This is a genomic window from Streptomyces sp. NPDC053493 (genome assembly GCF_044544825.1).
In the GTDB taxonomy this organism is placed as follows: domain Bacteria; phylum Actinomycetota; class Actinomycetes; order Streptomycetales; family Streptomycetaceae; genus Streptomyces.
Genome location: NZ_JBITXS010000019.1, coordinates 1 through 55,139 on the forward strand (window position 1 = coordinate 1; position 55,139 = coordinate 55,139).

General features: G+C 73.4%; 51 protein-coding genes and 1 pseudogene. 29 read left to right on the forward strand and 23 right to left on the reverse strand.

Annotated elements, in window-relative coordinates; genetic code table 11:
* Positions 1-112 precede the first annotated feature (112 nt).
* The gene (locus ACIGO8_RS32260) at positions 113-1,237 is read right to left on the reverse strand and encodes a YihY/virulence factor BrkB family protein (RefSeq protein WP_399738068.1); all 1,125 of its coding nucleotides are present in this window, start codon (positions 1,235-1,237) and stop codon (positions 113-115) included.
* A gap of 17 nt (positions 1,238-1,254) precedes the next feature.
* Here ACIGO8_RS32260 and ACIGO8_RS32265 point away from each other — a divergent pair, with 17 nt between their 5' ends.
* Both ACIGO8_RS32265 and ACIGO8_RS32270 read left to right on the forward strand, forming a co-directional pair.
* Positions 1,255-2,994, forward strand: coding sequence for an acyl-CoA dehydrogenase family protein (locus ACIGO8_RS32265; protein WP_399738070.1), 1,740 nt, complete (start codon positions 1,255-1,257; stop codon positions 2,992-2,994).
* Positions 2,995-3,342: 348 nt separating this feature from the next.
* A complete protein-coding gene (locus ACIGO8_RS32270; RefSeq protein WP_399738072.1) occupies positions 3,343-4,644 on the forward strand; it encodes a GAF domain-containing protein in 1,302 nt (433 codons plus the stop codon).
* A gap of 75 nt (positions 4,645-4,719) precedes the next feature.
* Here ACIGO8_RS32270 and ACIGO8_RS32275 read toward each other — a convergent pair whose 3' ends face one another.
* A complete protein-coding gene (locus ACIGO8_RS32275) occupies positions 4,720-5,772 on the reverse strand; it encodes a hypothetical protein (protein WP_399738074.1) in 1,053 nt (350 codons plus the stop codon).
* 227 nt (positions 5,773-5,999) lie between these two features.
* On the opposite strand from ACIGO8_RS32275, the gene ACIGO8_RS32280 reads away from it, so the two are divergent.
* From ACIGO8_RS32280 to ACIGO8_RS32335, 12 genes are all read left to right on the forward strand, one after another.
* Positions 6,000-6,569, forward strand: coding sequence for a GNAT family N-acetyltransferase (locus ACIGO8_RS32280; protein WP_399738076.1), 570 nt, complete (start codon positions 6,000-6,002; stop codon positions 6,567-6,569).
* Between the two features lie 224 nt (positions 6,570-6,793).
* Positions 6,794-6,877, forward strand: a complete 84-nt coding sequence (locus tag ACIGO8_RS32285) for a putative leader peptide (RefSeq protein ID WP_392090209.1) — start codon at positions 6,794-6,796, stop codon at positions 6,875-6,877.
* Positions 6,878-7,003: 126 nt separating this feature from the next.
* Positions 7,004-8,701: a nitrite/sulfite reductase gene (locus ACIGO8_RS32290; protein WP_399738078.1), complete on the forward strand. Its 1,698-nt coding sequence runs from the start codon at positions 7,004-7,006 to the stop codon at positions 8,699-8,701.
* Positions 8,698-8,877 carry a hypothetical protein gene (locus ACIGO8_RS32295; RefSeq protein WP_399738080.1) on the forward strand — a complete coding sequence of 60 codons (180 nt, stop codon included), beginning with the start codon at positions 8,698-8,700 and terminating at the stop codon, positions 8,875-8,877. Before ACIGO8_RS32290 ends, ACIGO8_RS32295 begins: the two co-directional genes overlap by 4 nt.
* A complete protein-coding gene (locus ACIGO8_RS32300) occupies positions 8,874-9,590 on the forward strand; it encodes a phosphoadenylyl-sulfate reductase (protein WP_399738082.1) in 717 nt (238 codons plus the stop codon). The genes ACIGO8_RS32295 and ACIGO8_RS32300 overlap by 4 nt, the downstream gene beginning before the upstream one ends.
* On the forward strand, positions 9,590-10,168 hold the full coding sequence (cysC, locus tag ACIGO8_RS32305; protein WP_399738084.1) for an adenylyl-sulfate kinase: 579 nt from the start codon (positions 9,590-9,592) through the stop codon (positions 10,166-10,168). Before ACIGO8_RS32300 ends, cysC begins: the two co-directional genes overlap by 1 nt.
* Entirely contained in the window at positions 10,165-11,100 is a 936-nt protein-coding gene (gene cysD, locus ACIGO8_RS32310; RefSeq protein ID WP_399738086.1) for a sulfate adenylyltransferase subunit CysD, read from the forward strand. The genes cysC and cysD overlap by 4 nt, the downstream gene beginning before the upstream one ends.
* On the forward strand, positions 11,100-12,446 hold the full coding sequence (locus tag ACIGO8_RS32315) for a sulfate adenylyltransferase subunit 1 (RefSeq protein WP_399738088.1): 1,347 nt from the start codon (positions 11,100-11,102) through the stop codon (positions 12,444-12,446). Before cysD ends, ACIGO8_RS32315 begins: the two co-directional genes overlap by 1 nt.
* A 207-nt stretch (positions 12,447-12,653) precedes the next feature.
* Positions 12,654-13,763, forward strand: coding sequence for an aliphatic sulfonate ABC transporter substrate-binding protein (locus tag ACIGO8_RS32320; protein ID WP_399738090.1), 1,110 nt, complete (start codon positions 12,654-12,656; stop codon positions 13,761-13,763).
* A 43-nt stretch (positions 13,764-13,806) separates the two neighbouring features.
* Positions 13,807-14,604 (forward strand): ABC transporter ATP-binding protein, encoded by a 798-nt coding sequence (locus ACIGO8_RS32325; protein WP_399738092.1) that lies wholly within the window; start codon positions 13,807-13,809, stop codon positions 14,602-14,604.
* Positions 14,591-15,487 carry an ABC transporter permease gene (locus ACIGO8_RS32330; protein ID WP_399738094.1) on the forward strand — a complete coding sequence of 299 codons (897 nt, stop codon included), beginning with the start codon at positions 14,591-14,593 and terminating at the stop codon, positions 15,485-15,487. The genes ACIGO8_RS32325 and ACIGO8_RS32330 overlap by 14 nt, the downstream gene beginning before the upstream one ends.
* 2 nt (positions 15,488-15,489) lie before the next feature.
* Positions 15,490-16,248, forward strand: coding sequence for a sirohydrochlorin chelatase (locus tag ACIGO8_RS32335; RefSeq protein ID WP_399738096.1), 759 nt, complete (start codon positions 15,490-15,492; stop codon positions 16,246-16,248).
* A 29-nt stretch (positions 16,249-16,277) separates the two neighbouring features.
* Here ACIGO8_RS32335 and ACIGO8_RS32340 read toward each other — a convergent pair whose 3' ends face one another.
* On the reverse strand, positions 16,278-16,844 hold the full coding sequence (locus tag ACIGO8_RS32340; protein ID WP_399738099.1) for a TIGR03086 family metal-binding protein: 567 nt from the start codon (positions 16,842-16,844) through the stop codon (positions 16,278-16,280).
* Positions 16,845-16,961: 117 nt separating this feature from the next.
* Between ACIGO8_RS32340 and ACIGO8_RS32345 the strand changes: the two genes are divergently transcribed.
* On the forward strand, positions 16,962-17,795 hold the full coding sequence (locus tag ACIGO8_RS32345; protein WP_399738101.1) for an arylamine N-acetyltransferase: 834 nt from the start codon (positions 16,962-16,964) through the stop codon (positions 17,793-17,795).
* Between the two features lie 52 nt (positions 17,796-17,847).
* Here ACIGO8_RS32345 and ACIGO8_RS32350 read toward each other — a convergent pair whose 3' ends face one another.
* From ACIGO8_RS32350 to ACIGO8_RS32380, 7 genes and pseudogenes are all read right to left on the reverse strand, one after another.
* Positions 17,848-18,453: a DsbA family protein gene (locus ACIGO8_RS32350; RefSeq protein WP_399738103.1), complete on the reverse strand. Its 606-nt coding sequence runs from the start codon at positions 18,451-18,453 to the stop codon at positions 17,848-17,850.
* A gap of 89 nt (positions 18,454-18,542) precedes the next feature.
* The gene (locus ACIGO8_RS32355) at positions 18,543-19,100 is read right to left on the reverse strand and encodes a DUF1697 domain-containing protein (RefSeq protein ID WP_399738105.1); all 558 of its coding nucleotides are present in this window, start codon (positions 19,098-19,100) and stop codon (positions 18,543-18,545) included.
* Positions 19,101-19,184: 84 nt separating this feature from the next.
* Entirely contained in the window at positions 19,185-20,399 is a 1,215-nt protein-coding gene (locus ACIGO8_RS32360; RefSeq protein WP_399738107.1) for a S8 family serine peptidase, read from the reverse strand.
* A 140-nt stretch (positions 20,400-20,539) separates the two neighbouring features.
* Positions 20,540-21,640, reverse strand: a pseudogene (locus ACIGO8_RS32365) (macrolide family glycosyltransferase); the annotation flags it as partial.
* Between the two features lie 34 nt (positions 21,641-21,674).
* Positions 21,675-22,991, reverse strand: coding sequence for an ABC transporter substrate-binding protein (locus tag ACIGO8_RS32370; protein ID WP_399738109.1), 1,317 nt, complete (start codon positions 22,989-22,991; stop codon positions 21,675-21,677).
* Complete coding sequence (locus ACIGO8_RS32375; protein ID WP_399738111.1) at positions 22,988-23,830, reverse strand: carbohydrate ABC transporter permease; 843 nt, start codon at positions 23,828-23,830, stop codon at positions 22,988-22,990. Before ACIGO8_RS32375 ends, ACIGO8_RS32370 begins: the two co-directional genes overlap by 4 nt.
* An 11-nt stretch (positions 23,831-23,841) precedes the next feature.
* On the reverse strand, positions 23,842-24,768 hold the full coding sequence (locus ACIGO8_RS32380; RefSeq protein ID WP_399738208.1) for a carbohydrate ABC transporter permease: 927 nt from the start codon (positions 24,766-24,768) through the stop codon (positions 23,842-23,844).
* Positions 24,769-24,921: 153 nt separating this feature from the next.
* Between ACIGO8_RS32380 and ACIGO8_RS32385 the strand changes: the two genes are divergently transcribed.
* The gene (locus tag ACIGO8_RS32385) at positions 24,922-25,779 is read left to right on the forward strand and encodes a phosphotransferase enzyme family protein (protein WP_399738113.1); all 858 of its coding nucleotides are present in this window, start codon (positions 24,922-24,924) and stop codon (positions 25,777-25,779) included.
* Positions 25,780-25,783: 4 nt separating this feature from the next.
* Entirely contained in the window at positions 25,784-26,653 is an 870-nt protein-coding gene (locus ACIGO8_RS32390) for an alpha/beta fold hydrolase (protein WP_399738115.1), read from the forward strand.
* 19 nt (positions 26,654-26,672) lie between these two features.
* On the opposite strand, the gene ACIGO8_RS32395 is transcribed toward ACIGO8_RS32390, so the two are convergent.
* From ACIGO8_RS32395 to ACIGO8_RS32410, 4 genes are all read right to left on the reverse strand, one after another.
* The gene (locus ACIGO8_RS32395) at positions 26,673-27,395 is read right to left on the reverse strand and encodes a 3'-5' exonuclease (protein ID WP_399738117.1); all 723 of its coding nucleotides are present in this window, start codon (positions 27,393-27,395) and stop codon (positions 26,673-26,675) included.
* 75 nt (positions 27,396-27,470) lie between these two features.
* Positions 27,471-28,727 carry an SAV2148 family HEPN domain-containing protein gene (locus tag ACIGO8_RS32400; RefSeq protein ID WP_399738119.1) on the reverse strand — a complete coding sequence of 419 codons (1,257 nt, stop codon included), beginning with the start codon at positions 28,725-28,727 and terminating at the stop codon, positions 27,471-27,473.
* A gap of 131 nt (positions 28,728-28,858) precedes the next feature.
* Entirely contained in the window at positions 28,859-30,172 is a 1,314-nt protein-coding gene (locus ACIGO8_RS32405) for a copper amine oxidase (RefSeq protein WP_399738121.1), read from the reverse strand.
* 54 nt (positions 30,173-30,226) lie between these two features.
* Positions 30,227-31,072: a Tat pathway signal sequence domain protein gene (locus ACIGO8_RS32410; RefSeq protein ID WP_399738123.1), complete on the reverse strand. Its 846-nt coding sequence runs from the start codon at positions 31,070-31,072 to the stop codon at positions 30,227-30,229.
* 145 nt (positions 31,073-31,217) lie between these two features.
* On the opposite strand from ACIGO8_RS32410, the gene glgX reads away from it, so the two are divergent.
* Positions 31,218-33,338: a glycogen debranching protein GlgX gene (gene glgX, locus ACIGO8_RS32415; protein WP_399738125.1), complete on the forward strand. Its 2,121-nt coding sequence runs from the start codon at positions 31,218-31,220 to the stop codon at positions 33,336-33,338.
* Here the strand turns inward: glgX and ACIGO8_RS32420 are convergent.
* The gene (locus ACIGO8_RS32420; RefSeq protein WP_399738210.1) at positions 33,307-34,686 is read right to left on the reverse strand and encodes an MFS transporter; all 1,380 of its coding nucleotides are present in this window, start codon (positions 34,684-34,686) and stop codon (positions 33,307-33,309) included. The two genes, glgX and ACIGO8_RS32420, sit on opposite strands and share 32 nt — an antisense overlap.
* Before the next feature lie 90 nt (positions 34,687-34,776).
* Here ACIGO8_RS32420 and treY point away from each other — a divergent pair, with 90 nt between their 5' ends.
* From treY to ACIGO8_RS32435, 3 genes are all read left to right on the forward strand, one after another.
* A complete protein-coding gene (gene treY / locus ACIGO8_RS32425) occupies positions 34,777-37,113 on the forward strand; it encodes a malto-oligosyltrehalose synthase (protein WP_399738128.1) in 2,337 nt (778 codons plus the stop codon).
* 39 nt (positions 37,114-37,152) lie between these two features.
* Complete coding sequence (locus ACIGO8_RS32430; protein ID WP_399738130.1) at positions 37,153-37,755, forward strand: hypothetical protein; 603 nt, start codon at positions 37,153-37,155, stop codon at positions 37,753-37,755.
* A gap of 106 nt (positions 37,756-37,861) precedes the next feature.
* Positions 37,862-38,326, forward strand: coding sequence for an SsgA family sporulation/cell division regulator (locus ACIGO8_RS32435; protein ID WP_399738132.1), 465 nt, complete (start codon positions 37,862-37,864; stop codon positions 38,324-38,326).
* 29 nt (positions 38,327-38,355) lie between these two features.
* Here the strand turns inward: ACIGO8_RS32435 and ACIGO8_RS32440 are convergent, their stop codons facing one another.
* Entirely contained in the window at positions 38,356-39,411 is a 1,056-nt protein-coding gene (locus ACIGO8_RS32440; RefSeq protein WP_399738134.1) for a cytochrome P450, read from the reverse strand.
* Between the two features lie 186 nt (positions 39,412-39,597).
* Positions 39,598-40,155 (reverse strand): FHA domain-containing protein, encoded by a 558-nt coding sequence (locus ACIGO8_RS32445; protein ID WP_399738136.1) that lies wholly within the window; start codon positions 40,153-40,155, stop codon positions 39,598-39,600.
* 155 nt (positions 40,156-40,310) lie between these two features.
* On the opposite strand from ACIGO8_RS32445, the gene ACIGO8_RS32450 reads away from it, so the two are divergent.
* From ACIGO8_RS32450 to ACIGO8_RS32465, 4 genes are all read left to right on the forward strand, one after another.
* A complete protein-coding gene (locus tag ACIGO8_RS32450) occupies positions 40,311-41,282 on the forward strand; it encodes a GNAT family N-acetyltransferase (RefSeq protein WP_399738138.1) in 972 nt (323 codons plus the stop codon).
* A 49-nt stretch (positions 41,283-41,331) separates the two neighbouring features.
* Positions 41,332-43,089, forward strand: coding sequence for a malto-oligosyltrehalose trehalohydrolase (gene treZ / locus ACIGO8_RS32455; RefSeq protein ID WP_399738140.1), 1,758 nt, complete (start codon positions 41,332-41,334; stop codon positions 43,087-43,089).
* 74 nt (positions 43,090-43,163) lie between these two features.
* A complete protein-coding gene (locus ACIGO8_RS32460; protein WP_399738142.1) occupies positions 43,164-44,204 on the forward strand; it encodes a vWA domain-containing protein in 1,041 nt (346 codons plus the stop codon).
* Between the two features lie 93 nt (positions 44,205-44,297).
* Entirely contained in the window at positions 44,298-45,380 is a 1,083-nt protein-coding gene (locus tag ACIGO8_RS32465; RefSeq protein ID WP_399738145.1) for an ABC transporter substrate-binding protein, read from the forward strand.
* A gap of 26 nt (positions 45,381-45,406) precedes the next feature.
* On the opposite strand, the gene ACIGO8_RS32470 is transcribed toward ACIGO8_RS32465, so the two are convergent.
* From ACIGO8_RS32470 to ACIGO8_RS32485, 4 genes are all read right to left on the reverse strand, one after another.
* Complete coding sequence (locus ACIGO8_RS32470; protein ID WP_399738212.1) at positions 45,407-46,486, reverse strand: M24 family metallopeptidase; 1,080 nt, start codon at positions 46,484-46,486, stop codon at positions 45,407-45,409.
* Positions 46,487-46,665: 179 nt separating this feature from the next.
* Positions 46,666-47,625 (reverse strand): hypothetical protein, encoded by a 960-nt coding sequence (locus ACIGO8_RS32475; RefSeq protein WP_399738147.1) that lies wholly within the window; start codon positions 47,623-47,625, stop codon positions 46,666-46,668.
* Positions 47,626-47,716: 91 nt separating this feature from the next.
* On the reverse strand, positions 47,717-48,610 hold the full coding sequence (locus ACIGO8_RS32480) for a LysR family transcriptional regulator (RefSeq protein WP_399738149.1): 894 nt from the start codon (positions 48,608-48,610) through the stop codon (positions 47,717-47,719).
* A gap of 4 nt (positions 48,611-48,614) precedes the next feature.
* A complete protein-coding gene (locus ACIGO8_RS32485; protein ID WP_399738151.1) occupies positions 48,615-49,178 on the reverse strand; it encodes a tetratricopeptide repeat protein in 564 nt (187 codons plus the stop codon).
* Positions 49,179-49,275: 97 nt separating this feature from the next.
* Here ACIGO8_RS32485 and ACIGO8_RS32490 point away from each other — a divergent pair, with 97 nt between their 5' ends.
* Both ACIGO8_RS32490 and ACIGO8_RS32495 read left to right on the forward strand, forming a co-directional pair.
* Positions 49,276-50,085 carry a hypothetical protein gene (locus ACIGO8_RS32490; RefSeq protein ID WP_399738153.1) on the forward strand — a complete coding sequence of 270 codons (810 nt, stop codon included), beginning with the start codon at positions 49,276-49,278 and terminating at the stop codon, positions 50,083-50,085.
* A gap of 315 nt (positions 50,086-50,400) precedes the next feature.
* Positions 50,401-52,050 carry a TROVE domain-containing protein gene (locus ACIGO8_RS32495; RefSeq protein WP_399738155.1) on the forward strand — a complete coding sequence of 550 codons (1,650 nt, stop codon included), beginning with the start codon at positions 50,401-50,403 and terminating at the stop codon, positions 52,048-52,050.
* Positions 52,051-52,136: 86 nt separating this feature from the next.
* Here the strand turns inward: ACIGO8_RS32495 and ACIGO8_RS32500 are convergent, their stop codons facing one another.
* Entirely contained in the window at positions 52,137-52,772 is a 636-nt protein-coding gene (locus ACIGO8_RS32500) for a nucleoside/nucleotide kinase family protein (RefSeq protein ID WP_399738157.1), read from the reverse strand.
* Between the two features lie 32 nt (positions 52,773-52,804).
* On the opposite strand from ACIGO8_RS32500, the gene ACIGO8_RS32505 reads away from it, so the two are divergent.
* The gene (locus ACIGO8_RS32505; RefSeq protein ID WP_399738159.1) at positions 52,805-53,377 is read left to right on the forward strand and encodes a GNAT family N-acetyltransferase; all 573 of its coding nucleotides are present in this window, start codon (positions 52,805-52,807) and stop codon (positions 53,375-53,377) included.
* Between the two features lie 91 nt (positions 53,378-53,468).
* The gene (locus tag ACIGO8_RS32510) at positions 53,469-53,879 is read left to right on the forward strand and encodes a VOC family protein (protein ID WP_399738161.1); all 411 of its coding nucleotides are present in this window, start codon (positions 53,469-53,471) and stop codon (positions 53,877-53,879) included.
* 224 nt (positions 53,880-54,103) lie between these two features.
* On the opposite strand, the gene sigJ is transcribed toward ACIGO8_RS32510, so the two are convergent.
* The gene (gene sigJ / locus ACIGO8_RS32515; protein WP_399738163.1) at positions 54,104-55,075 is read right to left on the reverse strand and encodes an RNA polymerase sigma factor SigJ; all 972 of its coding nucleotides are present in this window, start codon (positions 55,073-55,075) and stop codon (positions 54,104-54,106) included.
* Between the last annotated feature and the right edge of the window lie 64 nt (positions 55,076-55,139).

The following is a 55,139-nucleotide window of genomic DNA, read 5'->3' on the forward strand; positions in this document are numbered from 1 at the left end:
GTGCGGTGAAGCCTAGACACCTCCACCACACCGGAGGTCTTCGCCATGATCAAGACCCGCGACTGTCAACAACGCTCGTGATCAATACACCTAGGTCGTGTCCGCCGCTCCGCTACTCCTTCTCCCAGCCGCTGTGCAGCCGGGACTTCACGTCGTCCGGCGGCAGGAACTTCGACCACCGCTCCGGGAACTCCGACGGCATGTCGGGGTCGTCCTCGTCGACGTCGTCCTCCTCGGCGCGCAGCCGGGCGACCAGGTCGGCGGCCTGGGCGGCGCGGGCGCGTTCGTTGGCCTCGCGGGCGGCGGCGGTGGCGACGGACGGCCAGACGCGGTCGATGGCCGCGTTGACGGCGGCGCCGACGAGGACGGCGAAGGCGGAGATGCCGATCCACAGGAGGACGGCGATGGGTGCGGCGAGGGAGCCGTAGATGGTGGGGCCCTCGACCTGGCTGGTCAGGTAGATCCGCAGCAGGAAGCTGCCGAGGACCCACATCGCGAGGGCGACGAGGGCGCCGGGGATGTCCTCGATCCAGGGCGAGCGGACCGGCACGGACACGTGGTAGAGCGTCGTCAGGAAGGCGATGGACAGCAGGATGACCGTGGGCCAGTAGAGGACGGAGACGACCTCGGTGCCCCACGGCACGAGCTGGACGAGGCGGTCCGGGCCGACGACGGCGAGCGGCAGGACGACGGCGCCGATGAGCAGGGCGACGATGTAGAGCAGGAAGGCGAGGAGCCGGGTCTTGACGATGCCGCGGTGGCCGTCGAGGCCGTACATGACGGTGATGGTGTCGATGAAGACGTTCACGGCGCGGGAGCCGGACCACAGGGCGATGGCGAAGCCGAGGGAGATCAGGTCGGGCCGCCGGGCCTGGGTGACGTCCTCCAGGAGCGGGCGGGCGATCTCGTTGACGCCGCGGTCGGACAGGACGGTCCGGGCGGCGTGGAGGATGTTCTCCTCGATGCTGGCGACCGTGTTGGTGTTGGTCCACGCGTCGGCGTAGCCGAGGAGGGCGATCAGGCCGAGCAGCAGCGGTGGCAGCGACAGCAGGGTGAAGAACGCGGCTTCGGCGGCGAGGCCGAGGATGCGGTACTCGATGCACGAGTTGACCGTGTCCTTGAGCAGCAGCCAGACCATCTTCCGCTTGGAGACGTTGCGGTAGAGCACGCGGGCGCGGTGGAGCCGGCTCCAGGGCCGACGCTCGCGTCGTTCGGGTGTTTCGTTTGCTGCCTGCACCTCCTTACCGTATCGGCATGGCGACCGGCACCCACACCGTGACCAACCAGGCTCCGCCCCTGGTGGGATACGACATGTTCTCGTCCGACCGAGCCCTGGCGGAGGCCGTGGAACGGCACCTGCCACCGGAGGTGTACGAGGAGGCGGCCAAGGAGCTCGCGGGCTTCGGAGTGTCCACGGGCTCGTCCCAGGCGCAGGAGTGGGGGCGGCTCGCGAACGAGTTCCCGCCACGGCTGCGGACCCACGACCGGTACGGGAACCGGATCGACGAGGTGGAGTTCCATCCGTCCTGGCACCGGCTGCTCGGCCGCGCGGTCGGCGCAGGGCTGACGGACGCGTGGGGCCGTCCGGGTGGTCATGTGAAGCGGGCGGCGCTCTTCCTGCTGGCCTCGCAGGTTGAGGCGGGACACGGCTGTCCGCTGTCGATGACGCACGCGGCGGTACCGGCGCTGCGGGCGGATCCGGAGCTGGCGGCGGCCTGGGAGCCGTTGCTGGCCTCGCGGGTGTACGAGCAGGACCTGCGGCCGCCGCTGGAGAAGGCGGGCGTGCTGCTCGGGATGGGCATGACGGAGAAGCAGGGCGGCAGTGACGTACGGGCGAACGCGACCAGGGCCGAGCCGCTGGCCGAGGACGGCGCCTACGTGCTGACGGGGCACAAGTGGTTCTGTTCGGCGCCGATGTCGGACGGCTTCCTGGTCCTGGCCCGGACGGCCCGGTCCGCGTCGGCGTCGGCGGGCGGGTCCACGTCGGCAGCCGGGTCCGCATCCGGGTCCGCGTCCGGGTCCGGGTCCGGGTCCGCGGGAGAGGACGGCCTGACGTGCTTCCTGGTGCCGCGGGTGCTGCCGGACGGGTCGCGCAACGCGTTCGCCATCCAGCGGCTGAAGGACAAGCTGGGCAACCGCTCGAACGCCTCCGCGGAGGTGGAGTTCGACGGGTCGACGTGGGCGCGCCGGGTCGGCGAGGAGGGCCGCGGGGTGCGCACGATCATCGGGATGGTGGCGGCGACCCGGCTGGACTGCGTGCTCGGGTCGGCGGCGCTGATGCGGCAGGCGGTGGCGCAGGCCGTGCACCACGCCTCGTACCGCAGCGCGTTCGGCGGGCCGCTCGTCGACAAGCCGCTGATGCGCAACGTGCTGGCTGATCTGGCGCTGGAGTCGGAGGCGGCGACGGCCCTCGGGCTGCGGCTCGCGGCGGCGTACGACGCGGCCGAGGCCGGCTCGGAGGAGGAACGGGCGCTGCTGCGGATCGCGGTGCCGGTGGCGAAGTACTGGGTGACGAAGCGGTGCACGCCGGTGGTGGCGGAGGCGCTGGAGTGCCTGGGCGGCAACGGGTACGTGGAGGAGTCGGGGCTGCCGCGGCTGCTGCGTGAGTCGCCGCTGAACTCGGTGTGGGAGGGCGCCGGGAACGTGCAGGCCCTGGACGTGCTGCGGGCGTTGCGGCGGGAGCCGGAGGCGCTGAACGCGTTCCTGGTGGAGGTCGGGCGGGCGCGCGGCGCGGACCACCGGCTCGACCGGGCGATCCGGGAGATGCTGGCCGAGCTGGCGGACCTGGACGGCATCGAGGCGCGGGCGAGGCGGCTGGTGGAGCGGATGGCGCGGGTCCTCCAGGGCGCGCTGCTGGTGCGCTGGGCGCCGCCGGCGGTGGCGGACGCGTTCGCCGCCTCGCGGCTCGGCGGCGACTGGGGAGCGGCGTTCGGCACGCTGCCGCACACGCTGGACCTGGCGGCGGTCGTGGAGCGGGCCCGCCCGGAGGCGTGAACGGGAGCGTGGACGGGAGCGTGAACGGGAGTTCGGCAGGCCCGTCGGACGGGTGAGGTTGGAGCGTGGTGCCGCGCGTGCCAGGGGTGGACCCGGGGCCGTGCGGCGCCCTGGAGGGGGTCGGCACGCGCGGAAAAGCCGAGGGTGGTGCTGCGCCGACACGGCACCACCCTCCGCTTCGGTCCAAGCGTCGTGGACGGGGGCGGGGGTTGCCAGAGTTGCAAGGGGTTGCAGGATTACCCGAAGCGCCCCGCGCGTGGCGCCGGGGAGCGGCACGATGGGCGTCAGGACCACCGCGGCGCAGAACCGATACAGCGAATCCGCACCGCTGGTGGCCGGGAGGGACCGATGAACAACACGCAGCTCGACCTGATCCGGCTGGCCGCGATGGACGCGGGCAAGGCGACCCGGCTGCTGCACCGGGTGCGGGAGGAGACCCTGGCTGGCCGGACCCCGCCGGTGGCGCCCCGCCCGGTGATCGACGCCTCCTGGCAGCGGATGTTCCGGCTCGGCCTGAATCCGGACCAGAGCACCAGCAGCGTGCTGCTGCAGCGTGACGAGCTGGAGGAGCGGCGCCGGGCGACGGTGCTCGGCGAGGTCATGCGCACGCTCAGCGCCGGTCTGTCGGGGATCGCCGACGCGTCCATGCAGATCATGGTGGTGACGGACGAGCAGGGCCGGGTGCTGTGGCGGGAGGGCAATCTCTCGGTGCTGCGGCAGGCCAACGGGATCTGTCTGGAGGAGGGCGCGGCCTGGAGCGAGCAGACCACCGGCACGAACGCGGTGGGCACGGCGCTCGCCATGGGCAAGGCGGTGCAGGTCCACTCGGCGGAGCACTACGTCCACACGCTGCACAACTGGACCTGCGCCGCCGCTCCCGTCCACGACCCGCGCGACCAGCGGCTGCTCGGGATCGTGGACGTCAGCGGTCCGGCGTCCTCCTTCCATCCGGCGACGCTGGCGCTCGTCAGCTCGGTGGCGCAGCTCGCCGAGGCGGAGATGCGCCAGCGCCATCTGCGGTCGATCGAGCGGCTGCGGTCGGTGGCGGCGCCGATCCTGTGCCGGGTCGGCGGCCGGGCCGTCGCGGTGGACCCGCACGGCTGGACGGCGGCGGTGACGGGCATGGCGCCGGTGGACCGGATCACGCTGCCGAAGTCCTTCCGGACCGGCCGGGTGTGGCTGCCGTCGCTCGGGACGTGCGCGGTGGAGCCGCTGCCGGGCGGCTGGCTGCTGCGGGTCGAGGAGGACAGCGGGCCCGGCGGGCCGGGCGCGGCCGCGGCGAGCCGGGTGGTGCTCGATCTGAGCCGGCCGCGCCGCTGGACGGTCGCCGTGTCGGGCGCGGCGGGCAGCTGGTCGCAGGAGCTGAGCCCGCGCCATGCGGAGCTGCTCTATCTGCTGGCCCTGCACCGGGAGGGCCGGACGGCGGCCGAGCTGGCCGAGGACGTGTTCGGCGACCGGACCCGGACGGTGACCGTGCGGGCCGAGATGTCGCGGGTGCGGCGCAATCTGGCGAGCGTGCTGGCCCACCGTCCGTACCGCTTCAGCGAGGAGGTGGAGGTCGAGCTGCTCCGGCCGGCCCACCCGGCGGACCTGCTGCCGCAGTCGACGGCCCCGGCGATCCGCGCGGCCCGCACCGGCACGACGGCCTGACGGCACGACGAGCGCCCGGCCCCGCCCGCCCCGCCCGGGCGCCCAGGACGCCCGGGACGCCCAGGGCGCCGAGGACTAGGACGCCAGCTTCATGAAGAGGGACCGGATCCGCTTCTGGTCGGCGACGAGCGGGAGGGTGTCGAAGTACAGCTCCCACTCGCCGTCCGGGCCGAAGCGCTCCACGATCCCGAAGGGGATGTCGGTGCCCTGGTCGCCGGAGACGGTGCCGTGCCACTCGACGTACGTGGTCGTGGTGCCGACGGCGACCTGGCCCGCCTTGAGCTGGAGCCGGCCGGTGGCGAAGAGGCGGTCGAGGTAGGCGCGCTTGCCGGCGTCGGTGGTGAGCGGGGCGTCGAGGCCGGGGCCCATGAGCCGGGCGCCCGCGAACCGGTCCAGGAGGGCGTCGGTGTCTCCCGCGTTCCAGGCGGCGAGGCGGCCCGGGATCTCGCCCACGTGGAAGCGGACGGGCGCGCCGTGCTCGGCCGCGCCGCGCTCGGGCCTGCCGCTGTCGGCGACGCCGGCGAAGAGCGGCGCGGGCGCGTCGTCGGGCAGGGTGTCCTGGAAGAGGACGGCGCGGTCGTAGTAGCGGCGGGCCTGGAGGGTGCGGCCGTCGTCGCCGAGGACGTTGCGGGCGATCTGCGGGTAGGCGACGGTGCGACCGCGGAGCGTGACCTCGTTCCACTGGCCGAACATCACGGTGCTGCCGTCGGCGACGACGTTCGTGCCCCGGTAGGTGAGGCTGGGAGCGAGCCGCAGCGAGGTGGCGATGGAGCCGCCGATCACCGCGCGGCCGCGCTGGGGCTCGGAGCCGGCCTCCCAGAGGGTGGCGTCGGGGTCGAAGATGTCGAGGTAGGCGCTGACCCGCGGGTGGGTGAGGTCGCCGGGGACGGGCGGGGTCCCGGTCGGGATCGCGCCGAAGGCGATCTGCCGCTCCATGAAGGCGCAGGCGTTCGGCGTGATCCGGCCTTCGAGGCGGTCGACCTCGGCCCGTGCGGCCGGGCAGGCGCCCTGCGCGGCGGCCGCGTCGCCGCCGGGCCGCGCCTCGGCGGCCGGTCCCGCGATCGCCGCTCCCGCGACGACCGCCGCCGCCACCGCGATGCCCACCAGTCCGCGTCGACCCGTACCCATACCGTCCTCCTCATGTCCCGCACCGTCTGTCCGGCACCGGCGGCGGTGCTCGCCGTCCGGTGTGATCACTGTGGCGTCGGGCGGGACGACGGGTCGATTACGTGCGAGGTAATGCCCTGGGCGCCGTCACGCGGAGATCGTCCGCAATGCGGACAGCGGGTTCATCCATCGGATCACTCCGTGGACCCGGCCTGGGAATTCGACGCTCCGCATGATGCGATAAGCCCATGAGCATCACTCTCACCACCTGGTCCCTGGAACAGACCTCGCCGGACGACCTCCGCCCGGTCCCCGCACCCGAGGGCCGGGACCTGCGGATCGAGCGCGCCGGGGTGCCGTCGGCGGAGTTCAGCCGCTTCCTCTACACGGCGGTCGGCGGCGACATCCGCTGGACCGACCGGCTGTCGCTGACGTACGCGCAGTGGCAGGAGATCGTGGAGCGGCCCGGGGCCGAGATCTGGGTGGCGTACGAGAAGGGGACGCCGGCCGGGTACGTGGAGCTGGACGCGCAGCCGGACGGTGTGGTGGAGATCGTCTACTTCGGCCTGATCCCCGCCTTCCGGGGCCGGGGCATCGGCGGGCACCTGCTGTCGTACGGCGTGGAGCGCGCCTGGGACCTGGCGGAGCGCTGGCCGGACCGGGAGCCGACCAAGCGGGTGTGGCTGCACACCTGCTCGCTGGACGGCGAGCACGCGATGGCGAACTACGAGCGCCGTGGCTTCCGGCTGTTCGACACGAAGGTGGAGGAGGCCGAGGAGGCCGACAACCCGGGTCCGTGGCCGGGCGCGTACGCCTGACGCCCGCCCGGCGCCCACCCCTCGCCCGCCCGGCGCCCGCCCCTCGCCCGCCGGGCGCTCGCGGCCGGGCCCGCCCGGCGCGTACGGCACCACCTCGACGAAGGGGCCCTGAGCTGGGCCCCTTTCGCGTGACCCATGCCACACTGTCTCGTAAAGCGAGACAGCCATGTCCACATCCTGGACGAAGCTGGACTGGTTCCAAAGTCCCGTGACACGCTTCCGTCATGTCTGGAACTGGAATTGCCTTGGTGAGTCGGCGGCACGTCGACCTCGGCCGCATGTCCAGCGCCATGTGTTCGACGCGCTGATCGACTCAGCACCGCCGGACCCTCTTCGTAACACCCGTTCACTGCGCACTGCCGCGCCACTCTCCGATCCGAGCGCGAGTGTGCAGGTCAGAGCCGCCCTCTCGCCGTCCCGAAGGACACATCGCCATGGCCGCCACCCCGGAAAACCCCACTCCCGTCGCCGCCCGCCGCAAGGCCGGGCGTCACCGTGGCGAGGGTCAGTGGGCCGCGGGTCACTTCACCCCGCTGAACGGCAATGAGCAGTTCAAGAAGGACGACGACGGTCTCAATGTGCGGACACGTATTGAGACGATCTACTCCAAGCGCGGCTTCGACTCCATCGACCCCAACGACCTGCGCGGACGCATGCGCTGGTGGGGTCTCTACACCCAGCGCCGCGAGGGCCTGGACGGCACCAAGACCGGTGTCCTGGAGCCGGAGGAGCTGGACGCCGAGTACTTCATGCTCCGGGTCCGCATCGACGGCGGCCGGCTGACGACCGAACAGCTGCGGGTGATCGGCGAGATCTCCCAGGAGTTCGCGCGCGGCACCGCCGACATCACCGACCGTCAGAACGTCCAGTACCACTGGATCCGCATCGAGGACGTCCCGGAAATCTGGAACCGCCTGGAGGCGGTCGGCCTGTCGACCACCGAGGCCTGCGGTGACACCCCGCGTGTCATCCTCGGCTCGCCGGTCGCCGGCATCGCCGAGGACGAGATCATCGACGGCACGCCCGCCATCGAGGAGATCTACCGGCGGATCGTCGGCAACAAGGACTTCTCCAACCTGCCCCGCAAGTTCAAGTCCGCCATCTCCGGTTCGCCGCTGCTCGACGTGGCGCACGAGATCAACGACATCGCCTTCGTCGGCGTGGAGCACCCGGAGCACGGTCCCGGCTTCGACGTCTGGGTCGGCGGCGGTCTGTCCACCAACCCCAAGCTGGGCGTCCGCCTCGGCACCTGGGTGTCCCTGGACGAGGTGCCGGACGTCTACGAGGGCGTCATCTCGATCTTCCGCGACTACGGCTACCGCCGGCTGCGCAACCGCGCCCGCCTGAAGTTCCTCGTCGCCGACTGGGGCCCGGAGAAGTTCCGCCAGGTCCTGGAGGACGAGTACCTCAAGCGCAAGCTCACCGACGGCCCCGCCCCGGCGGAGCCCGCCGGCCGCTGGCGCGACCACGTGGGCGTCCACAAGCAGAAGGACGGCCGCTACTACGTCGGCTTCGCCCCGCGCGTCGGCCGCGTCGACGGCGCCACCCTGACGAAGATCGCCGAGATCGCCGAGGAGCACGGCTCGGGCCGGCTGCGCACCACCGCCGAGCAGAAGATGATCGTCCTGGACGTCGAGGAGGAGCGGGTCGAGTCGATCGTCTCCGCCCTGGAGTCCCTGGACCTGCGGGTCACGCCCTCGCCGTTCCGGCGCGGCACGATGGCCTGCACCGGCATCGAGTTCTGCAAGCTGGCCATCGTCGAGACCAAGGGCCGCGGCTCCTCGCTCATCGACGAACTGGAGCGCCGCATCCCGGAGTTCGACGAGCCGATCACCATCAACATCAACGGCTGCCCGAACGCCTGCGCCCGCATCCAGGTCGCGGACATCGGTCTCAAGGGCCAGCTGGTCCTGGACGACGACGGCAACCGGGTCGAGGGCTACCAGGTCCACCTCGGCGGCGCGCTCGGCCTCGAGGCCGGCTTCGGCCGCAAGGTCCGCGGCCTGAAGGTCACCTCGGCCGAGCTGCCCGACTACGTCGAGCGTCTCCTCAAGCGCTTCCAGGCGGAGCGCGAGGACGGCGAGCGCTTCGCCACCTGGGCGGCGCGCGCGTCGGAGGAGGCCCTGTCATGAGCGAGCGGGCCGCGCCGTTCCACTGCCCCTACTGCGGGGACGAGGACCTCCGCCCCGGCGAGCAGGGTCACGGCGCCTGGGAATGCAGGGCGTGCAGCCGAGCCTTCCAGCTGAAGTTCCTGGGGCTCCTGGCCCCTGGCACTTCGAGCGACTCCACTGGACGGGAAGAGATATGACGGTCACTCAGGACGCGAAGGACGCGACCGCGGCCGACCTGAAGGCACTCGCCGAACAGGCCGGCCGCGAGCTGGAGGACGCCTCCGCGCTGGAGATCCTCCAGTGGGCGGCGGCGACCTTCGGCAAGGAGTTCTGCGTCACCTCCTCCATGGAGGACGCGGTCGTCGCCCACCTCGCCGCGCGCGCCATGCCCGGCGTGGACGTCGTCTTCCTCGACACCGGCTACCACTTCCCCGAGACCATCGGCACCCGCGACGCCGTCGAGGCCGTCATGGACGTCAACGTCATCACCCTGACCCCGCGCCAGACGGTCGAGGAGCAGGACGCCGAGTACGGTCCGAGGCTGCACGAGCGCAACCCCGACCTGTGCTGCGCGCTGCGCAAGGTCAAGCCGCTGGACGAGGGCCTGACCCGCTACCGCGCCTGGGCCACCGGACTGCGCCGCGACGAGTCCCCGACCCGGGCGAACACCCCGGTGGTCGGCTGGGACGAGAAGCGCCAGAAGGTGAAGATCTCGCCCATCGCCCGCTGGACCCAGGACGACGTGGACGCCTACGTGCTGGAGCACGGCGTGCTCACCAACCCGCTGCTCATGGACGGTTACGCCTCCGTCGGCTGCGCTCCGTGCACCCTGCGCGTCGCGGACGGCGAGGACGCGCGGGCCGGCCGCTGGGCCGGCCGGGCCAAGACCGAATGCGGGCTGCACGGCTGATGACCACCACCCCTCAGACCTCTCAGACCTCCCAGGAGAACGACGTGACCGGAGCCACCGTCTGGCTCACCGGCCTGCCCAGCGCCGGCAAGACCACGATCGCGTACGAGCTCGCCGGCCGGCTGCGCGCGGAGGGCCGGCGCGTCGAGGTGCTCGACGGCGACGAGATCCGCGAGTTCCTCTCCGCGGGCCTCGGCTTCAGCCGCGAGGACCGGCACACCAACGTGCAGCGGATCGGCTTCGTCGCCGAGCTGCTCGCCTCCCACGGCGTGCAGGTCCTGGTCCCGGTCATCGCGCCGTACGAGGACAGCCGCGAGGCGGTCCGCAAGCGCCACGAGACGGAGGGCACGCCCTACGTCGAGGTGCACGTGGCCACGCCCGTCGAGGTGTGCTCGGTCCGCGACGTGAAGGGGCTGTACGCCAAGCAGGCGGCCGGCGAGATCAGCGGGCTGACCGGCGTCGACGACCCGTACGACGAGCCCCGGAACCCCGATCTGCGGATCGAGTCCCACACCCAGACCGTGCAGGAGTCCGCGGCGCAGCTGTACGCGCTGCTCACCGAGAGGGGTCTGCTGTGACCACTGTCGCCCACGTCCACGAGTCGACCGACAGCCCGTTCGCGCTGTCGCACCTCGACTCCCTGGAGTCCGAGGCCGTCCACATCTTCCGTGAGGTGGCGGGCGAGTTCGAGCGGCCGGTGATCCTCTTCTCCGGCGGCAAGGACTCGATCGTCATGCTGCACCTGGCGCTGAAGGCCTTCGCGCCCGCGCCGGTGCCCTTCACGCTGCTGCACGTCGACACCGGGCACAACTTCCCCGAGGTCATCGAGTACCGCGACCGCGTGGTCGCCGAGCACGGCCTGCGCCTGCACGTCGCCTCCGTCCAGGAGTACATCGACGCCGGCAAGCTGCGCGAGCGCCCGGACGGCACCCGCAACCCGCTGCAGACCGTCCCGCTGACCGAGGCGATCCAGCAGCACCGCTTCGACGCCGTCTTCGGCGGCGGCCGCCGCGACGAGGAGAAGGCCCGCGCCAAGGAGCGGGTGTTCAGCCTCCGCGACGAGTTCTCGCAGTGGGACCCGCGCCGGCAGCGCCCCGAGCTGTGGCAGCTGTACAACGGCCGGCACGCCCCCGGCGAGCACGTCCGGGTGTTCCCGCTGTCCAACTGGACCGAGCTGGACGTCTGGCAGTACATCCAGCGGGAGAAGATCGCGCTTCCGGAGATCTACTTCGCGCACGAGCGCGAGGTCTTCCAGCGCAACGGCATGTGGCTGACCGCCGGCGAGTGGGGCGGCCCGAAGGACACCGAGGACGTCGAGACGCGGCTCATCCGCTACCGCACCGTCGGTGACATGTCCTGCACCGGCGCGGTGGACTCCGACGCCACCACGCTGGATGCCGTGATCGCCGAGATCGCCGCGTCCCGGCTCACCGAGCGGGGCGCCACCCGGGCGGACGACAAGCTGTCCGAGGCCGCGATGGAAGACCGCAAGCGCGAGGGGTACTTCTAATGAGCACGTCCACCGAGCAGCAGCCGCCCGCCGAGCTGGCGGCGACCACCCTGCTGCGCTTCGCCACCGCCGGCTCCGTCGACGACGGCAAGTCCACCCTGGTGGGCCGGCTGCTGCACGACTCCAAGTCGGTGCTCGCCGACCAGCTGGAGGCCGTGGAGCACGCCTCGCGTTCGCGCGGCCAGGAGGCGCCCGACCTGGCGCTGCTGACCGACGGCCTGCGGGCCGAGCGGGAGCAGGGCATCACGATCGACGTGGCGTACCGCTACTTCGCGACCCCGCGCCGCCGGTTCATCCTCGCCGACACGCCCGGGCACGTGCAGTACACCCGGAACATGGTGACCGGCGCCTCGACGGCCGAGCTGGCCGTGGTCCTGGTCGACGCCCGCAACGGCGTCGTCGAGCAGACCCGCCGGCACGCCGCCGTCGCCGCGCTGCTGCGGGTGCCGCACGTGGTGCTCGCGGTGAACAAGATGGACCTGGTGGACTACCAGGAGTCCGTCTTCGCCGCGATCGCCGAGGAGTTCACGACGTACGCGAGCGAGCTGGGCGTCCCGGAGATCACCGCGATCCCGATCTCGGCGCTCGCCGGCGACAACGTCGTGGAGCCGTCCTCCCACATGGACTGGTACGGCGGCCCGACGGTCCTGGAGCACCTGGAGACCGTCCCGGTCAGCCACGACCTGACGGCCTGCCACGCGCGCTTCCCGGTGCAGTACGTGATCCGGCCGCAGACCGCCGAGCACCCGGACTACCGCGGCTACGCGGGCCAGATCGCGGCCGGCGCGTTCCGGGTCGGCGAGGAGGTCACCGTCCTGCCGTCCGGCAAGACGTCCACGATCACCGGGATCGACGCGCTCGGCGAGTCCGTGGACATCGCCTGGGCCCCGCAGTCGGTCACGCTCCGGCTCGCCGACGACATCGACATCTCGCGCGGCGACCTGCTCGCCCCGAGCTCCGACGCCCCGGCGACCACGCAGGACATCGAGGCGACCGTCTGCCACGTGGCGGACCAGCCGCTCGCGGTCGGCCAGCGGGTGCTGCTCAAGCACACCACCCGCACGGTCAAGGCGATCGTCAAGGAGATCCCGTCGCGGCTCACGCTCGACGACCTCTCCCAGCACCCGAACCCCGGGCAGCTCGTCGCCAACGACATCGGCCGGGTCAAGGTGCGCACCGCCGAGCCGCTCGCGCTCGACGCGTACGCCGACTCCCGCCGTACCGGTTCGTTCCTGCTGATCGACCCGGCGGACGGCACCACGCTGGCGGCCGGCATGGCGGGCGAGTCCTTCGCCTCGGCCAAGGCCGCGCCGGCCGTCGACGACGAGGAAGGGTGGGACTTCTAGATGGACCAGGACGTCTACGGCACCTTCGCCAAGGAAGGCGGCCGGGTGGGCTCCGGCGCCCTCGGTGCGGGCCGGGGAGGTGTCGCACGATGTGCGTGCTGACCTCCGCGCGCCGCTGCGGCGGCGCTGTGCCGCTCCACCCTGTCGCTCCCGGGCGACGACATCAACGAAGACTTCGAAGACGCTGAATCGAGGGGAACACTTCCCGTGTCTGCCACCACCCGTACCACCCTGCGCCGCGGCCTGGTCGCCGCCGCCGCCCTGCCCGTCCTCGTCGGGGTTCTGGCCTCCTGCGGCTACGGCTCCCAGGCCAAGAACGACGAGAAGAAGGTGGCCGCCGAGGGCGAGAAGCTCTCCGCCGACACCGTACGGCTCGGGTACTTCCCCAATCTGACGCACGCCACCGCCCTGGTCGGTGACCAGGAGGGCATCTTCCAGAAGGAGCTCGGCGGCACCCAGCTGAAGGTCTCGACCTTCAACGCCGGCCCGTCCGAGATCGAGGCCCTGAACGCCGGCTCGATCGACATCGGCTTCATCGGCCCCTCGCCGTCCATCAACGGCTACACCAAGTCCAAGGGCACCAACCTGCGCATCATCGGCGGTTCGGCCGCCGGCGGCGTGAAGCTGGTGGTCAACCCGGAGAAGATCAAGACCCTCGACGACGTCAAGGGCAAGAGGATCGCCACCCCGCAGCTCGGCAACACCCAGGACGTGGCCTTCCTCAACTGGGTCTCCGAGAAGGGCTGGAAGGTCGACGCCCAGAGCGGCAAGGGCGACGTCTCCGTGGTCCGCACGGACAACAAGATCACCCCGGACGCCTACAAGTCGGGCTCCATCGACGGCGCCTGGGTGCCGGAGCCGACCGCGTCCAAGCTCGTGAGCCAGGGCGCGAAGGTGCTGCTCGACGAGTCCGAGCTGTGGCCGGGCAAGCAGTTCGTCATCACCAACATCATCGTGTCGCAGAAGTTCCTCAGCGCCCACCCCGACGTGGTCGAGGCGGTCCTGCGCGGCTCGGTGAAGACCAACGAGTGGATCAAGACGAACTCGGACAAGGCGAAGGCCTCGGCCAACGCCAAGCTGAAGGAGCTGTCCGGCAAGGCGCTCGGTGACAAGGTGATCGACGGCGCCTGGCCGTCCATCCAGTTCACCGACGACCCGCTGGCCGCCACGCTGCAGGCGCAGGCCGACCACGCGGTCAAGGCCGGTCTCCTCAAGGAGCCCGACCTGGTCGGCATCTACGACCTGAAGCCGCTCAACAAGGTCCTGAAGGCCGCGGGCAAGCCCGAGGTCTCCGACGCCGGTCTCGGCGTGAAGTAATCGACCCCCAGCCCGAGTTCAGGTCTCCCAGGAGGTGACGACCATGGCCACGACCACGACGCTCGCCAAGGCCGAGGACCGCATCGGCGCGGTCGGTCACGCCGCGCGCATCGAGCACGTCTCGAAGTCCTTCGGCGGTCCGGCCGGCGGCCAGCTCGTCCTCGACGACATCTCGCTCGATGTCGCCCCGGGCGAGTTCGTCACCCTCCTGGGCGCCTCGGGCTGCGGCAAGTCCACCCTGCTCAACCTGGTCGCCGGGCTCGACCGGCCGTCCGCGGGGTCCATCGACACCCCGGGCGGCAGGCCGGCCCTGATGTTCCAGGAGCACGCCCTCTTCCCGTGGCTGACCGCGGGCAAGAACATCGAACTCGCCCTCAAGCTGCGCGGCGTGCCGAAGGCGGAGCGCCGCCCGGAGGCCGAGCGGCTGCTCGAACTCGTCCGGCTCGCCGGCTCGTACGGCAAGCGGGTGCACGAGCTGTCCGGCGGCATGCGCCAGCGGGTGGCGCTGGCCCGGGCGCTCGCCCAGGACAGCGATCTGCTGCTGATGGACGAGCCGTTCGCGGCGCTCGACGCCATCACCCGGGACGTGCTGCACGACGAGCTGACCCGGATCTGGCGCGAGACCCGGCTCTCGGTCCTGTTCGTCACCCACAACGTGCGCGAGGCCGTGCGGCTGGCCGAGCGTGTCGTGCTGCTCTCGTCCCGGCCCGGCCGGATCGCCCGGGAGTGGACCATCGACATCCCGCAGCCGCGCCGCATCGAGGACGCCGCCGTGGCGGAGCTGTCCGTCGAGATCACCGAAGAACTGCGTGGGGAGATCCGCCGCCATGGACAGCACTGATACGACGACGGTCGAGGCCGTCAAGGCCGACGACCTCGCGGGTCTGGAGGCCGGACTCGACGCCCTGGACAGCGTGCAGGTCCGCCGGGCGCCGGTGCGCGAGGTCCTCGTCAAGAAGGTCCTGCCGCCGGTCCTCGCGATCGCGCTCGTCCTGGTGGTGTGGCAGCTGCTGGTGACCGCGAAGGTCGCCGAGGAGGGCAAGCTGCCCTCGCCCGGCGCCGTGTGGGACAGCCTGTCCGCGATGTGGCTGGAGGGCACGCTCCTCGAGGTGCTGTGGACCAGCGTGTCGCGGGCGCTGCTCGGCTTCCTGCTCGCGCTCGCCATCGGTACGCCGCTCGGTCTGGTCGTCGCCCGGGTGGGCGTGGTCCGGACGGCGATCGGCCCGATCCTGTCCGGTCTGCAGTCGCTGCCGTCGGTCGCCTGGGTGGCGCCCGCGGTGCTGTGGCTGGGCCTCAACGACAGCATGATGTACGCGGTGATCCTGCTCGGCGCGGTGCCGTCCATCGCCAACGGCCTGGTGGCCGGCGTGGACCAGGTCCCGCCGCTGTTCCTGCGGGCCGGGCGGACGCTCGGCGCGACCGGGCTCAGGGGCGCCTGGCACATCGTGATGCCGGCCGCGCTGCCGGGCTACCTCGCGGGCCTGAAGCAGGGCTGGGCGTTCTCGTGGCGGTCGCTGATGGCGGCGGAGATCATCGCGTCCTCGCCCGATCTGGGGCTCGGTCTCGGCCAGCTCCTGGAGAACGGCCGCAACAACTTCGACATGCCGGGGATCTTCCTGGCGATCATCCTGATCCTGCTGGTCGGTGTCGCCATCGACCTGCTGATCTTCAGCCCGCTCGAGCGCGCCGTGCTGCGGCGCCGCGGCCTGCTGGTGAAGGCCTGACCATGAACGCACCCGTCCTCCTCGTCGTCGCCCACGGCAGCCGCGACCCGCGGCACGCGGCCACCGTCCAGGCCCTGGTGGCCCGGGCCGGTGCGCTGCGGCCGGGGCTGCGCGTGGAGACGGCGTTCCTGGACTTCAACCTGCCGTCGGTGACGGGCGTGCTCGACCGGCTCGCCGCCGAGGGCGTGCGGGAGGTGGTGGCGCTGCCGCTGCTGCTGACCCGCGCCTTCCACGCGAAGGCCGACATCCCCGCCGTACTGCGGCAGGCTCCGGCCTCGCTGCGGGTGCGGCAGGCGGAGGTCCTCGGCCCCTCGCCGCTGCTGCTCGCGGCGGTGGAACGGCGGCTGTACGAGGCCGGGCTCACGCCCGGCGACAAGAGCGCGACCGGGGTCGTCCTGGCCTCGGCGGGCTCCACGGACCCGGAGGCGATCGCAGTGATCGCAGAAACGGCGCGGGAGCTGCGGCGCACCGGTTGGTGCTCCGTGCGGCCTGCGTTCGCCTCCGCTGTGACGGCCGGGGGCTTCCCCGGCACCGAGGAAGCGGTACGGGCGCTGCGCGCCGAGCCGGGCGTCCGGCGCGTGGCCGTGGCCCCGTACGTGATCGCGCCGGGCCGCCTGCCGGACCGCATCGCGGCCGGCGCGGCGGACGCCGACCTCCTCGCCGACGTCCTCGGCCCCTCCCCCGAACTGGCCCGGCTGCTCCTGGAACGCTACGAGGACTCGGCGCGCCTTCCGGAGCGGGTGGCGGTCGCCGCCGGCTAGGTCTCGCCGCCGGCTAGGCCGGAGCCGGCCTAGGCCTTGCGGCCGCTCAGGGCCAGGGCCCGGGTGAAGGCGTCGGCGTCCTCGGCGGCGGCGAGCGGCTCGGCGAATCCCTCGTACTGCCGGTACATCTCGGCGTAGCGCTCGACCACGTCGAGCAGACGGGCGCCGGTGGCCGCGGGCACCGTGAACTCCTGGCCGGTGCTGCGGGCCAGGTCCCAGCCGTGCAGGGCCAGTTCGGCGAGGAGCATCGCCGCGATCTCGGTCGCGGGCACCCCGCTGCCGCCGATGTCCACCTCGCCCTCCCACGCCTCGGGCTTCCGCCACGCGGCGAGCGCCCGGTCGAGCCGGGCCGCGTACTGCTCGGGCCAGTCGGCGTCGGCGGTGAAGTCGCGCCGGACGGTCTCCTCGGGCAGTTCGGTGCGCAGCGCGCGGTGTTCGAGCCCGTGCGCGGTGTAGAGGACGAGGTGATTGGCGAGTTCGCGTACGGTCCAGTCGGGGCAGCCGGACGGTCCGGCGAGCCGGTCACGCGTGACTCCGCGGGTGACGCGGGCGGCTTCGGCGGCGCAGGTGGTGAGGTGGGCGTGGATCTCGTTCATGCGGCCGAGGCTAGGCCGGGTCGGGCGCGGGGGTCTTGAAGTTTCGCGACAGCCGGCGGCGCGGCCGGCCGGTGGCGGGCGTCTATGCTGATCGCCTTTCGGACGCTGAGGGGGATCATGATCGACGTCGACGGGTATCTGGCCGTGCTGGGCGTGGAGCGGCCGGCGGAGCCGAGTGCCGAGGCGCTGTGGGCGCTGCACCGGGCGCAGGTGGAACGGGTCGCCTACGAGACCCTCGACAACCAGCTGGGACGGCCGTCGGGCATCGGCGCCGAGGAGTCGGTGGCGCGGATCCTGCGCGGGCGCGGCGGCTACTGCTTCCAGCTCAACGGGGCGTTCGGCGCGCTCCTCGACGCCCTCGGCTACGACGTCACGCTGCACCGGGCAGGCGTGCAGGACGAGGTCGAGGACCCGGCCGGCCCGGGCGGCGACCATCTCGCGCTCACCGTGGGCATCGACGGCGAGCGGTGGCTGGTCGACACCGGGCTGGCCGGCGGGATGTACGAGCCGCTGCCGCTGCGGGAAGGCACCTACGTGCAGGGTCCGTTCACCTACGGCATGGCGCCGTCGGCGGTGGTGCCCGGCGGCTGGCGGTTCGCCCATGACCCGCGCGGCGCGTTCACGGCGATGGTCTTCGCGCCGGAGCCCGTGGAGCTGTCCTCCTTCGCCGCGAAGCACACGTTCCTGTCCACCTCGCCGGAGTCCGGTTTCGTCCGGGTCCTCCAGGCCCAGCTGCGGGACGCCAAGGGTGTCGACATGCTGCGCGGCTGTGTGCTGCGCCGGATCGACGCCGAGGGCACGGCGGAGCGGACCGTGGACACGGCCGGCGACTGGTACGACGTCCTGGCCGACGTGTTCCACCTCGACCTGGGCGACGTCGACGCCGCCGCCCGGGCGGAGCTGTGGCGCGGCGTCCGCGCCGCGCACGAGCAGTGGGAAGCGGCACGCTAGCCCGTGGGCTCGCGGGCTAGCCGGCCCGTGGGCTCGTGGGCTCGTACGAGCCCTAGGCGAAGTCGAGGCCGCCGGTGCGGGTGCGCTTGAGCTCGAAGAGGTCGGGGTGGGCGGCCAGGACCCGGAAGCTGTCGAAGAGTTCGGCCGCCGCCTCGCCGCGCGGGATGGCCCTCAGGACCGGGCCGAACCAGGCGGTGCCGTCGACGTGGAGCGTGGGCGTGCCCACGTACGCGCCGGCGTCGGGGTCCTTGCCGGCGTCGTGGCTGCGGCGGACGGCCTCGTCGTGGGCCGGGTCGTGGGCCGCGGCGGCGAGGGCCGGGTCCAGGCCGAGCGCGTCGAGGGACTCGGCGGTCACGGCGTCGAAGTCCTTGTTCTTGTGCTCGTGGATGCGGGTGCCGTACGCGGTGTAGAGCGGGCGCAGGATCTTCTCGCCGTATCTGTCGGCCGCGGCGGCGCCGACCCGGACCGGGCCGAGGGAGGCGTCGACGAGGGTGCGGTACCAGTCGGGCAGTTCGTTGCCCTCGTTGTGGAGGTAGAGGCTCATGAGCCGGAAGCGGAGGTCGAGGTCGCGGTGCCGCTCGACCTCGAGCATCCAGCGGGAGGTGATCCAGGCGAAGGGGCAGGCGGGATCGAAGTAGAAGTCCACGGTGGTCGTCATGGCCGAAACCCTAGCCAGGGCATGGCCCGTGGGAGCGGGCCAATCGCGCTGTGCCGGACTGGGCCACTTCCGCTCCGCCGCCGCCCGGTTCAGTGCGCAGGCCCGGTCATCTCCACGAGCTTCAGCACGGTGTTCCAGTTGCGGCCGGTGGCGAAGACGTCCTTGTAGAGGGCGGGCCGGGAGAGCGCCTCGCCGAGCTTGGAGCGGCCGAGGCCGTCCGGGGCGTAGAGGTAGAGGACGCGGTCACCGAGGGCGAACGCCTCGGGCAGGAAGGCCTCGCGGTCGATCCCGGCGAAGCGCGAGTCGTCGACCGGCCGGGAGAGGTAGAAGGCGTGGAGCTGCCGGCCCTCCAGTTCGGCGGCGGGGAACGGGCAGTTCTCGGCCACGGCGGCGAGGTAGTCGTGGGCGCGGACGAGGCAGTCGACGCGGAAGCCGAAGTGCTCCTCGATCGCCGCCTCGATCGCGGTCGCGAGCTCCTCGTCGGCGGCCGCGGCATCGGTGGTGAAGACGGCGTTCCCGCTCTGCAGATAGGTCCGCACGTCCCGGTGCCCGAGCTCTTCGAGGACGGAACGGAGCTGCGCCATCGGGACCTTGCGGTGGCCTCCGACGTTGATCCCGCGCAGCAGCAGGGCATAGGTCGTCGTCATGCGCACACCGTAGAGCGACCGCCGCGCCCCGTGGGGGAGGGCACGGCGGTCGCCGGTTCTACGGGTGCTCCGTGACGGCCGTCGCTACTCGACGATCTTCAGGAGCTTGTTGGCGGTGCCGGGCGAGGCGTTGCCGATCTTGTCGGGCGTGGCGCCGGCGACCAGCGCCTGGGCGACCTGCTCCGGGGTGGCGTCCTTGTGGCCCGCGAGGTAGACGGCGGCGGCGCCGACGACGTGCGGGGTGGCCATGGACGTGCCGGAGATGGTCTTGGTGCCGGTGTCGCTGTCGTTCCAGGCCGAGGTGATCTCCGAGCCCGGCGCGTAGAGGTCCACGACCGCGCCGAAGTTGGAGAAGTCGGACTGCTGGTCGTCCTTGGTGGAGGAGGCGACGGTGATCGCCTCCGGCACGCGGGACGGGGAGCCCTGGCCGGCGTCGGAGGACTCGTTGCCGGCGGCGACGGCGAAGGTGACGCCGGAGGCGATGGCCTTCTTGACCGCGTCGTCGAGCGCCGGGTCGGCGCCGCCGCCGAGGCTCATGTTGGCGACGGACGGGCCCTGGTGGTTCTTGGTGACCCAGTCGATGCCGGCGACGACCTGCTCGGTGGTGCCGGAGCCGGAGTCGTCGAGGACGCGGACGGCGACGATCTTCGCCTTCTTGGCGATGCCGTAGGTGGATCCGGCGATGGTGCCGGCCACGTGCGTGCCGTGGCCGTTGCCGTCCTGGGCGGTGTCGTCGTTGTCGACGGCGTCGAAGCCGTTGACGGCGCGGCCGCCGAAGTCCTTGTGGCTGATGCGGACGCCGGTGTCGATGACGTACGCGGTGACGCCCTCGCCCGCGGCGTCGGGGTAGGTGTACTTCTGGTCGCCGGCGGTGTCGGTCTGGTCGACCCGGTCCAGGCCCCAGGACGGCGGGTTCTCCTGGGTCTCCTTGATGGAGAACTTCCGGTTCTGGACGACCTTGGCGACGGCCGGGTCGGCGGCGAGGCGCTTGGCCTCGGTCTCGGTCAGGTTGTTGACGGAGAATCCGTTGACGGTGGAGTCGTAGCTGCGGCGCAGGGTGCCGCCGTACTCCTTCGCCAGATGGCTCTTGCCGGCCTGGTCGGTCTTCTCGTCGAGCAGCACCACGTAGCTGCCCGCCACGGCGCCCTCGACGCCGAGGCCGTAGACCGTTCCTTCGGCGGGCGTGGGGGCCGCGCCGGCGAACGGGCCGGTGAGGACGGTGACTCCGGCCGCCGCCGCGATCGCGGTCGCGACGACGACGATCCGGGTGCGCTTGCGGTCACGCTTGTGTATTGCCATGAAGAGGGGTCTCCTCGTCAGGTTTTGTGGGGGGTTGGGCCACAGGAAGGAAAAACTCCGGTGGCTCGCTCGAAACCCTGACCGATTGACGAGTGCAAATCAAGGCCTTCACAGACCTGTGACTTTTTCAACAAGGTTTCTTAAAGAGAAATGGGGCGAGTCCCCTCAACTCGCCCCACCGCTCGGACAGTCGGGAGTTCCGCCTCGATGAGGTCGGCCGCCCGCGGCGTCCCGCCCTCGCGCGCCATCGCCTCCCGGATCTCCCGTCCCCGACGGGCCACTTCGGGATCGGCCACCAGCGCGAGGACCGACTCGCGCAGCCGCTCGGGCGTGACCTCCGCCATCGGCAGGTGGCGGGCGACGCCGAGCGACCGGAGCATGTCGGCGTTGCCGAACTGGTCGACGGCCTGCGGCACGGCGACCATCGGTGTGGCCGTGGCCAGCCCCTCCTGGCTGCCGCCCGCGCCCGCGTGGGTGACGAAGGCGTCGGCCTCCTCGAGGATCGCCTGCTGCGGCACCCACGGGTGTACCTCGATGTTGCCGGGCACCTCGCCGAGTTCGGCCGGGTCGACGAAGGCGCCGATCTGCAGGACGACGTGCCAGCCCTCCAGACCGCCGAAGGCCTCGACGCAGGCCCGGTAGAAGTCGGGCTGCTTGGTGTAGGCGGAGCCGAGCGAGACCAGGAGCAGCTTGTCGGCCGTCTCGGGCCGCCGCCACTCCTCCGCTTCCGCGTGCGGCGGCCGGCAGGCGCCGACGAAGGTGAAGACGGACGCGTCCACCCGGTCGGCGTGCGGCTGGAGCGCCCTGGGGATGAGGACGAGGCCGCGGCGCGGGCGGCCGACGAAGGAGTCCGGGTGGGTGGCGATGCCGTGCTCGGCGAGCCACGCCTCGAAGCGCGCGTAGTACGCCTTGCCGCGCGTCGAGGCCTTGAGCTCCGCGTACATCGGCTCGGCGACCTCTTCCTCGTAACCCTCCCAGGGCACCAGATTCGGCCACAGCGAGACGGCGGGGACGTTCCAGGTGTGAGCGAGGACGCGGGCCGGGTACGAGGTGATGTCGTGCAGCACCAGGTCGGGCCGGTCGCCGTCGAAGGCGGCGGCGAGCTGCGGCAGGGCCTGGACGGCGTCGTCCAGGAACGACTGGAGGCTGTCGACGAGTTCGGTGCCCCAGGCGTCGGGGTCGTCGCCGGTCGGCAGGACGGACCGGTAGACGACGGGCGTGGCGCCGGTCGCGGCGACCTTGTAGATCGAGACGAAACGTCTCGTCTAATCGTTTTCAGACACGCTGATACCGGGCCAGCACCCGGTTGCCGTCCGCCACCAGCCGCCGTCTCAGCTCGTCGGTGCCGATGGCGCCGCTGTAGTACTCCTGGAAGGCCGGGGTGGCGACCTTGTCCTTCCACTCCGGATAGCCGCGCACCGACTGCGCCGGCGCCGGCCGCAGCCGCCGCGCCACCGCCGCGCCCGTCGCCCAGCCGAACTCCGGCGTGTGCAGGGCCGGATCGGCGAGCGCCGCCGTCGAGGTGGGCAGCATCCAGTCGCCGCGCGCGAGCCGCACCAGGTTGCGCGGCTGGAGGAAGAAGTCGAGGAAGCGGGCGGCCTCCGCCTTGTGCGGACTGTCCGCGGCGATGGACAGGGTCTGCGGGCTCACGCCCTGCGCGAGCCCGCCGGCCCCGGCGGGAGCGGGCAGCACGATCCAGTCGAAGCCCTTCGGCGCCTGCTGGACGATCTGCTGCCGGTACGAGAAGCCCAGCGGCACCATCGCGTACTTCCCGCCGAAGAAGCCGGGCAGGGTGTCGGATCCGCCGCTGCCGAGCGTGGCGCGGGAGGCGGTGCGGTCGGTGTCGACCATGGCCCGGATCGTGCCGGGCACGACCTGGTCGCCGTCGTCGAAGCGGACGGTCACCTTGCCGTCGGGCCCGCGGTGGAAGAGCCGGCCGCCGGCCGACAGGCCCAGATTGAGCGTGACGGAGACGGGCTCCTTGAGCGGCCAGGCGACGGCGTGGCGGCCCTCGCCCATCCGGGCCGTCAGCTCGCGCGCGACACTGCGGAACTCCTCCCAGCTCCAGGGCCGTTCGGCGGTCGGGATCCGGACACCGGCTTCGGTCAGGACCGTCCGGTTGGCCATGATCATGCGCGGTTCCTGGAGGAACGGCACACCGTAGATCCCGTCGCCGAAGGTGGTGGCCTGCCAGCTGTGCGCGGGGATGTCGTCACGCAGCCGCCCGGGCAGCAGGGTGCGCAGGTCGGCCAGATAGCCGCCGTAGGCGAAGTCGGCGAGGTCGTCGGAGGCGTCGTGGATGAGGTCGGGCGCCTCGCCGCCCTCGAAGGAGGTGAGCAGCTGGTCGTGGACGGAGTCCCAGCTGCCCTGGACGTACTCGACCTGGATGCCGGGATGGGCGGCGTTCCACTCCCGCACCAGCTCCCTGTTGGCGTCGACGGACTCCTGCTGCCAGGCCAGGGACTGGAAGCGGAGCCGTACGACGCCGTGGTCCTCGGCGCGCGAGCCGTCGGTGGCGCAGCCGGTGAGCAGCAGCGCGAGCGCGGCGGCCGCGGCGAGCAGCCGTGGGAGAGCGGACCGGCGCGGCCTCATGACTTCACCGCCCCGGTCAGCATGCCGTCGGTGATCCGCCGCTGGATGAGGGCGAAGACGACGAGGGACGGCAGGGTGGCGAGGAAGGCGGCGGCGGCGAGCGGGCCGAGGTCGGCGGCGCCCTCCGCGCCGAGGAAGTGGGTGAGGACCACGGGCAGGGTCTGCTTCTCCGGTGTCTTGAGGAGCACGAGCGCGAAGAAGAACTCGTTCCAGGCGGTGACGAAGGCGAAGAGGGCGGTGGCGACGAGGCCGGGCGCGAGCAGCGGGGCGGTGACGGAGACCAGGGTGCGCAGCCGGCCGGCGCCGTCGACGGCCGCGGCCTCCTCCAGCTCGGCCGGGACGGCCCGGACGTAGCCGGTGAGCATCCACAGCGCGAAGGGCAGTGACCACACCACGTAGACGAGGACCAGGCCCGGGAGGCTGTTGACGAGGTGGAGGTTCTTGAGGACCAGGAAGAGCGGAATGATCAGGAGGACGAACGGGAAGGCCTGGCTGACCACGACCCAGCCGGTGGCGGCGGCGGTGAGCCGGGAGCGGTGCCGGGCGAGGACGTAGGCCATGGGCGTGGCGACGGCGACCGCGACGACGGCGGCGGCGAGCGCGGCGACCAGGCTGTTGGCGGCGGCCCGCAGCAGCGGCTGCTCGTCGAAGGCCTGCCGGAAGTTGTCGAGGGTGGGGTCCCGCGGGATCCAGGTGGGGTGCAGGGAGCCGAGTTCCGTGGCCGGTTTGAAGGCGGTGGAGACCAGCCAGAGGAACGGGAAGGCGAGGAAGAGCAGATACGCGAGGAGGGCGGCGTACTGGCCGGCGCGGGCGGGCCCGCTGCCGCGGAAGACGCTCACCGGGCGCTCCCTCACTGTTCCTCCTTGAGCCGTCCGACGAGATACAGGGCGAGGAGTACGGAGACGACGGCGACGAGCACGCAGCCCATGGCCGCGGCGTAGCCGAACTGGCCGTAGCGGAAGGCCTCCTCGTAGGCGAAGAGCATGGGCAGCCGGGTGCGGCCGCCCGGTCCGCCGTTGGTCAGCACGTAGACCAGGGCGAAGGAGTTGAAGTTCCAAATAAAATTCAGGGCGCTGACGGCGAGGGCGACGGGCCGGAGGGCGGGCCAGGTGACGGTGCGGAAGCGGCGCCAGGCGCCGGCGCCGTCGAGGGCGGCGGCCTCGTGGAGTTCGCGCGGGGTGTTCTGGACGCCGGCGAGCAGCGCGACCGTGGTCTGCGGCATGCCGGCCCAGACGCCGACGACGATCACGGCGGGCAGGGCGGTGCCGAGGCCGCTGAGCCAGGCCCGGCCGTCGCCGAGGCCGAGGTCGTGGAGGGTCTCGTTGAGGACGCCGGCGTCGGGGTTGTAGACGAGCCGCCACATGATGCCCACGACCACCTCGGGCATCGCCCAGGGCACGATCGCGAGCGCCCGGGCGAGCCAGCGCAGCCGCAGGTCCTGGTGGAGCAGCAGGGCGAGGCCGAGCGAGAGGAGGAACTGCGGGACGGTGACGCCGACCGCCCACAGCAGGCCGATGCGGAAGGAGTCCCAGAAGAGGGTGTCGTGCAGCAGGTCCTGGAAGTTGAGGGTGCCGGTCCAGCGGGTGGCCTGGGTGCGGCCGGACTGGGCGTCGGTGAAGGCGAGCGCGATGCCGTAGAGGAGCGGTCCGACGCTCAGCAGGAGGATCGGCAGCAGGGCGGGCAGGACCAGGAACCAGGCGCCGAGGTCGCGGCCGGGTCTTCGGGCGGTGCGCTCGGGAGTGGTGCGGCCCGTGGACCGCCGGGGCGCGGTCAGCACACTCACGGCTTCCCACCCATGATTGACCCCCTATGCCCGGTTTGCCACCTTGCCTGGGACTCGGTCATCGTCCTGACGGGCCGTCGGTTCGTCAAGACGACCTGCACGGATGCGAGACTTTGGCGCAAGAGCGGCTGGTGTGGGGAGAGAACGATGGACGAGGCGCGGGCACGGGAGATCCTGGCCGCCGCGGGACTGCGGGCGGCCGACGCGACGCTGCTCGCGCTGGGCGAGAACGCGGTCTTCGGCCTCGGCGACCTGGTCGTCAAGGTCGGCCGGGACCCGGAGCTGCTGCCGCGCGCCGAGCGGGAGCTGGCGTTGGCCGGCTGGCTGGAGTCGGCCGGTGTGCCCGCCGTACGGGCGGCGGAACCGAAGCCGCTGACGGCCGAGGGGCATCCGGTCACCGTCTGGCACCGGCTGCCCGAGGCCGTGCGGCCCGCCGAACCGCGCGACCTGGCCCCGCTGCTCCGCGCGGTCCACGCCCTGCCCGAGCCGGCCGGCCTCGTCCTGCCGCGCCGGGAGCTGCTCGGCGGCGTCGAGCGCTGGCTGCGGCTCGCCGGCGACGCGATCGACCCGGCCGACGCCGCCTTCCTGCGCGAGCGGCGCGACTCCTTCGCCCCGGCCGCCGCCGCGCTCACGCCCCACCTCACGCCCGGCCCGATCCACGGCGACGCGCTGCCCCGCAACGTCCATGTCGGCCCGGACGGCCCGGTCCTGGTGGACCTGGAGACCTTCTCCTCCGACCTGCGCGAGCACGATCTGGTGGTGCTGGCCCTCTCACGGGACCGCTACGGCCTCGACCCGGCCGCCTACGACGCCTTCACCGCGGCCTACGGCTGGGACGTGCGGGAGTGGGAGGGCTGTGCGGTGCTGCGCGGGGCGCGGGAGACCGCGAGCTGCGCCTGGGTGGCCCAGCACGCGCCGTCCAACCCGAAGGCGCTGGCCGAGTTCGAGCGGCGGGTGGCCTCGCTGCGGGACGGCGATCCCGAGGTCCGCTGGTACCCGTTCTGACATCATGAGCACTGTCGAACCGACCGGTGGCGAACGGGGACTTGGGATGCGGATGGAACTGTCGGACGTCACGCTGGACGTCGAGGTGAGCGGCGAGGGCCCGACGGTGCTCCTCCTGCACGGCTTCCCCGACTCGCACCGGCTGTGGCGCCACCAGATCCCAACCCTGACCGCGGCGGGCTACAAGGTGGTCGCTCCGACCCTGCGCGGCTTCGGCGGCTCCGGCCGGCCGGACGGCGGCCCGGAGGCGTACCACCCGGCGAAGCACGTCGGCGACATGCTGGAGCTGCTGGCCCGGCTCGGCGTCGACCGCTGCCATGTGGTGGGACACGACTGGGGCTCCGGCGTGGCGCAGGGCCTCGCGCAGTTCGCCGCCGAGCGGGTGGCGAGCCTGACGGTGATGTCGGTGGGCGACATCACGGCGGTCCTCGGGCCGGACAGCTGGCAGGAGCGCCAGCGCATGTGGCACATGACGATGTTCCAGTTCGCGGGGCTCGCCGAGGAGTGGCTGTCGCGCGACGACTTCGCCCGGCTGCGCGAGATGCTCGCCGGCCACGCGGACCTCGACGAGGTGCTGGAACCGTTGCGCGAGCCCGGCGCCCTGACCGCGGCCCTGAACATCTACCGCGCCGCCCTGCCGATGGAGGTCCAGCTGGGCGTGCCTCCGACGCCGCCGCCTTTCACCATGCCGGTGATGGGCGTCTGGTCCACCGGCGACCCCTATCTCACCGAGCGCCAGATGACCGCCCTGGCCGCGCGTGCCCCGGAGGGCTGGCGCTACGAGCGGATCGAGGACGCCGGGCACTGGTTCCCGCTGGACCAGCCGGAGCGGGTCGACGAGGTGCTGCTGTCGTTCCTCAAGGAGAACGGCTGAGCGGGAAAGGCGAGAGCCTCTAGGACGCCACCGGCGCGGGCGCGCGCAGCGGCCAGAGCGGGTCGACGACCGCGTCCGCGTCGCCCTTGCGGCGCAGGAAGGACTGGAAGTCCTCGGCCCACTCCCGATACCAGCCGATCTGCCGCTCGTGCAGTTCGGCCGGGGCGAGCGCGGCGACCGACGGGTGCCGCTCGGCTATCGCGACGGCCACCCGGACCGCGGCGAGCGCGTCGGCCGCGGCCTGGTGGGCGGCGGTCAGTTCCACGCCGTACTCCGCGCAGACCGCTTCCAGGGTGCGCTTGCCGCGCCGGTAGCGGTCGACGGCCCGGTCGATGGTGTACGGGTCGATGACCGGTCCGACCGAGTCGGCGCCGAGCCGCTCCTCCAGCGAGGCGAGACCGTGCCGCCGCAGCTCCGCGGAGAGCAGGGTCAGGTCGAAGGAGGCGTTGTACGCCACGACCGGGACGCCCTCGCGCCAGTAGCCGGTCAGGGTCTCGGCGAGCTCGTCGGCGACCTCGCGCACCGGGCGGCCCTCGGCGGCCGCGCGCTCGGTGCTGATGCCGTGGATGGCGGACGCCTGCGCCGGGATGCGGATGCCCGGGTCGGCCAGCCAGTCGCGCCGGCGGACGACCTGTCCGCCGTGCACGCCGACGACCGAGGCCGTGACGATGCGGGCCTCCAGCGGTTCGGTGCCGGTCGTCTCCAGATCGAAGCCGACCAGCGGTGCGCCGTGCCAAGCCATCGGGTCCTCCTTACGTGATCTCCCCCGTGGTGGTGAACACCCTCGCACGGGCCACTGACAATCGGTCCGGAGGCGTCAGGAGACCGGGCGGGAATCGAGCCAGACCGACTCGAACTCCTCCCGGTATGTCGGAAATAGTCCGTGTTCCGCGTCACGGTCGGGTGCGTGTCCGGCCCGGACCACGTGGGTGCGTCCGCCGCCGCGCAGCACCAGGACCGGCGCCTCCATGCCGCGCGCCTTGCGCAGGTAGGACTGGACGACGCCGACGCCGTCCGCGCCGTCCCCGTCGACCAGATAGGCGGTGAAGCGCGGCGTCTCGTCGAAGACGTGGATCTGGAAGGCGCCCGGGTCGCGCAGCCTGGCCCGGACCCGGCGCATGTGCAGGATGTTCATCTCGACCGAGCGGCTCAGCTCGCCCTTCTTCAGACCGAGTTCCCGCTCGCGCCGTTTGACCGCGCTGCTCGCCGGGTTCAGGAAGAGCAGCCGTATGCGGCAGCCGGACTCGGCGAGCCGGACCATGCGCCGTCCGGAGAAGTTCTGCACCAGCAGGTTGAGGCCTATGCCGATGGCGTCGAGCCGCCGGGCCCCGCCGAACAGGTCCTCGGCCGGCAGCTGCCGCTGGAGCCTGACCCGGTCGGGATGGACGGAGACCACGTCCGCGTACCGGTCGCCCACCAGGTCCTCGACCGCGTCGACCGGCAGCCGGTCGGCCGACGGCACGCCCGCCCCGCTGCCGAGGATCTCCAGGAGCCGGGCCGAGGCCCGCTCGGACTGGGCGAGCACGGTCAGCGACAGGGCCCGGTTGCGGGAGACGACGTTGCGGGTCACCTCGAGCTCGTCCAGGGCGAGCTCGACCTCGCGCCGGTCGTCGAAGTACGGCTCGAAGCAGGGCCAGTGCTGCACCATCAGCTCCCGCAGCTGCGGCAGGGTGAGGAAGCTGAGCACGTTGTCGTCGGCCGGGTCGAGGAGATAGCCCTTGCGGCGCGAGACCTCGCGCACGGCCACGGCCCGCTGCACCCACTCCTGGCCGGCCGGCCCGGCCGCGGCCACCACCCACTCCTCGCCGTGCACCGGCTCGTACACCGGCCGCAGCACCGCGGCGACGACGGCCCGCAGCCGCTGCTCGACGAGATTGAGCCAGATGTAGGCGCGGCCGGCCCGCTGGGCCCGGGTGCGCACCTCGCTCCACGCCTCCGCGCCCCAGTCCAGCTCGGCCCCGATCTCCACCGGCCGGGCGACGGACACCGCGCCGGGCGGCGCCTCCGCGGGTTCGGCCGGTCCTCCGTCGTGACCCGCCTCGCCTGGGGGCAGCTCCAGACCTCCCGAGCTCACCCGCGCACCGCCTTCTGCTCCCGGACATCCGGTCCGGCCGACTGGAACACCATCTGACAATGATCAGCAACGATCAAGGAAGGGTACTCCGGGAGCGGGAGGCGATGCAGCAGGATGGACCGGTGCGTCGCTCAACTACCCTGTGGCGGCGCGCCGTTCTGGCCGGCGAGATCGGCCGGAGTGAGCGGATTCATAGCGGTTACGTCCCGGGGCGCGAGCTGGAATCCCTGCCAGTGGACGGGCATCGGCTGCTGGTCCTCGTCCCGGGCGACGTGGTGGAACCCGATGTTGACCCACACCGCCGGGTTGGTCAGCGTCTCGCCGTTGACCCACTTGTCGACGCTGTCCGGCGCGTTCCGCCCGCAGTCGAGGATGTTGTTGCTGGCGAACTGCTCGCAGGCGCGCGCCTGGGTGAAGTAGACGTCGTGCCGGGTGAAGGGCCGGCCGGCGTAGGTGTTGGTGTGGCCGGGCACGATCTCGTACGAGCGGGGGTGGCCGTCCTTGTTCTTGCCGGTCGCGCTCACCACCCGCCACCAGCGCATGTTCTTCGCGTCTCCGGCGAGTTCCTTGGTGACGGTGGTGCGGGTGGTCTTCACGGTCGGGCTGCCGCCCCGGGCCGGCGGCGTGACCTGGGAGTCGTACTGCTCGATCCGGCCCTTGGAGCTGCCGTCGAGGCCGAAGTCCAGCTTCCAGAAGACGTTGTGGGCGTGGCTGGTGGCGTAGTCGCGGGCGCCCTTGCCGATGGGCCAGCCGCGGCCGTCGGTGGCGTTGTAGTCGACGGGCGAAAGGCTGCCGGTGGCGCCGACGTTGGCGCCGATCATGCCGTCGGAGGAGAAGCGCCACTCGCTGATGTACTCGTACCAGCCGACCTTGTTGACGGTGTAGACGAGCAGGTCCTTGCCCTGGGCCTGCCAGACCTTGGAGCCGGTGTCGGCGGCCATCCGGTAGGCGTGGCCGCGGGCGCGGGTGGTGGTGCACAGGCCGTTGACCTTGCCCACGTCGGGCACCTTGACGGAGGTGAGGGTGCCGCCGGGGCACTCGCCGGGCTTGAGGTTCTGCAGGCCCCAGCCGAAGCCGGCGCCGGTCAGGTCGTCGTACTCGGCGTTGCCGTCGTCGTAGGGCACGTGGATCTGGGCGAGCTTGGCGCTGTTCAGGACGCGGATGGGCGCGGGCTCGCCAGGCGGCTGGTAGGTCACCTTGTCCAGGATCAGGCCGGAGTCGGTGGAGTAGCGCCAGCACATGCGCCAGACGGTGCCGCCGTCGAGCTTCTGCTCGATGCGGTACGCGGCGGAGCAGTCGGCGGCGGGCGGTGCGGGCGCGGCCGGGGCGGCCGGGGCGGCGCCGGCCGGCGTGGCGCCGGCGGCGGTGGCGACGGTGCCGAGCAGGGCGCCGGCGGCGAGGACGGTCCCGGCCCTGCGGGCGGGCCGGAGTCGCGAAGAGGACATGCGGAACGTACTCCCTCGGTACGGACGTGCGTGACGGTACGGCCGGGTCGGTGGTCAGCCGACCCGGGTGACGGTCCGGGCGCTCAGGTCGACGATCAGGTCCCGGGTGTCGATCCAGGCCCCGTTGAGGACCTTGGTGACGAGCCGGACGCAGCGGTGCTCGCCGCACCTGGCGAGCGGCGCGGGCACGTTCCGCTCGCGGTAGGTGCGGTAGACGTCGCCGTTGAACCACAGCTGGTCGGTGGAGGTGAGTTCCTTGCCCGTGGCGTCCTTGTAGTCCTCCTTGACGCCCTTGCCGAGCGGGCTGTCGAGGATCAGGCGCAGGGCCGCGCGCAGCTCCTCGGGGTGGGCGGAGGGCTGCACACCGCGCTGGGCGCCGGACTGCTCGACCTTGCCGGTGTCGAGGTTGACGGTCGTGGTGACGAGCTCGTCGCGCCCGTAGTCGTAGAGGCGGACCACGGCCCGGCGCGGGCCGCCGGTCTCCTCGCCGGGCCGCGGGTCGGCGAGTTCGGTGCCGAGGCGCTGCGGTCCGCGGCCGCCGGCGGCGTTCCGCCGGTCCGCGGCGGCCGGCGGGGTCAGCGCCAGGGCCTCGGCCCGCTTCAGCTCGCCGTCGGTCAGCGGGTCGGTGCCGACGCCCCGCTCCCCCTCGGGCGGCGCGGAGGCCAGGGCCGCGGGTCCGGGCGCCGGGCCGGCGGCGCCCTGCCCGCCCTGCCCGGCCGGGTCGCCGGAGGCCGTGGCGTCCGGGCCGGCGGCGGCGGTGCGGCGGGGCGCCTCGTCGGCTCCGGCGCTGCCGGGCAGGGTGACGGCGACGGCCACGGCGGTGCCGGTCACGGCCATCGCGGCGCCCGCCACCACCTTCCCCAGATGGCGGCGCACTATTTCGTACACACTTCCCCCCATATGCACATGTTTTCCCCTGTTCCCCCTCTTGAGGTGCGGTCACCCGGTAGGACGGGTCGAAGTCCTAGGAGGTTGCCCCGGTTTCGGGCAGGATCTGGCCGAAGCAGACCCCTTGACCCCGGATCAGAAGTGGAAGAGTTCACCTATGCAGGTCTGGCCGGGACAGGCGTATCCCCTGGGCGCCACCTATGACGGTGCAGGAACCAATTTCGCGGTCTTCTCGGAGGCCGCCGACAGAATCGAGCTGTGCCTGCTCGACGACGACGGGTCGGAGACGGCGGTCGAGCTGCGCGAGACCGACGCCTTCGTGCGGCACGCCTATCTGCCGGGCGTGATGCCCGGACAGCGGTACGGCTTCCGGGTGCACGGCCCGTACGCGCCGGAGCGCGGACTGCGCTGCAATCCGGCCAAGCTGCTGCTCGACCCGTACGCGCGGGCCATCTCCGGCTCGGTGAAGTGGGGCGAGGCGGTGTACGGCTACCACTTCGGACGGCCGGACTCGCGCAACGACCTCGACTCGGGGCCGCAGACGATGACCTCGGTCGTGGTCAATCCGTACTTCGACTGGGGCGACGACCGGCGCCCGCGCACCGAGTACCACCACACGGTCATCTACGAGGCCCATGTGAAGGGCCTGACCATGCTCCACCCGGACCTCCCGGAGGAGCTGCGCGGCACCTACGCGGGGCTCGCGCACCCGGCGGTCATCGGCCATCTGAAGGAACTGGGCGTCACGGCGCTCGAGTTGATGCCGGTCCACCAGTTCGTCAACGACCACCGGCTGGTGGACGCGGGGCTCTCCAACTACTGGGGCTACAACACCATCGGCTTCTTCGCCCCGCACAACGCCTACGCCTCCTGGGGCGACCGGGGCCAGCAGGTCCTGGAGTTCAAGTCGGCGGTGCGCGCCCTGCACCAGGCCGGCATCGAGGTCATCCTCGACGTGGTCTACAACCACACCGCCGAGGGCAACCACCTGGGCCCGACGCTGTCCTTCCGGGGCCTGGACAACTCCTCGTACTACCGGCTGAGCAACGACCCCCGGTACTACATGGACACCACCGGCACCGGCAACTCGCTGCTCATGCGCTCCCCGCACGTGCTCCAGCTGATCATGGACAGCCTGCGGTACTGGGTGACCGAGATGCACGTGGACGGCTTCCGCTTCGACCTCGCGGCCACCCTGGCCCGCCAGTTCCACGAGGTGGACCGGCTGTCGTCGTTCTTCGACCTGGTGCAGCAGGACCCGGTGGTCAGCCAGGTGAAGCTGATCGCCGAGCCGTGGGACCTGGGCGAGGGCGGCTATCAGGTGGGCAACTTCCCGCCGCAGTGGGCCGAGTGGAACGGCATGTACCGGGACTGCGTGCGCGACCTGTGGCGCGGCGAGCCGCGCACGCTCGCCGAGTTCGCCTCCCGTCTGACCGGCTCCTCCGACCTCTACCAGGACGACGGGCGGCGCCCGCTCGCCTCGGTCAACTTCGTGACCTGCCACGACGGTTTCACGCTGCGTGACCTCGTCTCGTACAACGACAAGCACAACGAGGCCAACGGCGAGGGCAACCGGGACGGCGAGAGCTACAACCGGTCCTGGAACTGCGGCGCCGAGGGCGACACGGACGACGCCGGCATCCGTGAGCTGCGGGCGCGGCAGATGCGCAACTTCCTGGCCACGCTGATGCTGTCGCAGGGCGTGCCCATGCTCGCCCACGGCGACGAGTTCGGGCGCAGCCAGGGCGGCAACAACAACGCGTACTGCCAGGACAGCGAGATCGCGTGGGTGCGCTGGCCGAAGGCCGGCAGCGAACCGGAGTCCACGCTGCTCGAGTTCACCCGGGCGATGGTGAAGCTGCGCCGCGACCACCCGGTGTTCCGGCGCCGCCGCTTCTTCCACGGGCGGCCGGTGGAGGGCACCCACGACGAGCTGACCGACATCGCCTGGTTCACGCCGCAGGGCGAGGAGATGACGGCCCGGGACTGGCAGGCGGCGCACGCCCGCGCGCTCACCGTGTTCCTCAACGGCAACGCGATCTCCGAGCCGGGCCCGCAGGGCGAGCGGATCTCGGACGACTCCTTCCTGCTGATGTTCAACGCCTCCTCGGAGGAGCTGGACTTCGAGGTGCCGGACAGCCACGGCGAGTGCTGGCGGGTGGTCGTGGACACCTCCCACCCGGAGGGCATGCCGCCGGAGGAGGGCCCGCGGGTGACGGCGGGCGAGCGGGTGACGCTCGCCCCGCTCACGCTGACGGTGCTGCGCCGGCCGGCCTGACGCCCTGCTCCGGCCCGGCGCCCGCGCTCGCGGCAGGGGCCGGGTCCGGCGTCGGCGTCGGCGTCGGGTGGATGCGGACCGTCCAGGAGAGGAGCGCGCAGGCCACGGCCGCGCCGGCCGCCACCGCGAAGGCGGCCGGGGCGCCGTGCGCCTCGGCGAGCCGGCCCGACACGGCGAGTGCGAGGGCCTGGCCGCCGACCACGCCGCTGGTGAGGAAGGCCATGCACTCGGCGAGCCGGGCGGGCGGCGCGGTCCGCTCGGTCAGGCCGAAGACGGTGATGAGGTGCGGGGCGTAGGCGACGCCGAGGACGACCACGCCCGCGTAGAGGCCGGCGAGGCCGTCCACGAGGACCAGCGGCGCGGCGAGCACCACGAGCGCGCCGGTCGCGGCCCGCCAGCGGGTGGTGAGCCCGATCCGGGCGGGCACGGCGGCCATGGCGAACCCGGCGGCGGCGCTCGTCACGCCCATCGCCGCGTAGACGAGCCCGGCCTGGTCGGCGGCGCCGAGGCGCTCGGTGAGGGCGGTGATCCCGGCCTGGGAGGCGCCGAACATGGCGCCCTGGAGCATCATCGTGGCCCGCAGCGCGTAGGTGGCGGCGGGCAGGCGCGTCCGTTCGGCGGCACTCGTTCGGGTGGCCTTGGTCCCGGCCCTCCTCCCGGACTTCGTCGCGCCCGGCGCCAGGCCCGGCGTCCCGGCCGGCGTCGCGACCGGCGTCGCGACCGGCGCCGCGACCGTGGTCCCGGCCGTCGTGCGGTGTGTCGTGCGGGCCGTCGGGTGCAGCGCGAAGGCGGTGCCGCAGGTCGCCAGGAGCGCGGCGGCGGTCAGTAGGGCCGCGGCCGGGTGCGCGACGGTGGCGGCCAGGCCGACGAGCGCGGGGCCGAGGACGAAGGAGACCTCGTCGAGCGTGCCCTCGAAGGACAGGACGGTGCCCACGGCCCGGTCGTCGGCGCCGGACGCGCGGGCCAGCGTCACCGAGCGGGTCCGGGCGAGCGGCCCGACCTGCGGCACCGTCGCGCCGGCGAGCGCGCCGAGCGGCATCAGCAGGCCGACGGGCGCGCGGCCGAGCGCGGCGAGGACGAGCAGGGTGACGGCGACGGCGTTCGCGAGGGAGGCGGCGAGGACCACGGGCCGCTGGCCGTGCCGGTCCGCGAGCCGGCCGACCAGCGGCCCCGCGACGGTCTGCCCGGCGGCGAGCGCGCCGCCCGCGAGGCCCGCGGTGGTCAGCGACCCGCTGGTCTCGGCGACCAGGAGGAGGCTGCCGAGCTGGCACATCGCGGTCGGCAGCCGACCGAGGAACGACACCGCGGGCAGGACCGGGCCGAGCAGCGACAGGGTGTCGCGATACATCCGGAGCATCACGCGAACGTAACGCGATGCACACGAACGGGTGCATGGGGCGATGACACAGAAGCCCTCACGCGGGGTACGTACGTTCGCATGACGTCCTCCTCCGCACGCGCGCTGCCCACCGCGACCTACCGGCTCCAGCTCCGGCCGGAGTTTCCGTTCGCCGCCGCAGAGCGGGCCGTGCCGTATCTCGCCGGGCTCGGCGTCTCGCACCTGCACCTGTCGCCGGTGCTCGAGGCGGTGCCCGGCTCCACCCACGGCTACGACGTGACCGACCACCGGGCCGTACGGGCCGAACTGGGCGGTGAGGCGGGGCTGCGGTCCCTGTCCGCCACGGCCCGGGAGCACGGGCTCGGGATCGTCCTCGACCTCGTGCCCAACCACATGGCGGCCTCGCCCCGGCACAACCACGCGCTGTGGGAGGTGCTGCGGGACGGTCCCGAGTCGCCGTACGCCCGGTGGTTCGACATCGACTGGGCGGCCGGCGGCGGGCGGATGCTGCTGCCGGTGCTGCCGGCGCGGCTGTCGGAGGTGCGGGACCGGATGCGGGTGTCGGGCGGGATCCTGGCCCTGGACGGGCAGGAGTTCCCGCTGCGCGAGGGCACCGAGGGGCTGCCGCTGGAGGAGCTGCTCGACGCCCAGTGGTACCGGCTCGGATGGTGGCGGCTCGCCCGTACCGAGCTCAACTACCGCCGCTTCTTCACCATCTCGGACCTGATCGGCGTCCGGGTGGAGGACCCGGAGGTGTTCGCCGCCACGCACGCGAAGGTGCTCGAGCTCGTCGCGGACGGCGTGGTGGACGGGCTGCGGATCGACCACCCGGACGGGCTGGCCGACCCGGAGGGCTATCTGGAGCGGCTCGCCGAGGCGACGGACGGGCGGTGCTGGACGGTGGTGGAGAAGATCCTCACCGGCACCGAGCCGCTGCCCGCGTCCTGGCCGGTGGACGGCACCACCGGCTACGACGCGCTGCGGTACGTGGACGGGCTGTTCACCGACCCGGTCGGCGCCGACGAACTCGCCGACGTGTACCGCGAGTTCGTCGGCCGGGCCGGTGACCGGGGCGGCTACTGGGAGGCGACCGCGCGGCGCGCCGCGTACAAGGTGGTGACGCACGAACTCGCCGCCGAGACCGCCGCGCTGACCCGGACCGCCGAGCGGATCTGCGCCGCGGACCCGGACCTGCGCGACCACGCGCCGTGGGCGCTGCACACGGCGGTGCGCGAGCTGCTCGTCCGGATGCCGGTCTACCGGCCGTACCGGACCGGCGGGGAGCTGGTCCTCACGCCCGAGGCGGCGCGCGGCGCGAAGGCCGCGTTCGCGGTGCCGGAGGAGGCGACGGCGGTGGACGTGGTCCGCGACCTGGCGCTCGGCGCGCGCGGTGACGGGCCCGAACACCGCGCCTTCCGGGCCCGGTTCGCGCAGACCTCGTCCGCGCTGCGGGCCAAGTCCGTCGAGGACACCGCCTTCTACCGCTACACGCCGCTGCTGTCGGCGAACGAGGTGGGCGGAGACCCGGGCCGGCCCGCGGTCGCGCCCGACGAGTTCCACGCCTTCTGTGCGCGCCTCGCCCGCGACTGGCCCGGCACCGGGACGGTGCTCACCACCCACGACACCAAGCGCAGCGCGGACGTACGAGCCGGGATCGCGGTGCTCGCCCAGTGCCCGCAGCGCTGGGCGGAGCTCCTGGAGGAGGTGTCCGGGGTGCCGGCGCCCGATACGCACCTGGCGTGGACGGCGTGGCAGACGGCGTTCGGCTTCGGCACGGCGGACGCGGAGCGGCTCGGGCCCGCCGTCCTGAAGTCCGTACGGGAGGCGGGTCTGCACACCAGCTGGACCGAGCCGGACACGGCGTACGAGCGGGCCGTGGCCGAGTTCGTGGCGGCCGGGCCTGGCCGGATCCCGCTGCGCGGGGCCTCGGAGGCCGCCTTCGCCCTGGAGCCGCACATCCGCGCCCAGGTCCTCGGCGCCGCACTCGTCCAGCTCACGATGCCGGGCGTCCCGGAGCTCTATCAGGGCACGGAGCGGGAGTACCGCGCGCTGGTGGATCCCGACAACCGGGCGCCGTTCGCGATCGGCCCGGACGACGACAAGACGGCCGTGGTGCGCGCGGCGCTCCGGCTGCGCCGCGAACAGCCGGCCGTCTTCGGCCCGGCCGGCCACTACGCTCCGCTGAGCGCCACCGGACCGGCCGCTCCGCACTGCCTCGCCTTCAGCCGCGCGGACCGCGTCCTGACCGCCGTCACCCGCCTCTCGCTGCGCCTCGCGGAGACGGGCGGCTGGCAGGACACGTCGCTGGCCCTCCCGGACGGCCGGTGGATCGACGTCCTCGACGGCGTACGGGAGTTCACCGGCGGCCCGGAGACGCCGGTGAAGCTGGCGGAGCTCTTCGACAGCCGGCCGGTGGCGCTGTTGGCGCGGCTGTGAACTTGTCCGGCGCCGAGCCGCGATGACAAGCTGACGATCATGCAAAAGGATCAGGTCAGACGCCTTGTCGGGGCGGGTTTCGGGCTCGTCTTCGTCGAGGCGAACGCGGGCGGTCTGCCGACGGCCGTCGCCGCTCCGCTGCGGCTGGCCGCCGTCGCGGCCTTCGTGGCCGTGGTCGTTCTCGGGCGGCGCTTCTCGGCCGGCGGTCACGCCATCGCCTCCACTCCGGCCACCGCCGATGGCACCGGCGGTGACGTCGGCGGCGGGCCCGGCGGCGGTGAGCGGGCGGCGACGGTCTTCGGCCGGCGCTACTGGGCCGTGGTGGCGGCCGAGGTGCTCGGGCTCGCGGCCGGGCTCGTGGTGCTCAACCGCGTGCTGCACGCCCCGCAGGCCACCGTCGGCTGGATCGCCTTCGTCGTGGGCGTGCACTTCTTTGGCCTCGCCACCGTCTGGCACGCGCCCGCGCTGCGCCCGCTCGGCGCGTCGATCACCGCCTGCGGTGTCGCGGGCCTGGCGCTGGCGGCCGCCGGCGCCTCCACCGCGCTGATCGGCGCGGTCGCCGGTGTGCTGCCCGGCGCTCTGCTGCTCGCCTCGGTGTGGTGGCCCTCCTTCCGCCGGGCCCGGCCGGTCCGTCCCGTCTGAGGGGCGCTCCGCCTCGAACCGGTCGAAGTGTGCCGCCGGACGCATGGGTTCGGCCTGAGCGGTTACGCGCAGGAGTGGCGGAGTAAGGCGGAGAAGGGAGAGCGACATGTCGGAACGTCGGCAGCACGAGACCGGGCACGCGATACCTCTGGTCGGCCCGTTGCGCACGACGGGCCACCGGGTGCACGCGGACCTGGAGATCCCGATCGACGTGGTGTTCTCCTACGATCCCGCCGACCCGTGGGCCGTCCACACCTCGTTCGGCCAGCTCGACCAGACGGTCGACTGGACGCTGTCCCGTGAGCTCCTGGAGGCCGGCACCCGCACGCCGTGCGGCGTGGGCGACGTGCAGCTCTGGCCGCTGCGCCGGGGCGGCCTGGGCGGCCGGCTCCGTATCCGCCTCGGCGGCACGGGCACTCCGGTCCTCGTCGACATCGACCGCCGCGCCCTGCGCGACTGGCTGGCGACGACCTTCCGGGCGGTCCCGGCCGGCACGGAGGCGGACCACATCGACTGGGCGGCCGAGGCGGCCCACATCGGCCCGGGCGTCCGGCCGCATCCCGAGAGCTAGGGCAGCGCCGGAGCCCGGCCGGGCCCGCGTCAGCCGGCCGGGCGGACCAGGAGGGCGCGGGGCGCGCGGGTGACGAGGCCGGTGCGGGCGGGGCGGGCGCCGGGAGCGAGCCGCAGCCGGGGCATGGCGCTGAAGAGGGCACGCAGGGCGTATTCGGCCTCCAGGGCGGCGAGCGTGACGGCGGGGCAGGTGCCGGTGCCGTAGGTGAGCTGGCCCGGGTCGTCGCGCCACGGGTCGAAGACGTCCGGGTCGCGGAAGCGTTCCGGGTCGCGCCCGGCCGCGCCGACGAGGAGGGCGACGGGCGCGCCGGCCGGGACGATGCCGCCGGAGACCCGGATCTCGCCGCGGGTGCGGCGCATCATGATCTGGACCGGCGGCTCGCGGCGCAGGGACTCCGTCCAGGCGCGGGCGACGGCGTCGGAGGGCGCGTCGCGCAGCGTCTCGGTCAGGTGCGGGTCGGTCAGGACGTCGGCGAGGAAGCCGGCGAGCGCCTTCTCGCGTACGGCGATCTGGCCCGTGCACTGTCCGGCGAGCGCGGACGCGGCCCGGCCGCGCACCAGGCGCATCATGTCCCGGTAGGGCACGCCGACGGCGGCGGCGACGGTGCCGGCGGGCAGCCAGTGGCAGAAGTCGGCGACCAGGTCGGCCTGCGGGCGTTCGGCGATGCGGCGGGCGAGGACGAAGGCGGTGCGTTCGGCGACGGCCCGCAGTTCCGTCTCGTCGACGTCGGTGTGGGTCTGTGCGCAGGGCGGGTCGCCGGGGCGGTGGCCGTGGGTGAAGCGGGCGTCGGTGAGGGCGCTCGCCACGTCGGCGTACCGGCTGAGGACCCAGGCCCGCAGGAGCGGGTCGTGGGTGAGCGGGAACTCCTCGCGCAGCACCCGGTAGACGCGGTACGGATCCCGGGTCGCGCCCGGCTCCAGCGGGCTGGGCGCGACCCGGCGGGCGTCGGGCCGGCCGTGCCGGTCCGTGCGGGCGCGAGCCGGGCCGGCGGGTGCCATCGTGGGCAGCTTGGCCCACAGGTCCCGCCACGGCGCGTGGTGCGGAGCTGGTGCGCGGTGCGTCGGGTGCTTCGGCTCGTCGCTCATCTCGCCCCCTCGTCGGTCAGCGGCGCGCGTGCCCCAAGCCCACCACCGGGCAGACCCGGACGCAGCAGGTATACCGCCGAACGGGTGACGAGAGGAGACCCGCTCCAGCCACTCCCGAGCGCTCCCCATCCCCACCGACCGGGCGCCCGCAAGCCGCGCCCCGCGCCTCGGCCGGGTCCTGCGCGTTCAGTGGGGCGAGAGCCGGAACGCCATCTGGCCGAATGCCACCGCGTCGCCCGCCCGCACCACCACCGCGCCCGTCACCCGGCGGCCGTTGACCGTCGTGCCGTTCGTCGAGCCGAGGTCGCGCAGGATCCACAGGCCGCCCTGCAGCGACAGCTCCGCGTGCAGCCGCGACACCGTCTCGTGGCTGAGGCGCAGGCCGTTCACCGGGTCGCGGCCGATCCGCAGCGGATACGGGCCGGGCTGCGGCAGCAGGAGCTTGGGGAGGCGCTCGGCCTGCCAGGCGCGGCCGATCCGGGCCGTGAACGCGGACATCTTCTCGACCGCGCCCACCACCCGCCGCGTCCAGGCCGACTCGGTCGTCAGGTCGGCGGTGAGCAGGGCGAGTTCGTCGGAGCGGCGGGCCACCAGGGCCCGCTCCATGCGGAAGAGGAAGGTGTCGTGCGACAGACGGCCCTGCGCCGCGCCCTCGCGGAGCACCGCGAGCGCGCGCTCCCGCTCGGCGTCGGTCAGCCGAGGGGATTCCGGCGGGGGCGCCGGGAGCTCGTAAGGGGTCGTCACATCCGTGATTGTCGGACGGGAGGCCCCGGGGTGTCCAGAAGGGCCCCGGACGACGGGGCACAAACCCGCATGCCTCCCGGCGTGATCGTTGCTACGGTCTGGCGGCCGGTCGCCGTCCCGCGCCGGCGGACCGATCACCTGGGGGAACCCGCTACATGACGCACGAGCCCGCGCTCCACGTCCGGCCGCTCACCGGCCCGGAGGAGCTCGACCTCTTCACCCGCCTCACCTACGAACTCGACCACGAGCTCGCCGACGACCTCGCGACCGGCCGCCGCCGCCCGGAGTGGCTGTGGGTGGCGCTGCGCGGCGACCGCCTGGTCGGCCGGATCGGCTGGTGGACCGGGCAGGCCGGCGGCGCGCCGCAGTCCCTGGACTTCTTCGACCTGGATCCGCGGCTCCCGGCCTCGGAGGCCACGGAGATCGGGCTCGAGCTCTTCCGGACGGCGGCCGCGGCCGTTCTCGACGGCGGCGCGCGCCCCGAATTCGGCCGGTTCATGCCTGCCGACTGGCGGGAGGTGCCGGAGACCCGCGCCCGTCTGGAGACGCTGTTCGGCGTCCTGGAGGCGACCGGCGCCCGGCCCCTCGTCGAGCGGCTGCGCCTGGAGTGGCGGGCCGGCACGGCCGTGCCCGAGCCGGCCGGGCGGCTGGTCTTCCGCCCGGTCCGGGACCGCGAGGACCTGCTGGCGCTGATGACGCCGGTCATGGAGGGCACGCTGGACGCCCACGGGCGGGCCGACCTCGCCTCCGGGCTCTCACCGCGCGAGGCGGCCGAGCTGCACTACGACGAGGAGCTGGCGCACTACCCGACGCCCCGCGACTGGTGGCGGATCGCGGAGCTGCCCGGGACCGGCGAGCCGGTCGGCTTCGTCGTCCCCGCGCGCAACCACTACCACCCGGTCATCGCGTACATCGGCGTGCTGCCCGCCCACCGCGGCCGGGGCTACGTCGACGACATCCTCGCCGAGGGCACCCGGGTGCTCGCCGCCCAGAACGTCTCCCGGATCCGGGCGGCCACCGACGTCGGCAACGTGCCGATGGCGAAGTCCTTCGCGCGGGCCGGTTACGTGAACTTCGCGCGGGCGGTCAACTTCGTGTGGGACGCGCCGGGCAAGCAGGGCGACTGACTGCCAGGATGGTCCCCGTACCGTACGTCGTCGACGAGGGGACCGTCGCGTGCTGTTCGAGGTATGGGCGCCGCACGCCCGAGACCGGGTGACCCTGGAGCTGAACGGCGCCCGGCTCCCGCTGGAGCGGGACGCCGAGCGCCCGGGCTGGTGGACCGGCGTCGCCGCCGCCGAGGACGGCGACCGGTACGGCTTCGCCCTCGACGACGGGCCGCCGCTGCCCGACCCGCGCGCCCGGCGCCTGCCGGACGGCCCGGACGGCCTCGCCGCGGTCGTCGACCACGACACCTACGCCTGGCGCGCCGAGCCGCCGCGGCTCAGGCTGCAGGGCGGTGTCCTGTACGAGCTGCACGTCGGCACCTTCACGCCCGAGGGCACGCTCGACGCGGCGGCGGCGCGGCTCGGGGAGCTGGCGGGCCTCGGCGTCACCCATGTGGAGCTGATGCCGCTGTGTCCGTTCCCGGGCGTGCACGGCTGGGGCTACGACGGGGTCGCGCCGTGGGCGGTGCACGAGCCCTACGGCGGGCCGGCGGCGCTCAAGCGGTTCGTGGACGCCGCCCACGGCCTCGGCCTCGGTGTGGTCCTCGACGTCGTGCACAACCACCTCGGGCCGTCCGGGAACCATCTGCCGTCCTTCGGCCCGTACTTCACCGACACCCATCACACGCCGTGGGGCGCGGCGGTGAACCTGGACGCGCCCGGTTCGGACGAGGTCCGGGCGTACTTCCTGGGCAGCGCGCTGGCCTGGCTGCGCGACTACCGGATCGACGGGCTGCGGCTCGACGCCGTGCACGCGCTGGCCGACACCCGGGCGCTGACCTTCCTGGAGGAGCTGTCGACGGCCGTCGACGAGCTCGCCAGGGAGCAGGGCCGGCAGCACTTCCTGATCGCCGAGTCCGACCAGGGCGACCCGCGCACCACCACGCCGCGCACGGCCGGCGGGCTCGGCGTCCACGCCCAGTGGAACGACGACTTCCACCACGCCCTGCACACCGCGCTGACCGGCGAGGCCCAGGGCTACTACGCGGACTTCGCGCGCGCGCCGATGGCCGCGCTCGCCAAGACCCTCACCCGTGTCTTCTTCCACGACGGCACGTACTCCAGCTTCCGCGGCCGCCGGCACGGCCGTCCCGTGGACCGTGAGCGCACGCCCGCCCACCGCTTCCTCGGCTACGCCCAGACCCACGACCAGATCGGCAACCGGGCCACCGGGGACCGGCTTTCGGCCACCCTCTCCCCCGGCCTGCTGGCCTGCGCCGCCGCCCTGGTGCTGACCGGGCCTGCCGTGCCGATGCTGTTCATGGGCGAGGAGTGGGGCGCGAAGACGCCCTGGATGTACTTCACCGACCACACCGACCCGGAGCTCGCCGAGGCCGTACGGCGCGGCCGGCGACGGGAGTTCGCGGCCCACGGCTGGGCCGAGGAGGACGTGCCCGACCCGCAGGATCCGGCCACCCGTGACCGTTCCGTCCTCGACCGCGCGGAACGCGGACGCGACCCGCACAAGAAGATCCTCGCCTGGCACCGCGAGCTGATCGCCCTGCGCCGCACGCTTCCCGACCTCACCGACCCGGACCTGGCCGGCCTGAAGGTGGCCTACGACGAGGAGGCCCGCTGGCTGGTCTTCCGGCGCGGCGACATCCGGGTCGCGGTGAACCTGGGCAAGGAGCAGGCCGACATCGCCCTCGGCTCCAACGGGCGCGACCGTGTGCTCGCGACGTGGGACCGGGAGCGGACGCAGGCGCCCGGCCGGGACGGGCTGCTGCGCCTGCCGGCGGAGTCGGCCGTGGTGCTCTCCGACGCCTGATCGATTGTCAGTGGCGGATGGGACGGTAGGAGCATCCGAAGGCGGAAAGCCGGGAAATGAGGGGGAGCTCTGCCATGTCCGGAAGCCAGAACTACATCAATCACGTCGCCCTCGTGCTGGACGCCAGCTCGTCCATGTCGCACCTGAGCGGCAAGGTCGTCGAGGTCGCCGACCAGCAGATCGCCTACCTCGCCCGCCGGTCGAGGGAGCTGGACCAGGAGACCCGCGTCACGGTGTACGTCTTCGCCGACACGGTGGAGTGCGTCATCTACGACAAGGACGTGCTGCGCATGCCGTCTCTGAAGCAGCTGTACCGGGCCGGCGGCATGACGGCTCTCCTCGCGGCCGCGCTGAAGTCGCAGCGGGAGCTGGCGCAGACGGCCCAGCTCTACGGCGACCACAGCTTCCTGACGTTCGTCCTGACCGACGGCCAGGAGAACGCGAGCCACCGCTGCCCGGACGCCTTCTCCAAGGATCCGCGGGAGTTGGTCGGGGCCGTGGCCGGGATGATCGCGACGCAGGAGGACAACTGGACGCTGGCGGTGCTCGTGCCGGACCAGATGGGCCGGCGCGAGGCCATGCAGTGCGGTTTCCCGAAGGAGAACATCGCCATCTGGGACGCCACCAGCACCAAGGGCCTGGAGGAGGCCGGGCAGGTCATCCAGGAGGCCACCGAGAAGTTCATGGTGGGCCGCACCAAGGGCATCCGCGGCTCGCGGGCGGTGTTCTCCACGGGCGCGGAGACGGTCAACCAGGACACCATCAAGGCGGCCGGCCTCACGCCGGCCGACCCGTCGGCCTATGCGCTGCTGCCGGTGGACCGCGCCGCGGCGATACGGGAGTGGGTCGTCGACGCGGGACACACCTACCGCACCGGCGGCGCCTACTACGAGCTGAGCAAGTCGGAGAAGGTCCAGGCGCGCAAGCAGATCGCGGTCCTGGAGAAGAAGACGGACCGGGTCTACACGGGCCCCGAGGCGCGGGCGCTGCTCGGGCTTCCCGACGTGGAGGTGCGGGTCAAGCCGGACCACAACGACAACTTCACCATCTTCGTGCAGAGCACCAGCGTGAACCGCAAGCTGGTGCCGAACACGCGGCTGCTGCTGATGCTCTGACGTGGCGTGACGTGCCGTGAAGTGCCAGGGAAGTGCCGTGACGTGACGGGCCGCCGAGGGCGGTCGCGCAGGGCTCGGCTAGGCTCCGCGCGCATGAACATGTCCTCGTCAGCCGTGCGGATCGGCGCGCTCGTCCCTCTCACCCGACCCGGCTGGACCGAGGCCGGCCGGCATCTGCTGGCCGGTCTCGAGCTGGCCGTCCACGAGGTCAACGAGGTCGGCGGGATCGCCGGAAGGCCGCTGGAGCTGGTGGTGCGGGACACCGCGGCCGACCCGGACCGGGCCGCGGCGGCCGTGGACGAGCTGGCCGGCCTGGGCGTGGCCGCGCTGGCCGGCGAGTATCACAGTGTCGTCGCCCGCGCGGCCGCCGCCCGGGCCGACGCCCTCGGCCTGCCGTTCCTGTGCTCGTCGGCCGTTCTCGACGCGCTCACCGACGGGCCGACGCCCTGGGTCGCGCGCCTCGCGCCTGCGCAGTCCCACGGCTGGCGGGTCTACGCGGACTTCCTCCTGGACGCCGGTCACCGCCGGATCGCGGTGGCGACCCAGCCGAGCGTCTACTGGGCGTCCGGGACGCGCCTGCTGCGGGACCGTCTCGCGCCGCGCGGCGGCACCGTCGTCGAACTCGACACGCGCGAGCTCGACCCGGCGGCGCTGTGCGACGCGCTCGTCGGCCACGGCGCGACGGCCCTGCTCCTGCTGGTCGGCCTTCCCGAGCCGGCGGCGGGGATCGTCAGGGCCGTGCGCGCGGACCCGCGCCTCGCCGGGACGCTGATCGGCGCTCCGGCCGGGCAGCCGGAGTTCGCCGGGTGGGAGGCGCTGCTGGGCGGCGACGGGGCCGCGGTCCCGTTCCTGCGCTATCTGCCCGAGCGCCTCACCGCGCTCGGCGCGCGGGTCGACGCGGCCCTGCGGGAGCGGCTGGCCGCGGCGCCCTCGTTCGTCGCCTTCGAGGGTTACGACACGATCGCCGTCCTCGCCGACGTGCTGCGCTCCGAGGGCGCGGACCGGGACAGGATCGCCGCGGCCTGGCCGCGGGTGGCGGTCGAAGGCACGCGTGGGACGGTCCGGTTCTCCCGGGAGCCCGGCATCGGCGTCTCGCAGTGGGTGTGGCCGCCGGTCCAGGTCGTCGACCGGGATCCGGCGGACCCGGACCGCTTCAGGGTCCTGCGCACCGGCTGAGCGCGCCTAGAGGGTGTCCGGGTGGCTCATTCCACGATGGCCATCTCGCGCGGGGTGTCGTTGAAGCGGCGCCCCGTGCCGTCCTCCGTCAGCGTCACGATGTCCTCGATGCGGACGCCGAAGCGGCCGGGCAGATAGACGCCCGGTTCGACGGAGAAGCACATGCCGGGGACGATCGGCCGCTCCTCGCCCTCGATCATGTACGGCGGTTCGTGGGTGGTGACGCCGATGCCGTGGCCGGTGCGGTGGATGAAGTACTCGCCGTAGCCCGCGTCCGTGATGACCTTGCGGGCCGCCCGGTCCACGTCCTGGCAGGCGGCCCCGGCCCGTACCGCCTCGAAACCGGCCTGCTGGGCCTCCCGTACGAGGTCGTGGACGCGCCGCTCCTCGTCCGTCGGGTCGCCGACGTGGACGGTGCGGGTGGTGTCGGAGCCGTAGCCGTGCTTGAGGCCGCCGAAGTCGAGGACGACCATGTCGCCGCGCTCGATGACCCGGTCGCCGGCCTCGTGGTGCGGGTTGGCGCCGTTGGGGCCGGAGCCGACGACGGTGAAGTCGACCTGGGAGTGGCCGAAGCGCAGCAGCAGCGCGGCCAGGTCGGCGGCGACCTCGGTCTCCCTGCGCCCGGCGAAGGGCACCGTGAGGATCTCGCCGTAGGCCCGGTCGGCGGCGGCGCCCGCCGCGGCGATCCGGGCCAGCTCGTGCCGGTCCTTGACGGCGCGGAGCATCGGCAGCGCCTGGGTGAGCGAGACGTACGAGGTGCCGGGCAGGGCCTGCTGGAGGCCGAGCAGGTGCATGGCCCAGGCGTTGTCGCTGACGCCGAACCGGCCGTCGACGTCCAGGAGCGGGGCCGTGACGGCGTACGGGTCCGTGCCGTCGGTCCAGTCGCGCAGGGTGAGCGCGGCGGCGCCCGCCGCCTCCTCCGCGTCCGGGGCCTCCAGGGTCGGGACGACGAGGACCGGGTCCTGGCCGGGTGTGATGACGAGGACGGTGAGCCGTTCGGTGATCGCGGTGGGCCGGTAGCCGGTGAGGTACACCAGGTCGGGCCCGGGCGCGACGAGGACGCCGGCGAGTCCGGCCTCGGCGGCCGAGTCGGCGGCGCGGGCCATCCGGGCCCGGTAGTCGTCGGCGGTGAAGGGCGCGGGCGCGTCGGCGCCGGACGCGTCGGTGCCGGACGCGTCGGTGCCGGGCGCGGTGCGGGCCGGCTCCGGCCGGTGGTTCTCGGGCATGGCTGCTCTCCTCGTCGACGTACAGCATCCTGCCGGGCGCGGGCCGGGCCCGCGACCGTTCAGCCCTGCTCGGGGTGGCGCACGATGAGCCGTTCCAGGAGCGCCTGGAAGTCGTCGCCGACGACGATGCGCAGCTGGCCGTCCTCCTCGCCGTGCTCGCTGAGCTGGGTGAGCGTGCCGGCCCGCCACCAGAAGACGTACGGGCTGATGGCACCGGGCGTGTCCTCGTAGCCGGAGGCGGCGAAGGAGGCCATGGCGCCGAGCGCGGGCACGATGGTGGTGTCCCGGATGGGATGGAAGGCGAGCTGGTGCCGGAAGGGCATGGCGACGAGGGCGCCGTCCGCGGTGAGCGGGCGGCCGGTGACGCGGCGGACGACGGCGTCGAGGTCGAGGACCCGGCTCGCGGTGTAGAAGGAGTCGCCCAGGATCACCTCGAAGCGCATGCCGTCGGAGTCCTTGACGGTCTCGTGTCCCTCGACGGGCAGCCCGCGCAGGTTGTCCAGGGCCCGCTCGCGCAGCCGGACCGGGTCGCCGAGGCGTTCCAGTGCCTCGTCGGTGAGCGTCATGACGCTTTCCGGCAGGTCGAGGGCGAGGACCTCGTAGAGACCGGGTGCGACGGTCCGCGCGTACTCGAAGGCGTCCGGGTCGATGGCGTCGCCGCTGACGACCCGCGGGTAGAGCTGGGCGCGGATCTGCTCGGGCGGCAGGGTGTCGAGCGCGGAGGGCCCGTCGAGGGCGCGGACGACGAGCCGGACGTGCCGGGAGATCAGCTGCGGCCAGACGCGGGTGCCGCGCGGGTCCTGGTGGCAGACGGCGGCGAGGTTCCCGAGGCCGAAGCGGCGGCCGCCGCTGTCGGTGACGAAGTCGGCGTAGACGGTGACTTCGAGTCCGAGCTCCGCGAAGGCGGCGCGGACCCGGCCGCGGAAGAGGGCGGCCTCGCGCTCGGAGAAGTACGTGAACTCGGGATCGCGCGGCGCGTCCTCGCCGTCCCGCCTGGGCCCTCGCCGGAACCACCCCACGTCGTCCCGCCTTTCTCGCCAGATGTGCTCCGTCGTGGTCAGCCTAGGGGGTGCCTCGCCGACCATGCCGGGCTGATCGGCGAGACACCCCCTAGCGAGCGGTCGTTTCGGCAGTGGCGAGTCGTCGGGCCAACTCGGCGGCCGGGCCGGTCGGTTCGCGGCCGGTGTGGAGGAGTTCGACGCGGTGGACGAGGCGGGGCGCGGTGAGCGGGACGCCGTCGGCGGCGGTGCGCGGCAGCAGGGCCAGGCCGTGGCCGGCGGCGGCGAGCGCGGTGAGGGTGCGGACGTCGGTGCCTTCGTAGCGCAGCGATACGGGAAAGCCCTGGCCGGCGGACCCGGCAGGCCCGGCGGGGACGGCGGCGCGCAGCCTCTCGAGCGGGAGGCCGGCGTCGGGCGCGTCGATCCAGCGGGCGTCCACCAGGTCGGCGAGGCCGAGCCCGGCGCGGCCGGCGAGCGGGTGGCCGGCCGGCAGCACGACGACGAGCGGCTCCTCGCCGACCCGGCGGGCGGTGAGCGGGGCGACGTCGGGCAGCCGGAGCGGGTCGCTGGGCGCGGCCGGGCCGTCGACCAGGCCGAGATCGGCGGCGCCGGTGGCGACGGCGGCCGGGATCTCGGTGCGGGGCAGGGTGCGCAGGGTGACGCCGGTGGCGGGCAGCGCGGCGAGGGCGTCGAGGACGGTGGGAGGCAGGGCGAGCGGGGCGGCGGCGAGGGTGAGGGTCCGGCGGGGCGCGGCGGCGAACCGGGCGAGGTCGGCGCGGGCAGCGTCGAGCCGGAGCAGGAGCGAGCCGGCGTGTTCGAGGAGCCGCTCGCCGGCCGGTGTCGGGGCGACGGGCCGGCGGGTGAGCAGCGGCAGGCCGAGGTCGGTCTCGAGTGCGGCGACGTGCTGGGAGACGGCGGACTGGGTGTAGCCGAGGGCGCGGGCCGCCGCCGAGAAGGAGGCGAGCCGGGCGACGGCGACGTAGGTGCGCAGCAGGTGGGGATCCACCGGCTCAGGAGCCCTGGCGGGTCTTCAGCAGGTCCCGGGCGTAGTGGGCGAGCGAGCGGTTGTAGCGGGGCAGCAGCGGGGCGAGGGCGCCGAGCGCGAGGGACGCGGCCTCGCGGTCGCGGCCGGTGTCGGCGAGGGCGAGGGCGAGGAAGGCGTCGACGGCGGGCGCGAGGGCGGTCTCGTCGGCGTCGAGCCGCTCGGCGGGCACGGCCCGCTCCTCGGTGAGGAGTTCGACGCTGAGGTCGGGGCGGCCGAGGTTGCGCAGGCTGCTGGCGAGCTGGACGACGGCGCGGCGGCGGCGCAGTCCGGTGAGGCCGCCGTCGAGGGCCCGCCGGTAGAGGCGGACGGCCTGTTCGGGCTGTCCGGTGGAGTCGTGGGCGGCGCCCTGTTCGAAGAGGGCGACGGGGTCGTCGGCGGGGCGCTCGGCGGCGAGTGCGGCGACGCGCTCGCGGAAGCCGGCCGGGTCCTGCTCGTACGCGTCGAGGTCGGCCCAGAGGGCGGCCAGCCGCCGCTCCCAGTCGTCGCTGCCGGAACCGGTGCCGTGGTGGGTGCCGTGGTCGGTGGTCATGGCCGCACCCTACCGACGCGGTGGATAAGCGACCGTGATGGAGCGTGCGGGAATCATCGTTGGACGTGAAGGACGCGGCGCGCCGAGCATGGGCCGCATGACGACTCCTCCCCTTTCCCGTACGGCGGTTGCCCGCGTCGCCCTGGTCGGCGACCGTTCGCCGCACGTCACGTCCCACACCCGCGTCCCGTCGCTGCTGGCGGCGCTGGCCGGGCGGGACGGGCTCGTCCTCGACGCGTACTGGATCCCGACGCGGGACGCCGAGGCGCCGGGCGCCGTGGCCGGTTTTGACGCGGTGTGGCTGCTGCCCGGCAGCCCGTACGCGAGCGAGGCGGGCGCGCTGGCCGCGGTCCGCACGGCGCGTGAGGACGGCGTCCCGTTCCTCGGGACCTGCGCGGGCTTCCAGCACATGCTGGTCGAGTACGCGCGCCATGTGTGCGGGCTGGCCCGCGCCGCCCACGCCGAGAACGATCCCGCGGCGGCGGCCGGCGACCTGGTGATCGCCCCGCTCGCCTGCTCGTTGGTGGGTCACGAGGGCGTGGTGCGGGTGGCGCCCGGCTCGCTCGCCGAGTCCGTCCTCGGCGCGGAGCGCACCACGGAGCGCTATCACTGCGCGTACGGTCCGGCCGAGGACCGTCTCGACGTCCTGACGGCGCACGGTCTGCGCTTCACGGGGACCGACGACTCGGGCCGGCCGCGCATCGCCGAACTCCCGGCGCATCCCTTCTTCCTGGCCACGCTCTTCCAGCCGGAACTCGCTCCGGCCGATCCCGACGTCCACCCGGTCCTGCGCGCCTTCGCCCGCGCGGCCACCCGTCACGCGGCAGCGGACACGGCCACGGTCCCGCCCGGCGGCAGGCCCGCGGCCACGGCCGACGCGCGTACGTCGCGTGCGTCCGTGCGATAACTCGATTGCGTCGGCGCACGTTCGGATGAGAGCTTGTCAGCGCTGATGCACCTCCCGGTGCGCAGGCTCTCGGCTCCTTCCTCCACGAACGCACGCCGCGGGCCGCTTCGATCTCGGGAGACGCACGGTGTGCGGGGGCCCGGTGCGCAGGCCGGGGATACTTCCACTGTCCATGGGGGGACGCGGGTTCGAATCCCGTCCGGCGCTTCGGGCGCCGGTAGCTCAGCGGCCCAGAGCACCTTGTTCCCCGGCCGTCCCGATCTCGGGCTCCCGCACGCCGTCGCCGGCTCCCCTCCTCCTGTGAGGGCTCTTCCCATGGCTCGTTTCAATCTTCGCGGTGCCCGGTCGTCCACCGGGCCGTCCGGCCGTTCGCCCGTGGTCACCACCGAGGCGCGGACCCGTACGCACGAGGGCGCCGAGGCGCGCCTGCGTGAGCCGAGGAGCGAGCTCTTCCTGCTGGCCGTGGCCAACCTCGTCGGCACGGACGCGTTCTACGAGGAGGCGGGCGCCCGTGACGACCGGTTCACCGCGCTCGTGCGGCGGCTCGCCGTCGAGGACCCGGCGTGGACCGCCGGTCTGCTCGGCTGGCTGCGCCGCGAGGGCAACATGCGTACGGCGTCGCTGGTCGGGGCGGCCGAGTTCGTCAGGGCCCGGCTCGACGCGGGCGCGGACGCCGAGCCCGGCGCGTCCTGGTCGAACCGCTCCGTCGTCGACTCCGTCCTCCTGCGCGCCGACGAGCCCGGCGAGTTGCTCGGCTACTGGACCGCGCGGCACGGCCGCCGGCTGCCCAAGCCGGTGAAGCGGGGCGTCGCCGACGCGGTCCGGCGGCTCTACGACGAGCGCGCGCTGCTGAAGTACGACACCGCGTCGAAGGGCTTCCGCTTCGGTGACGTCCTGGAGCTGGTGCACGCGGCGCCGCATCCGGACAAGCCGTGGCAGGGCGAGCTGTTCAAGCACGCCGTCGACCGCCGGCACGGCCGTGGCGACGACGTCCCGCCGCGGCTGGAGACGCTCGCGCACCGGGCCCGGCTCCTGGGCATGCCGGTCGCCGAGCGCCGCCGGGTGCTCCAGGACCCGTCGTGCCAGGACGTGTTCGCGAAGGCGGGCATGACGTGGGAGGCGGTCGCGGGCTGGCTGCAGGGTCCGATGGACCGGGCCGCGTGGGAGGCCGTCATTCCCTCCATGGGCCTGATGGCGCTCGCCCGCAACCTGCGGAACTTCGACGAGGCCGGTGTCGGCGACGACGTGGCCGCGCAGATCGCCGCCCGTTTCGCGGACGCGGAGGAGGTACGGCGCTCCCGCATGTTCCCGTTCCGCTTCTGGGCGGCGTACCGGTCCGCGCCGTCGCTGCGCTGGGCCCACGCCCTGGAGCGGGCGCTCGGCCACTCGCTCGACCGGGTCCCGGCGCTGTCCGGCCGGACGCTGATCCTCGTGGACCGCAGCCCGAGCATGTTCCCGGGCTTCGCCTTCTCGACGCCGAACCGCTCCGACATCCCGCTCGCCGACCAGGCCGCCGTGTTCGGTGCCGCGCTCGCCGTGCGGGCGGACGCGCCCACGCTGGTGGAGTTCGGGCAGACCTCGCGGCGGATCACGGTGCCGCGCGGCGGCAGTGTGCTGCGCCTGGTGGAGCAGTTCGGGCGGATCAACGGCACGGACATCCCGTCGGCGGTCACGCGGCACTACGCGGGGCACGACCGGGTCGTCGTCGTGACCGACGAGCAGACCCGCCCGGGCTGGCTGCCGTCGAACTGCCACGGCTACGGCGACGGCATGCCGGAGACGCGGATCGACGACCTGATCCCGGCGGACGTTCCGGTCTACATGTGGAACATGGCGGGCTACCGCGAGGCCGCCATGCCGTCCGGCGGCGGCAACCGCCACGCGCTGGGCGGCCTCGGCGACGCGGCGTTCGGCCTGATCCCGCTCCTGGACGCCGGCCGGGACGCCCGCTGGCCCTGGGAGTGAGCCCCGGGCGGCGGGACCGGTCGGCTCGTCCGGGCCGGCCGGGACGCCCGCCGGCCCTGGGAGTGAGCCCCGGGCGACGGGGCCGGTCAGCTCATCCGTACGACGAGGTCGGCGCGGTCCCGGCCGCGCGCCACCAGCCGGGCGTTGGCCTCGTCGGAGTCGGCGACCCAGCGTGCGGCGTGGTCCGGTTCCTTGCCGAAGCGGATGTGGCGGGCGACGAGGCGGGGCACCCGGCGCCGGTCGTCGAGGTCCACGTACCAGACCTCGTCGAGCAGCGGCCGGACGGCGGCCCACGGGCCCTCGTCGTGCAGCAGGTAGTTGCCCTCGGTGATCACCAGCGGGACGTCGGGCGGCACGGGTATCGCGCCGGCGACGGGCTCCTCCAGGGCGCGGTCGAAGGCGGGCGCGTAGACGGTGGTGCCGGGTTCGGCGGCGCGCAGCCGGCCGAGCAGTGCGGTGTAACCGGCCGCGTCGAAGGTGTCGGGCGCGCCCTTGCGCCCGGCGCGGCCGAGGCGTTCGAGCTCGGCCTGGGCCAGGTGGAAGCCGTCCATGGGGACGAGGACGGCGCGGCCGTCGAGGCGGGCCGCGAGCCGCTCGGCGAGCGTCGACTTCCCGGCGCCGGGCGGCCCGGCGATCCCGAGCAGGCGCCGCCGCCCGTCGCCGGCGAGGCGCCGGGCCCGTTCGACGAGCCGTTCCAGTTCCCGCGCGTCCATGCGCCGCATTCTCGCACCGGCGGGCGTGGCAGGGTGGTGTCATGAGCATCGAGGTGCGCCCGGCGTCGGTCTACGCGGACGTCCGTGCGGTGATCGGGCCGAAGTCGCCCACCGCCAACGTCTGTTTCTGTCTGAGCTACCGGATCCCGTCCAAGCTCAACAACGCGCTGCGCGAGCCGGACCGCGGCGCGTTCGTGGCCGAGCTGTGCGGCAAGGAGCCGCCGCCCGGCGTGCTCGCGTACGACGGCGAGGAGCCGGTGGGCTGGGCGGCGGTGGCACCGCGCGCGGAGACCACCTTCGCCCGCAATCGCAAGATCCCGCACGTGGACGACCTGCCGGTCTGGTCGCTGTGGTGCATCCGGGTCCGTCCGGGCCACCGCAAGCGGGGCGTCTCGCACGCCCTGATCGCGGGCGCGGTCGACTTCGCCCGCGCGCACGGCGCTCCGGCGGTCGAGGCGTACCCGCTGGACAACGGCGACGCGCGGGTCGACCTGACGATGGCCTATCCGGGCCTCCGCAAGAACTTCGAACGCGCCGGCTTCACCCACGCCGCCGACACCACCTCGGTCCTCTCGGGCCACCCGCGCGTCCTCATGCGCCTCGACCTGCGCTGACCGGCCGGCGGCCCGGAGACCACAGGCCGGCGCGGCTCGGGCGGCAGCGGCTCGGGTGGCACCCGCCTGGTCATACGTATAACCTCACCTCATGACCACCACGCCTCCGCTTCCGTCCCTGGCCCTCGTCACGCTCGTCGTCCGCGACTACGACGAGGCCGTGGACTTCTTCACCCGCGCCCTCGGCTTCGAGCTCGCCGAGGACACCGACCGCGGCAACGGGACCCGCTGGGTCGTCGTGCGGCCCCGGGGCGGCGCGGGGACGGGGCTGCTGCTCGCCCGGGCCGACGGCGAGGCGCAGGCGGCGGCCGTCGGGGCGCAGACCGGCGGCCGGGTCGGTTTCTTCCTCCACACCGACGACTTCGCCCGCGACCACGCCCGTATGACCGCCGCGGGCGTCCGTTTCCTGGAGGAGCCGCGCCACGAGCCCTACGGCTCGGTCGCCGTCTTCGAGGACCTCTACGGCAACCGCTGGGACCTCCTCCAGCCCGCCACCGCCTGACCCGGAGAGCCGTTCGGCTCCTCAAGCCGCTCAGCGGCGCGTCGTCAGGAAGTCCTCGACGGTGACCGTGCCGTGGGCGTGAGCCGGAGCCAGGTGGCCGCCGGCGCGGAAGGCGCGGTAGGCCGGCCCGGGCAGCGGGACGTTCCACAACGCGGCGAGCGGGCGTGCCGGGCGTCGCGGGCCAGGCGGGACTTTCCGGACACGGCCTAGGACCGGGCGGCGGCTCAGGAATGCGACATCGCGGCGAACTGCCGTTCCGCGAAGGTCAGTTTCTCGGGGTTCATCACCATCCGGACCTCGGTGATCAGGCCCTCGCGCGCCTCGAACGTCCCGACCGCCACGAACCGCCCCGCCGCGTGCGCCACCAGCGCCGGCGCGCCGTTGACCTCGGCGACGACCAGCTCCAGGCCCGCCGTCCCGCTGACGCCGCTCGCCTTCGCGAGGACGCCGCCGAGGAAGCGCAGCACGGCGTCCCGGCCGAGCACGGGCTGGAGCGCCGCCCTGACCTTGCCGCCGCCGTCGCTCCACCACGTCACGTCCTCGGCGAGCAGCCGTTCCAGACGCGCCAGGTCGCCTTCCCGTGAGGCCGCCACGAAGGACTCCACGAGCGCGCCCCACCGCTCCTCGGACGGCGGCGCGCAGCGCGCCGCCGGCCGCGCGGCCGGCGCCTCCTCCCCCGCCCGCGTCCTGTCCGCCGTCACCCGCCGCACCGCCCTGCGGTACAGCTGGCGGCAGTTCGCCTCGCCCAGGTCGAGGACGCCGGCGATGTCCCGGTGGCTGTAGCCGAACGCCTCCCGCAGCACGTACACCGCCCGTTCGGTGGGTGTGAGCCGCTCCAGCAGCACGAGCAGCGCGGTCGACACCGAATCGCGCCGCTCGGCCGACTCCACCGGCCCGAAGACCTCGTCGCCGGTGAGCACCGGCTCCGGCAGCCACGGCCCCGGATACGTCTCGCGCCGGGCGCGCGCCGAGGTGAGCCGGTTGACGCAGAGGTGGGTGACGACCTTGGCGAGCCAGGCCGCCGGCCACTCGATCACCGACCGGTCCGCCCGGTCCCACCGCAGATAGGCGTCCTGCACCACGTCCTCCGCCTCGTCCGCCGAGCCGAGCATCCGGTAGGCGATCCCGAACATCCGGGGACGGCAGGCGGCGAACTCCTCGACGGCCGGGGCGCCGGGCTGGGTTCCTGAGGTCACGGGCCCAGACTGTCAGATCGCGGCACGGGGACGGGCGTCCGGCCGGGAGGCCGCCCACGATGCC

What these genes read in the sequence shown, in the direction of transcription:
- ACIGO8_RS32265 (WP_399738070.1), top strand. Translation starts at nt 1,255, where the DNA reads ATGGCGACCGGCACCCACACCGTGACCAACCAGGCTCCGCCCCTGGTG.
- ACIGO8_RS32270 (WP_399738072.1), top strand. Translation starts at nt 3,343, where the DNA reads ATGAACAACACGCAGCTCGACCTGATCCGGCTGGCCGCGATGGACGCG.
- ACIGO8_RS32275 (WP_399738074.1), bottom strand. Translation starts at nt 5,772, where the DNA reads ATGGGTACGGGTCGACGCGGACTGGTGGGCATCGCGGTGGCGGCGGCG.
- ACIGO8_RS32280 (WP_399738076.1), top strand. Translation starts at nt 6,000, where the DNA reads ATGAGCATCACTCTCACCACCTGGTCCCTGGAACAGACCTCGCCGGAC.
- ACIGO8_RS32285 (WP_392090209.1), top strand. Translation starts at nt 6,794, where the DNA reads ATGTCTGGAACTGGAATTGCCTTGGTGAGTCGGCGGCACGTCGACCTC.
- ACIGO8_RS32290 (WP_399738078.1), top strand. Translation starts at nt 7,004, where the DNA reads ATGGCCGCCACCCCGGAAAACCCCACTCCCGTCGCCGCCCGCCGCAAG.
- ACIGO8_RS32295 (WP_399738080.1), top strand. Translation starts at nt 8,698, where the DNA reads ATGAGCGAGCGGGCCGCGCCGTTCCACTGCCCCTACTGCGGGGACGAG.
- ACIGO8_RS32300 (WP_399738082.1), top strand. Translation starts at nt 8,874, where the DNA reads ATGACGGTCACTCAGGACGCGAAGGACGCGACCGCGGCCGACCTGAAG.
- cysC (WP_399738084.1), top strand. Translation starts at nt 9,590, where the DNA reads ATGACCACCACCCCTCAGACCTCTCAGACCTCCCAGGAGAACGACGTG.
- ACIGO8_RS32315 (WP_399738088.1), top strand. Translation starts at nt 11,100, where the DNA reads ATGAGCACGTCCACCGAGCAGCAGCCGCCCGCCGAGCTGGCGGCGACC.
- ACIGO8_RS32325 (WP_399738092.1), top strand. Translation starts at nt 13,807, where the DNA reads ATGGCCACGACCACGACGCTCGCCAAGGCCGAGGACCGCATCGGCGCG.
- ACIGO8_RS32330 (WP_399738094.1), top strand. Translation starts at nt 14,591, where the DNA reads ATGGACAGCACTGATACGACGACGGTCGAGGCCGTCAAGGCCGACGAC.
- ACIGO8_RS32335 (WP_399738096.1), top strand. Translation starts at nt 15,490, where the DNA reads ATGAACGCACCCGTCCTCCTCGTCGTCGCCCACGGCAGCCGCGACCCG.
- ACIGO8_RS32340 (WP_399738099.1), bottom strand. Translation starts at nt 16,844, where the DNA reads ATGAACGAGATCCACGCCCACCTCACCACCTGCGCCGCCGAAGCCGCC.
- ACIGO8_RS32345 (WP_399738101.1), top strand. Translation starts at nt 16,962, where the DNA reads ATGATCGACGTCGACGGGTATCTGGCCGTGCTGGGCGTGGAGCGGCCG.
- ACIGO8_RS32350 (WP_399738103.1), bottom strand. Translation starts at nt 18,453, where the DNA reads ATGACGACCACCGTGGACTTCTACTTCGATCCCGCCTGCCCCTTCGCC.
- ACIGO8_RS32355 (WP_399738105.1), bottom strand. Translation starts at nt 19,100, where the DNA reads ATGACGACGACCTATGCCCTGCTGCTGCGCGGGATCAACGTCGGAGGC.
- ACIGO8_RS32360 (WP_399738107.1), bottom strand. Translation starts at nt 20,399, where the DNA reads ATGGCAATACACAAGCGTGACCGCAAGCGCACCCGGATCGTCGTCGTC.
- ACIGO8_RS32370 (WP_399738109.1), bottom strand. Translation starts at nt 22,991, where the DNA reads ATGAGGCCGCGCCGGTCCGCTCTCCCACGGCTGCTCGCCGCGGCCGCC.
- ACIGO8_RS32385 (WP_399738113.1), top strand. Translation starts at nt 24,922, where the DNA reads ATGGACGAGGCGCGGGCACGGGAGATCCTGGCCGCCGCGGGACTGCGG.
- ACIGO8_RS32390 (WP_399738115.1), top strand. Translation starts at nt 25,784, where the DNA reads ATGAGCACTGTCGAACCGACCGGTGGCGAACGGGGACTTGGGATGCGG.
- ACIGO8_RS32395 (WP_399738117.1), bottom strand. Translation starts at nt 27,395, where the DNA reads ATGGCTTGGCACGGCGCACCGCTGGTCGGCTTCGATCTGGAGACGACC.
- ACIGO8_RS32405 (WP_399738121.1), bottom strand. Translation starts at nt 30,172, where the DNA reads ATGTCCTCTTCGCGACTCCGGCCCGCCCGCAGGGCCGGGACCGTCCTC.
- ACIGO8_RS32410 (WP_399738123.1), bottom strand. Translation starts at nt 31,072, where the DNA reads ATGGGGGGAAGTGTGTACGAAATAGTGCGCCGCCATCTGGGGAAGGTG.
- glgX (WP_399738125.1), top strand. Translation starts at nt 31,218, where the DNA reads ATGCAGGTCTGGCCGGGACAGGCGTATCCCCTGGGCGCCACCTATGAC.
- ACIGO8_RS32420 (WP_399738210.1), bottom strand. Translation starts at nt 34,686, where the DNA reads ATGTATCGCGACACCCTGTCGCTGCTCGGCCCGGTCCTGCCCGCGGTG.
- treY (WP_399738128.1), top strand. Translation starts at nt 34,777, where the DNA reads ATGACGTCCTCCTCCGCACGCGCGCTGCCCACCGCGACCTACCGGCTC.
- ACIGO8_RS32430 (WP_399738130.1), top strand. Translation starts at nt 37,153, where the DNA reads ATGCAAAAGGATCAGGTCAGACGCCTTGTCGGGGCGGGTTTCGGGCTC.
- ACIGO8_RS32435 (WP_399738132.1), top strand. Translation starts at nt 37,862, where the DNA reads ATGTCGGAACGTCGGCAGCACGAGACCGGGCACGCGATACCTCTGGTC.
- ACIGO8_RS32440 (WP_399738134.1), bottom strand. Translation starts at nt 39,411, where the DNA reads ATGAGCGACGAGCCGAAGCACCCGACGCACCGCGCACCAGCTCCGCAC.
- ACIGO8_RS32450 (WP_399738138.1), top strand. Translation starts at nt 40,311, where the DNA reads ATGACGCACGAGCCCGCGCTCCACGTCCGGCCGCTCACCGGCCCGGAG.
- ACIGO8_RS32460 (WP_399738142.1), top strand. Translation starts at nt 43,164, where the DNA reads ATGTCCGGAAGCCAGAACTACATCAATCACGTCGCCCTCGTGCTGGAC.
- ACIGO8_RS32465 (WP_399738145.1), top strand. Translation starts at nt 44,298, where the DNA reads ATGAACATGTCCTCGTCAGCCGTGCGGATCGGCGCGCTCGTCCCTCTC.
- ACIGO8_RS32470 (WP_399738212.1), bottom strand. Translation starts at nt 46,486, where the DNA reads ATGGCCCGCGCCGCCGACTCGGCCGCCGAGGCCGGACTCGCCGGCGTC.
- ACIGO8_RS32485 (WP_399738151.1), bottom strand. Translation starts at nt 49,178, where the DNA reads ATGACCACCGACCACGGCACCCACCACGGCACCGGTTCCGGCAGCGAC.
- ACIGO8_RS32490 (WP_399738153.1), top strand. Translation starts at nt 49,276, where the DNA reads ATGACGACTCCTCCCCTTTCCCGTACGGCGGTTGCCCGCGTCGCCCTG.
- ACIGO8_RS32495 (WP_399738155.1), top strand. Translation starts at nt 50,401, where the DNA reads ATGGCTCGTTTCAATCTTCGCGGTGCCCGGTCGTCCACCGGGCCGTCC.
- ACIGO8_RS32500 (WP_399738157.1), bottom strand. Translation starts at nt 52,772, where the DNA reads ATGCGGCGCATGGACGCGCGGGAACTGGAACGGCTCGTCGAACGGGCC.
- ACIGO8_RS32505 (WP_399738159.1), top strand. Translation starts at nt 52,805, where the DNA reads ATGAGCATCGAGGTGCGCCCGGCGTCGGTCTACGCGGACGTCCGTGCG.
- ACIGO8_RS32510 (WP_399738161.1), top strand. Translation starts at nt 53,469, where the DNA reads ATGACCACCACGCCTCCGCTTCCGTCCCTGGCCCTCGTCACGCTCGTC.